Source organism: Butyrivibrio sp. AE2015 (assembly GCF_000420825.1).
GTDB lineage: Bacteria > Bacillota > Clostridia > Lachnospirales > Lachnospiraceae > Butyrivibrio.
In genome coordinates, this window is the sequence record NZ_ATVR01000026.1 from 1 (window position 1) to 46,615 (window position 46,615).

38 protein-coding genes and 1 other RNA gene are annotated in these 46,615 nt (G+C 39.2%); 7 read left to right on the forward strand and 32 right to left on the reverse strand.

Annotation, left to right across the window (positions count from 1 at the left end; translation table 11 throughout):
- Positions 1 to 581: 581 nt before the first annotated feature.
- Positions 582 to 1,052, reverse strand: a complete 471-nt coding sequence (locus tag G585_RS0111965; RefSeq protein WP_022775271.1) for a methylglyoxal synthase — start codon at positions 1,050 to 1,052, stop codon at positions 582 to 584.
- Between the two features lie 121 nt (positions 1,053 to 1,173).
- Between G585_RS0111965 and G585_RS0111970 the strand changes: the two genes are divergently transcribed.
- The gene (locus G585_RS0111970; protein WP_242829991.1) at positions 1,174 to 2,532 is read left to right on the forward strand and encodes an MATE family efflux transporter; all 1,359 of its coding nucleotides are present in this window, start codon (positions 1,174 to 1,176) and stop codon (positions 2,530 to 2,532) included.
- A gap of 45 nt (positions 2,533 to 2,577) precedes the next feature.
- Here G585_RS0111970 and G585_RS0111975 read toward each other — a convergent pair whose 3' ends face one another.
- Positions 2,578 to 3,516: a phosphatase PAP2 family protein gene (locus tag G585_RS0111975; protein WP_022775274.1), complete on the reverse strand. Its 939-nt coding sequence runs from the start codon at positions 3,514 to 3,516 to the stop codon at positions 2,578 to 2,580.
- 183 nt (positions 3,517 to 3,699) lie between these two features.
- On the opposite strand from G585_RS0111975, the gene G585_RS0111980 reads away from it, so the two are divergent.
- Positions 3,700 to 4,260, forward strand: coding sequence for a M48 family metallopeptidase (locus G585_RS0111980; RefSeq protein WP_022775275.1), 561 nt, complete (start codon positions 3,700 to 3,702; stop codon positions 4,258 to 4,260).
- Here G585_RS0111980 and G585_RS0111985 read toward each other — a convergent pair.
- From G585_RS0111985 to nudC, 8 genes are all read right to left on the reverse strand, one after another.
- Positions 4,246 to 5,097, reverse strand: a complete 852-nt coding sequence (locus tag G585_RS0111985; RefSeq protein WP_022775276.1) for a 2-oxo acid dehydrogenase subunit E2 — start codon at positions 5,095 to 5,097, stop codon at positions 4,246 to 4,248. The genes G585_RS0111980 and G585_RS0111985 overlap by 15 nt on opposite strands.
- A 1-nt stretch (position 5,098) precedes the next feature.
- Positions 5,099 to 5,830 (reverse strand): hypothetical protein, encoded by a 732-nt coding sequence (locus tag G585_RS0111990; RefSeq protein ID WP_196802915.1) that lies wholly within the window; start codon positions 5,828 to 5,830, stop codon positions 5,099 to 5,101.
- Positions 5,827 to 6,561: a lysophospholipid acyltransferase family protein gene (locus G585_RS0111995; RefSeq protein WP_022775279.1), complete on the reverse strand. Its 735-nt coding sequence runs from the start codon at positions 6,559 to 6,561 to the stop codon at positions 5,827 to 5,829. Before G585_RS0111995 ends, G585_RS0111990 begins: the two co-directional genes overlap by 4 nt.
- 165 nt (positions 6,562 to 6,726) lie before the next feature.
- Positions 6,727 to 7,389 (reverse strand): methionine ABC transporter permease, encoded by a 663-nt coding sequence (locus G585_RS0112000; RefSeq protein WP_022775280.1) that lies wholly within the window; start codon positions 7,387 to 7,389, stop codon positions 6,727 to 6,729.
- 24 nt (positions 7,390 to 7,413) lie between these two features.
- The gene (locus tag G585_RS0112005) at positions 7,414 to 8,385 is read right to left on the reverse strand and encodes a methionine ABC transporter ATP-binding protein (RefSeq protein WP_022775282.1); all 972 of its coding nucleotides are present in this window, start codon (positions 8,383 to 8,385) and stop codon (positions 7,414 to 7,416) included.
- Between the two features lie 80 nt (positions 8,386 to 8,465).
- Positions 8,466 to 11,744, reverse strand: a complete 3,279-nt coding sequence (locus tag G585_RS0112010) for a glycoside hydrolase family 2 TIM barrel-domain containing protein (protein ID WP_022775283.1) — start codon at positions 11,742 to 11,744, stop codon at positions 8,466 to 8,468.
- A 93-nt stretch (positions 11,745 to 11,837) separates the two neighbouring features.
- Positions 11,838 to 12,773, reverse strand: coding sequence for a MetQ/NlpA family ABC transporter substrate-binding protein (locus G585_RS0112015; protein ID WP_022775284.1), 936 nt, complete (start codon positions 12,771 to 12,773; stop codon positions 11,838 to 11,840).
- A 146-nt stretch (positions 12,774 to 12,919) separates the two neighbouring features.
- Positions 12,920 to 13,855: an NAD(+) diphosphatase gene (gene nudC, locus G585_RS0112020; protein WP_022775285.1), complete on the reverse strand. Its 936-nt coding sequence runs from the start codon at positions 13,853 to 13,855 to the stop codon at positions 12,920 to 12,922.
- Between the two features lie 219 nt (positions 13,856 to 14,074).
- Between nudC and queA the strand changes: the two genes are divergently transcribed.
- A complete protein-coding gene (queA, locus tag G585_RS0112025; RefSeq protein WP_022775287.1) occupies positions 14,075 to 15,124 on the forward strand; it encodes a tRNA preQ1(34) S-adenosylmethionine ribosyltransferase-isomerase QueA in 1,050 nt (349 codons plus the stop codon).
- 54 nt (positions 15,125 to 15,178) lie between these two features.
- Here queA and G585_RS0112030 read toward each other — a convergent pair whose 3' ends face one another.
- The 6 genes from G585_RS0112030 to G585_RS18015 form a co-directional block, all read right to left on the reverse strand.
- Positions 15,179 to 16,678, reverse strand: coding sequence for an aminopeptidase (locus G585_RS0112030; RefSeq protein WP_022775288.1), 1,500 nt, complete (start codon positions 16,676 to 16,678; stop codon positions 15,179 to 15,181).
- Between the two features lie 82 nt (positions 16,679 to 16,760).
- Positions 16,761 to 19,181 (reverse strand): phenylalanine--tRNA ligase subunit beta, encoded by a 2,421-nt coding sequence (pheT, locus tag G585_RS0112035; protein WP_022775289.1) that lies wholly within the window; start codon positions 19,179 to 19,181, stop codon positions 16,761 to 16,763.
- Positions 19,182 to 19,198: 17 nt separating this feature from the next.
- Positions 19,199 to 20,245: a phenylalanine--tRNA ligase subunit alpha gene (gene pheS, locus G585_RS0112040; RefSeq protein WP_022775291.1), complete on the reverse strand. Its 1,047-nt coding sequence runs from the start codon at positions 20,243 to 20,245 to the stop codon at positions 19,199 to 19,201.
- 411 nt (positions 20,246 to 20,656) lie between these two features.
- Positions 20,657 to 21,301 carry a manganese efflux pump MntP gene (locus G585_RS0112045; protein WP_022775292.1) on the reverse strand — a complete coding sequence of 215 codons (645 nt, stop codon included), beginning with the start codon at positions 21,299 to 21,301 and terminating at the stop codon, positions 20,657 to 20,659.
- Between the two features lie 474 nt (positions 21,302 to 21,775).
- Entirely contained in the window at positions 21,776 to 23,302 is a 1,527-nt protein-coding gene (locus G585_RS19035) for a GGDEF domain-containing protein (protein WP_022775293.1), read from the reverse strand.
- Positions 23,299 to 24,363 carry a substrate-binding domain-containing protein gene (locus tag G585_RS18015; RefSeq protein ID WP_022775294.1) on the reverse strand — a complete coding sequence of 355 codons (1,065 nt, stop codon included), beginning with the start codon at positions 24,361 to 24,363 and terminating at the stop codon, positions 23,299 to 23,301. Before G585_RS18015 ends, G585_RS19035 begins: the two co-directional genes overlap by 4 nt.
- Before the next feature lie 232 nt (positions 24,364 to 24,595).
- On the opposite strand from G585_RS18015, the gene G585_RS0112060 reads away from it, so the two are divergent.
- Positions 24,596 to 25,483 carry a DegV family protein gene (locus G585_RS0112060; RefSeq protein WP_022775296.1) on the forward strand — a complete coding sequence of 296 codons (888 nt, stop codon included), beginning with the start codon at positions 24,596 to 24,598 and terminating at the stop codon, positions 25,481 to 25,483.
- A 75-nt stretch (positions 25,484 to 25,558) separates the two neighbouring features.
- Here the strand turns inward: G585_RS0112060 and G585_RS18020 are convergent, their stop codons facing one another.
- The 11 genes from G585_RS18020 to G585_RS0112110 form a co-directional block, all read right to left on the reverse strand.
- Positions 25,559 to 25,807: an HPr kinase gene (locus G585_RS18020; protein WP_022775297.1), complete on the reverse strand. Its 249-nt coding sequence runs from the start codon at positions 25,805 to 25,807 to the stop codon at positions 25,559 to 25,561.
- Positions 25,808 to 25,933: 126 nt separating this feature from the next.
- Positions 25,934 to 27,592: a GGDEF domain-containing phosphodiesterase gene (locus tag G585_RS0112070; RefSeq protein ID WP_022775298.1), complete on the reverse strand. Its 1,659-nt coding sequence runs from the start codon at positions 27,590 to 27,592 to the stop codon at positions 25,934 to 25,936.
- Positions 27,593 to 27,760: 168 nt separating this feature from the next.
- Positions 27,761 to 28,039, reverse strand: a complete 279-nt coding sequence (locus tag G585_RS0112075; RefSeq protein WP_013280467.1) for an HU family DNA-binding protein — start codon at positions 28,037 to 28,039, stop codon at positions 27,761 to 27,763.
- A gap of 117 nt (positions 28,040 to 28,156) precedes the next feature.
- A complete protein-coding gene (locus G585_RS0112080) occupies positions 28,157 to 29,533 on the reverse strand; it encodes a GGDEF domain-containing protein (RefSeq protein WP_022775300.1) in 1,377 nt (458 codons plus the stop codon).
- Between the two features lie 24 nt (positions 29,534 to 29,557).
- On the reverse strand, positions 29,558 to 30,817 hold the full coding sequence (locus G585_RS0112085) for a 6-phosphofructokinase (protein ID WP_022775301.1): 1,260 nt from the start codon (positions 30,815 to 30,817) through the stop codon (positions 29,558 to 29,560).
- Between the two features lie 93 nt (positions 30,818 to 30,910).
- Positions 30,911 to 32,014: an endonuclease/exonuclease/phosphatase family protein gene (locus tag G585_RS0112090; protein WP_022775303.1), complete on the reverse strand. Its 1,104-nt coding sequence runs from the start codon at positions 32,012 to 32,014 to the stop codon at positions 30,911 to 30,913.
- Positions 32,015 to 32,091: 77 nt separating this feature from the next.
- On the reverse strand, positions 32,092 to 32,301 hold the full coding sequence (locus tag G585_RS0112095; protein ID WP_022775304.1) for a hypothetical protein: 210 nt from the start codon (positions 32,299 to 32,301) through the stop codon (positions 32,092 to 32,094).
- A 10-nt stretch (positions 32,302 to 32,311) separates the two neighbouring features.
- Complete coding sequence (locus G585_RS0112100; RefSeq protein WP_022775305.1) at positions 32,312 to 33,484, reverse strand: AI-2E family transporter; 1,173 nt, start codon at positions 33,482 to 33,484, stop codon at positions 32,312 to 32,314.
- 24 nt (positions 33,485 to 33,508) lie between these two features.
- The gene (locus G585_RS0112105) at positions 33,509 to 34,426 is read right to left on the reverse strand and encodes a YihY/virulence factor BrkB family protein (RefSeq protein WP_022775307.1); all 918 of its coding nucleotides are present in this window, start codon (positions 34,424 to 34,426) and stop codon (positions 33,509 to 33,511) included.
- 69 nt (positions 34,427 to 34,495) lie between these two features.
- Positions 34,496 to 34,704, reverse strand: a non-coding RNA gene (ssrS, locus tag G585_RS19400) — 6S RNA.
- 95 nt (positions 34,705 to 34,799) lie between these two features.
- Positions 34,800 to 36,623 (reverse strand): aminopeptidase P family protein, encoded by a 1,824-nt coding sequence (locus G585_RS0112110; protein ID WP_022775308.1) that lies wholly within the window; start codon positions 36,621 to 36,623, stop codon positions 34,800 to 34,802.
- Positions 36,624 to 36,716: 93 nt separating this feature from the next.
- On the opposite strand from G585_RS0112110, the gene deoC reads away from it, so the two are divergent.
- On the forward strand, positions 36,717 to 37,376 hold the full coding sequence (gene deoC / locus G585_RS0112115) for a deoxyribose-phosphate aldolase (RefSeq protein WP_022775309.1): 660 nt from the start codon (positions 36,717 to 36,719) through the stop codon (positions 37,374 to 37,376).
- A 53-nt stretch (positions 37,377 to 37,429) separates the two neighbouring features.
- Here the strand turns inward: deoC and G585_RS0112120 are convergent, their stop codons facing one another.
- The 3 genes from G585_RS0112120 to thrC are packed head-to-tail and all read right to left on the reverse strand — an operon-like array spanning position 37,430 to position 40,667.
- Positions 37,430 to 38,800, reverse strand: a complete 1,371-nt coding sequence (locus tag G585_RS0112120) for a citrate/2-methylcitrate synthase (protein ID WP_022775310.1) — start codon at positions 38,798 to 38,800, stop codon at positions 37,430 to 37,432.
- A 27-nt stretch (positions 38,801 to 38,827) separates the two neighbouring features.
- Positions 38,828 to 39,169: a hypothetical protein gene (locus tag G585_RS0112125; RefSeq protein WP_022775312.1), complete on the reverse strand. Its 342-nt coding sequence runs from the start codon at positions 39,167 to 39,169 to the stop codon at positions 38,828 to 38,830.
- Between the two features lie 4 nt (positions 39,170 to 39,173).
- Positions 39,174 to 40,667 carry a threonine synthase gene (thrC, locus tag G585_RS0112130; RefSeq protein WP_022775313.1) on the reverse strand — a complete coding sequence of 498 codons (1,494 nt, stop codon included), beginning with the start codon at positions 40,665 to 40,667 and terminating at the stop codon, positions 39,174 to 39,176.
- A 118-nt stretch (positions 40,668 to 40,785) separates the two neighbouring features.
- Between thrC and G585_RS0112135 the strand changes: the two genes are divergently transcribed.
- Both G585_RS0112135 and G585_RS0112140 read left to right on the forward strand, forming a co-directional pair.
- Positions 40,786 to 41,598: a hypothetical protein gene (locus G585_RS0112135; protein ID WP_022775314.1), complete on the forward strand. Its 813-nt coding sequence runs from the start codon at positions 40,786 to 40,788 to the stop codon at positions 41,596 to 41,598.
- Between the two features lie 129 nt (positions 41,599 to 41,727).
- Positions 41,728 to 43,086 (forward strand): MATE family efflux transporter, encoded by a 1,359-nt coding sequence (locus G585_RS0112140; protein ID WP_022775316.1) that lies wholly within the window; start codon positions 41,728 to 41,730, stop codon positions 43,084 to 43,086.
- A 125-nt stretch (positions 43,087 to 43,211) separates the two neighbouring features.
- On the opposite strand, the gene G585_RS0112145 is transcribed toward G585_RS0112140, so the two are convergent.
- Positions 43,212 to 44,936: a class I adenylate-forming enzyme family protein gene (locus G585_RS0112145; protein ID WP_022775317.1), complete on the reverse strand. Its 1,725-nt coding sequence runs from the start codon at positions 44,934 to 44,936 to the stop codon at positions 43,212 to 43,214.
- Positions 44,937 to 45,152: 216 nt separating this feature from the next.
- Positions 45,153 to 46,040: a ParB/RepB/Spo0J family partition protein gene (locus tag G585_RS0112150; protein WP_022775318.1), complete on the reverse strand. Its 888-nt coding sequence runs from the start codon at positions 46,038 to 46,040 to the stop codon at positions 45,153 to 45,155.
- Positions 46,041 to 46,615 lie beyond the last annotated feature (575 nt).

The following is a 46,615-nucleotide window of genomic DNA, read 5'->3' on the forward strand; positions in this document are numbered from 1 at the left end:
CATGTTGTTAGTGATTTTGACTCAGATACCATGTCTTTGCTTAGTAATTCGACATGCTGTGTCAGATTTTTCTCATAATTTCATGCCTTGAATAGAATCGTTTGGCATGAGATCTGGCATTTATTCTATTATTCATGTCTTTTACATCTTTTTCGACATGGACGCGAGGGTAAAGAAATAAAAGAGATGATTTTTACCCGAGAATTATTGAATAAGCTTGGGTAAATATGAAAATAATGATAGATTTACCCAATGATTGTTTGATAACTCGGGTAAAAGGCAGAGAAAATTAAATATTGCCCATGGGTACTATGAAAATACGGGCAAAAGGTCAGGAAATTAAAAAATTACCCGTAGATAGAAAAGTAGCCACCCCTACTGTTCCTGGATTCAGAGTCCGAGGCAATAATCCCCAGCCACACCGCAGGTGCTTGCCAATTACTTACGCATATACAAAGAGAGAGTATTTTGATAAATTAAATCTGTTCAAAATACTCCCCTATTCTACAGTGCAACTAAATCAAAAAATAAGTACTTATAGGTTATTTCGTGGTCACTGCCATAATTACATTCCCAAGTCTTTATTTCAGTGTTTCTGCTCTGTGCTCAATATTCTGTTTGAAATTGATAACATCATGATCATACTCTTCATCCATGTATGAAGAATGAAGCAGGAAGTCTGCTGTTGCCTTGTTGTTGGCAAATGGTATGTCATATACCTGTGCAATTCTCATAAGTGCCTTGACATCAGGATCATGAGGTGCTGCTGTTAAAGGATCCGAGAAGAATATTACAAAATCAACCTTACCTTCTACAATCTTGGCACCAATCTGCTGATCTCCGCCAAGTGGTCCTGAGTTGTAGCCTCTTACAGGAAGTCCTGTCGCATCTGTTATCATACGGGCTGTTGTTCCTGTTCCGCATAAAAAGTGCTTGTTTAGTATTTCTGCGTTATCCTTGCACCAATTTATAAGCTCAGCTTTTTTACCGTCATGAGCTATGAGTGCAATGTTCTTTTGTTTTTTGATAGTTAGCGTTATTGTTTCTGCCATGTTGGTCTCTCCTTATGAAATGTCGCTGTTACTAATTATATATCAATAATTCTTCACGTAAAATACACACTAATTCATAATTTCCATCTTTTTACCATGTTATAATAAACTTATGAATACTATGAGTAAAAAAACTAATAAAACAATTACTGACATGACGACAGGGACGCTTCTTGATAAGATCGTCCTTTTTGCGTTGCCGCTTGCTATTACAAGCATACTTCAGCAGCTTTTTAATGCTGCCGATCTTGCTGTTGTCGGTCGTTTTGCCTCACCTCAGGCCATGGCCGCAGTAGGCAGCAATTCTTCTGTCATAAACCTGATCATCAGTTTCTTTGTGGGACTATCTGTAGGTGCCAATGCCCTTATAGCTATGGAAATCGGCAGCGGACATAAAGAAAGGATAAATGAAACCGTACACACTGTGATTACAGTGTCTCTTATTGCAGGATGTTCTCTTATAGTGATCGGATTTTTTGTTTCCAAGCCTCTTTTGATACTAATGGCTGCTCCGGCAGAGGTAATGAATCTGGCTATACTATATCTGAGAATATATTTCTTTGCCATGCCTGCACTTATGATCTACAACTATGGCTCAGCTATCCTCAGAAGTAAAGGTGATTCAAAAAGACCCCTTTACGCCATGGTACTTTCCGGAATCATAAATATCTTCCTTAACCTGATATTTGTAATAATCTTCCACCTTCATGTCATAGGTGTTGCCCTTGCCACCGTTTTTTCAAACATGTTTGGTGCAGGCCTTGTTCTTTACTTCCTTTTGACAGAGGAAGAAACTTTCAGACTTAACTTCAAAAAGCTTTGCGTCAACAAGGATTATCTTATAAAGATGCTTAAAATTGGTCTTCCTGCAGGACTACAGGGAGCAGTTTTCTCATTGTCCAACGTAGTTATTCAGTCCACAGTTAACAGCTTTGGTGCTGATGCAATTGCAGGAGCCACTGCTGCAGCTAATTTTGACTTCATCTCCTACTGCGCAATGAACGGCTTTGCTCAGGCCGCTGTAACCTTCACCAGTCAAAACTACGGTGCAAAACGCTATGACAGATGCAAAAAAGTATTCAGGATCAGCATGGGATGCGGTGTTGGTGCTTCAGTTATTGTGGTACTCATTCTTTCTGTATTTAGGTATCAGGTGATAAATCTCTTTACTACTGATCCTGCAGTTATCGAATATGCCATGATAAGAATAAGCAGTGCCTTCTACTTCCACTACCTTATTGGAACCTATGAAATAAGCGGTGGATGCCTAAGAGGCATGAACCGCTCACTATTTCCTGCACTTATTTCAATATTTGGAACCTGTGTATTCAGACTGATCTACGTCTTTACATACATACCAAAGCACCACAACTTCAGTTCACTCTTCCATGTATACCCGCTGTCATGGTTCCTTACCGGTGCCATCACCATAAGCGTCTACTTCATCGTACGCTCCAAAGTATTCAAAGAGCATGATTGAGTACAGTCAGTGGATAAGAACCGCCCCTCTGTCTTATTTTTTCAATCAATTACTTTCTCTCTTTATCACAATTGGCCAGATACACATTACAAACGCAATCATTATGAAACGTGCTATGAAGTGCCCCCAGTGAGATCCGAAAGCTGCTACAACAGTTGCAGGTGCAAACCATTCTTTCCAGGCAAATGTAAGAGCAAATCCAATGCTGACAAGAAGTGGAAGATTTTTTGAACCAACCGGAATCTCGTAGTGAACATAGTGACGCTCAATAAAACTTCCAACAAGAAAACCAACGAAAGCTCCACTCGCTTTAAAGAAATCATTCATCATTTTTTGAGGGTCAACCAAAAGATTCCCTGAAGCATCGTAGTCCATAGGATATGATTTAAGATGCACATAGACAAGGGATACAACTATGAAGATCAGTCCTACTAGTGTAAGAATATCAATTACCTTTTCATTTCCTTCTACTTTTTTATAAACTGCAGCAACTGCGCAGATGATGATAATTGACTCTATCATTGCAACAAGAACATCCTGCGGTGTATGAACGCCAAGGAAATTCCTTGAGAAGCCAGTGAGCAGGATAAGCACTCCACAGAGAATACAGATCTTTTTCCTCTTATCCTTCTGCCATTCAATTATTGAGCCATAAACTGTTGTAGCCGTTTTGGTGTGACCACTTGGAAAAGAATAACCGGTAGCTGCAACTTTTGAATCACCTGCCGGTTCTATAAGATCTGACCTTATCCATGGGCGATATGCGCACACTGTGAGTTTGATAAGTCCATTGATAACCTCGCTAAACCACTGGTTGATCATGAAAATATAACCCCATTTCTTGTCAACGCCCCAAAAGATCACAAAGGGTAAAAATGGTAAGATTTCTACAGCAAACTTTGAAAGTGCATTGAAGAACTCGTCAAATAAGCCTCCTGTCGCTCCTCTTAGTTCCTGCAGCCATAATAGATACTGAATGTCCATAATGCTTTGTTTCTCCTCTCCTCATAATTGTTTACACAATTCAGTTTAACAATTTTTGAGTAACCAAATTATTAAAATTATATTAAATAGGAACCGTCCCTCTGTCTTACCTGACTCCACACTTTTCTCCCCTCACAAAATCTGCTAAATTATATGTGACAAAATGAAAGGCCTAAATAACACATGCCACCAATCAAACTTGTAAGAAGTAAAAGAAAAACTTTATGTATAGAAGTAACCACAAATTGCGAAGTCATTGTAAGAGCACCTCTAAGGGTATCTGAAAAAGAAATAAACAGATTTATAGGTGAAAAAGCTGACTGGATAGAAAAAAGCCTATCCAAAATGAAACTCAGACAAAACAAAAAAGCTGAAGAAAACAGCAATCTAAAACCGCTAAACGAACTTGACATAAAGCTTTTTACCACAAAAGCAAAAAGGATAATTCCCGTTAAGGTAAAAAAATATGCGGACATAATCGGAGTTGATTATGGCCGCATCACTATCAAAATGCAAAAGAGTCGCTGGGGAAGCTGCAGTTCTAAAGGAAACCTGAACTTCAACTGTCTTCTTATGAATGCCCCTGACGAAATAATAGATTACGTTGTAGTTCATGAGCTCTGTCACAGAAAAGAGATGAATCACTCTCCTCGTTTCTGGGCCCATGTGGAAGAAGTACTTCCAGATTATAAAGAGCGCCGCAAATGGCTGAAAGATCACGGGAATGAATTATATTTCTTTTGATAAAGTTCCTTCCAAAAGCTCAGGATTTTCAATGAGCTTCTGAACAAGCCTAAGTGATCTTCCATAGTAAAATCCATCAGATATTCTCTCATCAAGAGTAACCGCAAGATCTATAACTCTCTTCATGGTAACATTTCCATCTTTGTCATAAAATGGCTTGAATTTTTTGGTTCCCACTATGACAAATATGGAATTTGTTCCCCAGTTCATAAGATGGTGATAACCAATATCCATTCCAAGAGATCCCAAATTTGTAAGTACCACTGAACACTGATAAGGATCAGTTGCTATCACAGACTTTGGCATCCATCCATGCCTGTCAAGATATCTTGCCACCGCACCAATGATATGTTTAGCAGGAAGCTTCTTGATAAAATTCATTGCGTCTGTAGACTCATCGTCTTCAACTTTGCACTTCGCTATCTGTTCCCTTACTTTAAAGCTTATGCTCTCGAGATTATCAGTATCTTCTGCAACGATTCTTGCAAGAGTTTCATCACCGTCATCCCTGAACTCTTTTTTTACTGTAAATGCCGCTGTTATGCAGTTTCTCTGATACATAGTCTGATTAGCGATAAAGCGGTTCATCTGAGGACGAAGTCTTAAGGTCTTAAGCATTGCTGCGATAATGATATCAAAAATAGCAATCCTGTTATCAGGATGCTCCTCGTTATACTTTTTTATATAATCTTCTGTTTTAGTTATATCAACAGAAACCTTCATATAAGCTTCGTTATCACATCTGTTCGGATACATCAGTGGCATCACATAATGCATTGCATCGATATCCCTTATCTGTGTTCCATCAGATCTGTCGCCTATTCTTCTTTTTCCCATGTTAATAGTCCTCCTTTATTTCTGATTTAGAACTGTCGGATGTGGATACCTTAACCGTCCTGAGTACGGTCGCAAGTGATATCTCCCTCCCAAATAAAAGAAGTTCAAGAAACAAATACATTATTACTGCCGCCAATACATCAATAAATGAATGCTGTTTTACAAAGCAAACCGAAACGCATATCATCAGGCCCCATAGCACAATAAGAGCTTTTTTAACGGCTTTAATGTCCTTTCTAATGAGCCATGCAGAAAGAACTGCAAGGGTATATCCCACATGAAGGGACGGACATACGCCGGTTGGCGTATCTGCTTTATATATTATTCCAAGAAGCCAGGTACAGAAATTTTCATGTTCAAAATGCTCAGGTCTAAGATGCTGAACAGATGGCCATGCTATATAGGTTATAACAGATATTATCTGCATTCCCACTATAATCTTTTCGGCTCTTACAAAGCTCTCAATATCGTACAGACCAAAGTCAAGAAGCGAGATTACCATGAAGAAGTACCATGATACATAAAACAGTACAAAATACTCATTAAAAGGAACTATGTCATCGACAACACTGTGAACTACATGACATCTGCTTTCAGGGATGAACCTTTCCGTAACAAAGTACATTATAAGGTAAGCAAGCCATCCTAAAAGAAGCAGCAAATGTCTGTACTCTTTATCTTTAATATTTGATAATCTAAGTTTTCTATAATCAACAACTGGTTTTTTCATCATTTTCTTTCATTATATGGATAATACTTTTTTGATACATTTGGATATGGCACAACCCTGTGCCTTGGAAGACCATACGCCATCTCAGAAATACTCTCCTGAAGACAGGTGCATATCCTATCAGCTTCAACATCTGACTTTTCCTTAGGATCATACATGATGGGCTTTCCAAAAACGAGCTTTTTAAGTTCCGGGCATACGTACATAGGAACAAAAGGAACGCTCTTACCTGTTTGTCTGTAGTAATACTTGGCAACATGGACAAAGCCTCTCTGAAACTCGTGAACGATGTTATTGTATTCTGTGTAATCCTCAGGAAAAATAACAACGGAAGCATTCTCAGAAAGCTTTTCACATGATATCTGAAAAGTCTTCATGACACGTTTATCTCTGTACACCGGGATTGTATCTGCATTGGTAAATATGAGTTCTGAAAGCGGAGGAATGATATAGGAAAAAAGTTTAAAGAACGGTCTTAAAGGAAGTGGCTTTTTTGACCAAAAATCCTTGTATGCATAATCAGCAACTTTATCTTTTTCCATCATCTCAGAAATACACCAGGTATAATGTTTCCTGGGAAAATACAGCTCTGCCGCAAGAGGCCCAAAGGCCTGAGAATGATTTCCCACAACTATCGCCGGTCCATTGGGAAGGTTTTCTACACCTTCTGCCTTAAATACCGGAGTCACCATAGAAACTATTTTTCTGATCACACAAAAAACAGGACTTTTCACTTCTTCCTCCAACATAGCTTTAAGTCAAACCAAGGTATTAGTATAACTCTTTTTTAATTTCTTCGCCATACATAAACAGTCATAATTCCAAATAAAAAAGCATGTCATTCTCGGCATGCTTTCAATTATTTGGGCAGTTTTCCTTCTGTCCTAAATTTAGGATGATCAGCTCATCTTCTTGTACATATGGTTTCCTATCATCTGAATAAGCTGAACAAATGCTATCAGTACGATTGAGCAGACGATAAGATAATCTGTTTTGTACTGCTGGTAACCATAACGGATTGCAATATCACCTATTCCACCACCGCCTACTGTACCTGCCATTGCAGAATATCCGATGAGGGAAATGATAAGAAGTACTACACCGTTTAACATTCTTGGAATAGATTCTTTTACATATACTCTCATAAGTATCTGGAAGTTAGACGCGCCAAATGATCTGGCAGCTTCTATAACTCCTGGATTAGTCTCTCTAAGGCTTGTCTCAAATACCCTTGCAATATAAGGAATTGCTGATACTGTAAGAGGTACGATCGAAGCAGTTGTTCCAATAGACTTTCCTACAACCATTCTTGTAAAAGGAATGAGTATTACCAAAAGAATGATGAAAGGGAAGCTTCTGAAAACATTAACAATAAAGCTAAGTATCTCATATACTAATTTGTTGGGCTTAAGTCCGTCGGGAGCTGTAAGCGTAAGAATGATTGCCGGTATAAAACCCAGTATCACCGAAAAAAGTGTAGACCAGAACACCATGTAAAGTGTCTGTTTAAAGGCAGTGAAAACAACTGTTCCCATGCCTGTTGTTGATAAAATTCCTGACATTTGTAATTCTCCTATATAAGCAATTTAGTTAATGCGCTCCCATGTAACGCCCTTGGAATCAAGGAAAGCACAAGCTCTATCAAGATCTTTTTCATCCATATTAAGGACAAGGCTTCCATAAACATCTTCTCTGAAGTCCTCAAGCTTAGCCCAACAGATGTTGAAATCTGTATGAAGCTCCTGGGACATCTGCGTAACGATAGGCCTCTGATTGCCCTCTCCGAAGAAAAAGAGCTTGAGATTAACTCCTGTAGTTGGAAGCTTGTCGCTCTCTTCTCTTAGGAAATCTCTGATCTCACGTTCTTTTGGCCATACAAAGAGCTGTTCAGGCTTACCAACTGCAAGCATTTTGCCGCTGCTAAGGAAAGCTACCTTCTGACATATCTGCTTAACTACTTCCATCTGATGGGTTACGATGATAATTGTAATTCCCATCTCCCTGTTGATCTTCTGTAAAAGTGCAAGTATGCCCTTTGTGATTTCAGGGTCAAGTGCACTTGTTGCCTCATCACATAAAAGAAACTCAGGATCAAGCACCAGCGCTCTTGCTATGGCAACTCTCTGTTTCTGTCCGCCTGAAAGTTCCCTTGGCTTGGCATGGACCTTATCTTCAAGTCCTACAAGCTTTATGAGGTTTAAGATCTTTTCTTTTGCCTCAGGAGTGTTGGTCTTCATGCCCCAGAATTTCATAGGAAGAGCCACGTTTCCATACACGTCAAGCCTCTCAAGAAGGTTAAAGCCCTGGAAGATCATTCCCATTCTCTTCTGAAGAAGGCGAAGGTTCTTTTTATCATTGATATCAACCTTCTGATCATCTACAAGTATCTCTCCCTGATCATAGGACTCAAGACCGTTTATACATCTGAGCAGTGTTGACTTTCCGGCTCCTGACTGTCCGATTATTCCGAAAATCTCTCCCTTTTCTATTTCAAGAGAAATGTCTTTTAATACTTCATTGTTCTTAAAAGACTTCTTAACATTTTGAATTTTTATCATTTTCCTAACTTCCTGTTGTATCATATTCATACAAACCCCGCAAAAAATGCGGTTTTTCTGCAATCACATGTAATAATATATCATATTTTTGAGTTTTTCTCACTAAATCTAAAGCTCTTGAAGTCAAAATTACTTCCCGGCAGAAAAACAAAAGATATATCATAGCTGCCTTTTTTATGCTCTATTGGGAAGCAAACCTCTGTATACTCGCTGCTTAGTGGAAACTCAAGTATTTCTTTGGTTTCTCCGCTTTCGTTCTTCATTCGAAGATGGATAGTGTTGCTTCCAGCCATTGCCCTTCCTGTGAGAATAATCTCTTTTACCCCTTCATCTCCAAAATTCATGTTATTAAAACCAAGCGTAACATTATTGCCAATTCCTTCAACCGCTCCTTCGGATCTGGTAAAAGAATCTCCATATATGCTGTCAGCATCAAGAACCATGTTTTCACAGAGGGCGCGGAGCTGTTTCTCAAAATAAAAGCCCTTAATGTGCATCTTGTCATAGGTCACAAAACTTATGGTGTGAACCCCGCAAAGGCGCTTCGAAAGCTTCCAGGTTTCCTCCTGATAGGTGTTCCAGATTGACTTTTTCTGATAGATGACTTCGTCGAGCAAAAGAGCTCCTTCATCTCCTGCTATTCCATCCCAGATCTGTATCTTATAGGCATCGCCTGAAAGTGCAAAGATAGGAATAGTAATAGTATCAGAGCCTTCAATTCCAAAGTCTACGCCGGCATAAGAGATAAGTGTTTCGTTTCCTCTGTCTGTGGCAACGCCGTGTTCATTACCTGCAGCAGTCCTGCCCTTGCTATAACTAAACACGTTGCCTGGAATAAGGCTGTAGGGATCAAGGAAGGATCTGCCCATGCCACTTACAGTATATTTTAGTGTTGAAATAGTCTTTACAACACTCTCTTTATCTTTTGTCTCGCACCTTAAAATAAATTCTCCGTCAAAAAGAGCTTCCACTTTTGCCTCATTGCCATTTACTAAGAGCTTGGCAATATTGGACTCATTGCCCTTGGAATCAAGTATCCTATAAAAGACTTCTTTATTTGTAGCATTCTGAGGAAGGACTTTTGCTGTAACTTTCGCCTTGGGATTCTGCAAAGAAAGCTTAGTCTCAGAATCTGTGACAAGCTCCACTTTTCTTACAGGGACCACGTCACTTACTTTTTGGACATTTACAACCACATCACCTGCGTCTACATCTTTCTCAACGATTGCCAGCAGTTTTCCAGAGAAAAGAGCTCTCTCATCTGCTTTATAGCTGTCATAATCTGTGCTGTCACCGTTATCAAGGCCTATTAGTCTTCCTCCTGTCACAGTTACCTTTACTCTGTCGCAGGCATTTTCTACAGAATTACCATTCTTATCAACAGCACTTATCTGGGCAAAAACAAGCTCATCAATGTTTTCGTATTCTATCTCAAACCTGTCCGTATCCTCAAAAGACCTGCGCACCTGCTCCGCAATCTCTTTCCCGGAAGTATCATACGCAATGGCCTTTATCTCGCCCTTCTCATAAATGCACTTATAATCAGCAAAGATGTGGTCACCGCTTCCTTTCTCATGGGTAAGCTCCTGTTTTCCAAGACTTTTTCCATTTACAAACAGTTCAACAAATGGAGCATTGCTGACTACTCTCACATCAACCTCTTCTCCTTCGTTGAAGTCCCAATACGGGAACACGTGAACAAAAGGATCTTTATCAGCGCTCACCCAGGCAGACTTCCAGGCATAGTAAGCATCCTTGTAAAAGCCTGCGGTATCAATAAGTCCAAAGTAAGAATTCTTGGTATGGTAAGGTGTAGGCTCACCGATGTAGTCATAGCCAGTCCAGATAAACTGCCCCATGGAAAAAGACATATCTCTGTCCATACAAATACAGCTCTCAATGCTCTCTGCGCCCCAGCTTGTCTGACTGTTTCCAAGGCTTGAACACTGAAGGTCATCGTCAGCCAGAATCCCCTCTGTCAAAGGGAAATGATAGATTCCCCTGCTCTGAACTATTGAATAGGTTTCACTCCCGTATATAACCCAGTCGGGGTGTTCTTTGTGATGCTTTTCGTAGAATTTCTCTGCGTAGTTATAGCCTACTACTTTCAGGATATCAGCACACTTTTGAGCATTCTCCCAAGGCATATAATTGGAGCCAAAGGTTGGATGGGCATTTCCCATATAATCAAACTTCTCAACCAGTTCTTTTAACATACTGGTAATCTGCGCCCCTCTCGCATCCGCATGGGTATCATAGATTTCATTACCTATGCTCCACATGATGACTGAAGGGTGATTCCTGTCTCTTTTTACCCAACTCTCAACATCCCTCTCATGCCACTCTGGAAAAAATCTTGCGTAGTCAAACTCAGTCTTTGATCTTTCCCACATATCAAAGCCTTCAGAGATGGCCATAAAGCCCATTCTGTCAAGAAGCTCGATTGTCTGAGGATCATACATATTATGGGTAAGCCTTATGGCATTTACCCCCATACCTTTAAGCTGTATGAGTCTTCTCTTCATTGCGCTATTATTGTAGGCTGCGCCAAGTGCACCAAGATCATGATGAATGCAAACACCGTTTAGCTTGGTGACCTTTCCATTTAGTAAAAATCCCTTATCGGGGTCAAAAGAAATACTCCTGAATCCTATTAATACCTCTTCTCTTTGAAGCTCTTTACTACCATCAAAAAGAGTAACTTCCAGCGTATAGAGGTTTGGCTCATCTGTCGACCATTCTTTTACATTCCGTGCAAAAAAGCTCTTGCCGGTGGCATTTAGTGAAACTTCCTTCTTTTTATCATCAAAGAGTCTGTAGGATACGCTTGTATTCTTACTTTCTCCACCTTTTATTTCTGTATCGATATCAAGGAAATATCCCATGTCGCCCTTATGCATATGGACATAAATACCATTTTCAGGGATGTATGTATCTTCATAGCTGCAAAGCCATACATTTCTGTAGATTCCTGCTCCTGAATACCATCTTGAATTAGGGTTTTGGTAATTGACCCTTACAAGGACATCATTACTTCCAACTTTGCAAAAGTCCGTAATATCGAGAATGAACTGTGAGTAGCCATATTTCCACTCTCCCGCCTTCTGACCATTTATATACACAGTACTGTCCATATAGATTCCGTCAAAAACAATAAAATGCCTTGGCTTAAGTGTTGTCACAAAACCCTTATAATACCAGCCTGTGGCATCTGTATAAAAGTTTCTTGCATCATCTATCAGAAAATCATGAGGTATCTCCACCTCTTTAAACTCAGAAAGCCTGTCTCTTACATCTTCAAGCTCTGTTCCAAAATCAGTTTTTAAAAACTTCCATCCTGTTACAAATTTGTCCTTCATACAAAAAGCCTCCCCGATGTTTTAGCAAACCACTTACTAATCATACACCAGAGAGGCTTATGTTTGTTTATATTTTTTAGTTTTTAATACTTATTACTGTGCGTCAATAAAAGATGCAATTACAGCTCCCTTATATGTCTCATCGATATAAGCCTTAACCTTGTCAGACTGAAGAGCCTTGATAAGAGCCTGTGTCTTTTCAGATGTCTCGTTGCCCTGCTTAACTACAAGGAAGTTTGTTCTCTTAACTGTTGTCTCATCGTCAAACTCCTCGATATCAAGTGCAGGATATGATGAAGGAAGACCAGCTTCAAGAGCATAGTTACCATTTACAGCTGCTGCATCAAGATCAGGAAGTGAAAGTGGAAGGCTTGCTGCCTCAAGAGGTGTGATCACGTATCCGTGAGGGTTAGCCTCTTTATCCTTTGTCAAAGAATCTTCTGTATAGTTGGCATCTGTTCCAAAACCACCCTTTGAAGTAAGAAGTCCCTTCTGAACAAGAAGGTCAACAGCTCTTTCTCCGTTATCAGGATCGTTAGGAATACCGATTGAAGCACCATCAGGAATATCAGCAAGCGCTGTATATTTCTGAGAATAGATTCCCATTGGCTCAATGTGAACGCCTGCTACAGCTGCAAGATGAAGTCCTGCGTCTGTATTCTGCTGATTCATATAACCAAGTGTCTGGAAATAGTTTGCATCAAGCTCGTCAGCTTCAAGTGATGTATTAGGAAGTACGTAATCTGAGAACACAACTGTTTCAAGTGTCCAACCATCCTCTGCAAGTACTTCTTTTACGATGTTATCAAGAATTTCTGCGTGTGGTACAGGTGTAGCACCAACTCTGATAGTCTTGTCTCCATCCTCTGTCTGTGCAGGTGCAGCGTCCTGTGTCTGTTCTGTAGTCTCTGCAGCCTGTGTGTCCTGTGCTGCCTGTGATGCATTCTCAGCGCTGCTTCCGCAACCTGTAAGAGCTCCAAAGGCAAGAACACCAGCAAGTACGATACTTGTCAAAAATCTCTTCTTCATAATAATTCCTCCTCAACAATTTTTTCTATTTATTATAAAACAAATTATAGCAATGGAAAGTCTAAATTGGAAATATTCAAGATTTGTATGTAGCTATAACTCCAGCTTATATCTCCATTAGTATTCCCCACCGATAGAATCTATTGTTAGTTTTGCAATGTCCCCACATAGCCTTTTTCCTTAAAAAGCTTCATCATTTCATTAGTAAGACTGTATTCAAGTGGCTGGAGCTGAACATCTTCAGGGCTGACCCACTCAGCATATTTAAGCTCAGACTGATCCATTGTAATATCTTTTTTGCCTGCTACATCGCAGAAAAATCCAGCCAGAATATCACTTGCAATTCCCCAGGGCTGAGACTTGTAATATCTGATATTGGTCACTTCAAGTCCAACCTCTTCCATAACTTCGCGCTTAACAGTTTCCTCAAGTGTCTCACCGATTTCTGTAAATCCTGCTACGAGGGCATTGTGAGCAAATCCGGTTCTATATTTGGTCAGGATCATTTTATTCGTCTCTTTGTCGGTTACACCAATAATAACCGCAGGGTTTATCCTTGGATATATCACATTGCCACATTGGGGACATATTCTTGCTCGCTCTGACTTATGGTCTTCATTAAGTGCCCCGCACTTACCACAAAATTTAGTCACCTGGTACCACTCATGGAGTTGAAGCGCTGTATAAGCAGCATAAACATAGTGCTGAGGATCAAAATACTCTCTGCGAAAAATCGCCATCAGCTCAAATTCAAAATTCGCTGGAAGGTTTGTGTATGCAGACTTTTCGTCCACATCTATTACAAACACCTTATCAGCAATTTCTGGCCTTAACAAAAAGAAACGCTCTTTTCCTATGCTAAATATATAGATAAGAGCTTCATCGACAGTGTGCCCTCCTAAATAATACTGAATTTCTGAGACGGTTGGATAAGTGATTTTTTTAGAATTTTCATCAATATTTATAAGTAGCTCTTTTCCCTTATCAGCACAGACAAATGCAATGACAAGGTCATTATTTTCTGGTTTTATTGTCGGATCATAATGGTTTTTGAGTTCCAAAGGTTTTATATCCTGTAGCATAATCAAGTCCTCTCACATGACAAAAATAAAAATATATTAGGTCTGATAAAATTCAATTGCAAATATTACATCATATATTATCACCGGCAATCCTTTCTTCCAAGGTTGTATTTAACTAATTTTTTGCTATAATAACGTGGCACGATAAATGAGTGTATTGTTCCAAATAAAAATCTTTAAATCGATACTAAAGCAATAATATATAGAAAAGAGATAGAAATGGCAGAAAATAAAGAATTAGGATTATCAACTTCAGATTACTATTTTGACCTTCCTGAGGAACTGATCGCACAGGATCCAATGGAAAAAAGAGATGAATGCAGACTCCTTGTGGTAGACAAAAAGACAGGCGAAACAGAGCATCATAAGTTTAACGAGATCATAAATTATCTCGAGCCTGGTGACTGTCTTGTTCTCAATAACACAAAGGTCATTCCTGCAAGGCTTTTGGGTGAAAAAGAAGGAACAGGCGCTGCAGTAGAGATTCTCCTTCTTAAGAGAAAAGAAGCTGATGTATGGGAAACACTTGTAAAACCCGGTAAAAAGCTAAGACCTGGCGCAAGGGTTTCATTCGGCGGCGGAATTTTAAAAGCCGAGATTCTTGATATTGTTGATGAAGGAAACAGACTTGTTAAGTTCTATTATGAAGGCATCTGGGAAGAAGTTTTGGACAGACTTGGTGAAATGCCTCTACCACCTTACATCACACATAAGCTTCAGGATAAAAACATGTACCAGACTGTATATGCCAAGTATGAAGGCTCAGCTGCCGCACCAACTGCGGGACTTCACTTTACAGAAAAACTCCTTGAAGACATAAAAGCAAAAGGCGTAGATATGGCATTTGTTACTCTTCACGTTGGTCTTGGGACCTTCAGACCTGTTAAAGTAGACAATGTTTTAGAGCATCACATGCATACAGAATGGTATCAGGTCACACAGGAAGCAGCCGATAAGATCAACAAGGCTAAAGAAAACGGCCACCGTGTTATCTGCGTAGGCACAACAAGCTGCAGAACAATAGAAAGTGCCGCTGATGAAAATGGACATCTATCAGCTTGCAGCGGGGACACATCAATATTTATCTATCCCGGCTATAAATTCAAGGTTCTTGACCAGCTCATCACCAATTTCCATCTTCCTGAGTCAACACTTGTAATGCTTGTTTCAGCACTTGCAGGCAGAGAGCACGTTCTTGCCGCATACGAAGAGGCAATCAAAGAGCGCTACCGCTTCTTTTCCTTTGGAGATGCATGTTTCTTTAAATAATAATTATTCTAAGACAGAGGGACGGGGTCTGACCCCGTCCCTCTGTCTTCTTATTTATTCGTTTCTAAAATCGATATTCTGAAGGAATGATACATATCCTCTCTTTGCTTCAAAGAGGTCAGCCTTATCGATTGCTTCCCATGGTGCGTGCATGTTAAGTACTGCTACACCTGAATCGATAACGTTCATTCCGTAAAGAGCAAGGATATAAGCGATAGTTCCGCCACCACCAACGTCTACTTTTCCAAGCTCTGCTGTCTGATAGATTATTCCATCCTTCTCAAATGCTCTTCTTATTTCTGCAATAAATTCTGCATTTGCATCGTTAGAACCTGACTTTCCTCTTGATCCTGTAAACTTATTGAATACAAGTCCTTCTCCAAGAAATGCTGCGTTCTTCTTTTCAAAGCTTGATGCATATGTAGGATCAAAGCCGGCACTTACATCTGAAGAAAGCATGCATGAGTTTGCAAGACATCTTCTAAGTGAAAGATCATTATATCCTTCCTTTGTAAGATTCATGAGCTCTGCAACAGCATTCTCAAAGAAGTGGCTGCGCATACCTGTTGCTCCAACGCTTCCGATCTCTTCTTTATCAACAAGGATACAGCAAGCTGTTCTCTTTAAGTTCTTTGCTTCAAGAATAGCTCTCATTGAAGGATAAGCACATACTCTGTCGTCATGACCATATCCAAGGATCATTGATCTGTCAAATCCGGCATCTCTTGCCTTACCAGCAGGTACGATCTCAAGTTCAGCTGAAATGAAGTCCTCTTCTTCAATTCCATATAGATCATTTAAAAGAGCTACGACTCCGCGACGAACTGCTCCTGAAAGCTTTCCACTCTCAGCCTTTTCTTCTTTTTCAGCAGCAATTGCATACTTCTCACCTGCAGAAAGCTTGCTATCAGCCTTTTCAGCCTTTTCTTTTTCCTTGCTCTCTACAACAAATGGTCTGTGACCAACGATTAAGTCAAGAGCTTCACCTTCAATTACATTTGAAGCCTTTTTGCTCATCTGATCTGCAGCAAGATGAATAAGAAGATCAGAAACGAAGAATACAGGATCATCCTCATCCTCACCGACATTAAGCTGTACTGTTGTGCCATCTTTCTTAACAACTACACCGTGGATAGCAAGTGGCATAGCAACATACTGATATTTTTTGATTCCGCCGTAGTAATGTGTATCAAGGTAAGCAAATCCGTTGTCTTCATAAAGAGGATTCTGCTTAACATCAAGTCTTGGAGAATCGATGTGAGCACCAAGGATATTAAGACCAGCCTCGATAGGGTCTGAACCGATTTGGAAGATAGCGATTGACTTGTTCATCCATACGCTATATACCTTATCTCCCTTTTTAAGCTTTGTCTTTGTGCCGATCAAAGTATTGAGTTCTCTGTATCCTGCTTCCTCAATCTCGTTAACAATTGTATCAATTGCTTCACGCTCTGTTTTTGAATTATCAAGGAATTTCTTGTAATCCTCAGCAAACTTATCTACAGCTTTGAGCTGAGTAGCATTGTAGTTTGCCCAAACATTTTTTCTATTCATATTTAAGCTCCTTTCGAGAAAAAAATAGCCATTGCTAACTAAAGCAATGACTATTTTAACACCTACTGTGCCATCAGGCAAATCAAGAACGAATTTCAATTCCCATTGTAAATGAAAGTTTTCTGAGCATCTTATCTACATATCCGCTTATAGCTTCATCAGTAAGCTCCTCGTCCTTAGGAGTGAATGTAATTGTGAAAGCCATACTCTTCTTTGTAGGAGGAATAGGAAGTCCCTCGTATACATCAAAGAGGTGTACATCAGTCACATACTTGCAGGATCCATAGATTGCATCCTCAACTTCACCACATGTAACGGTCTTATCCATGATAAGTGCAAGATCACGCTTAACAGCTGCGAACTTTGAAAGTGGTGTAAATGTAGGAGTCTTGCCATACCACTTATCAAGTGCTGAAAGATCTATCTCACAGATGTAAGCCGGTATTCTCATATCAGTCTCATTCTGGATCTCATAAGTGATCTGTCCAAGATATCCAACCTCTTCTCCCTCACATACGATCTTTGCAGTTCTGTAAGGATGTAAGAAAGTCTTGGTTGCAGGCTCATACTTGAAGTTTATATGGAGAGCATCTGCTACATTCTCAGCAAGTCCCTTTAATGTATATATGTCCTCACCCTCGCCAAAAATACCGATGCAAAGAGTTGCCTTCTCATCAGGATATTCTGTAAGTGGCAGAGCCTTTGGAATAAATCTGTTACCAAGCTCGAATAATCTTCCCTCGAGAGTACCCTTCTTCTGGTTTCTTGCAATGGCATGGATCATCTGTGCTGCGAGTGTTGTTCTCATGAGTGAGAGATCTTCATTTATAGGATTCAGGATTCTGATAGCCTTTCTCTCCTGTGCATCCTCAGCAAATCCCAAAAGGTCCAGGTCACTTGGTGAGAAGAATGAGTAATGCATACACTCATATGCTCCCTGTGCGCAAAGAGCTCTCTTAATCCTGAGCTCTGTCTTCTGCTTAAGGTTTCTTCCACCAACGGTAACGCTACAATCCTTAAGGAATGTTGGCTCAACATGCTCATATCCATACATACGGATAAGCTCCTCTGCAATGTCCGGATAATCTTCCATATCCTCACGATATGCAGGAATCTTGATAGTAAGTTCATCACCGTTTATTTCAGGCTCAAAATTAAGATTTGTAAGAATTCTCTTGATCTCATCAGTAGGAACTTCGATACCAAGTACTCCGTTAACCTTCTTTATGGATGCCTTCATTTCCTTCTTATCGAGGCTGTTTCCTGTATTTATATCCACATGAGTCTTGGAAACCTTACCTGCTCCAAGCTGCTCAATGAGGTGAAGAGCTCTCTTCATAGCTATAACAGTTGTATATTCGTAAACGCCCTTTGCGAAAGCAGCTGATGAATCAGATGACTGACCAAGCGCTCTTGAGCTCTTACGGATGTTGTCACGCATGAACTTAGCTGCTTCAAATGTAACAGTAGTTGTTGTATCACGGATTTCTGAATTAAGACCCCCCATGATACCTGCAAGAGCTACTGGCTTTGCGCCATCACAGATAACAAGGTTGTCTGTTGTAAGTTCAAACTCATTCTCATCAAGAGTAACTATCTTTTCTCCTGCCTTGGCACGTCTTACAACAATCTTGTTACCTTCAAGGAAATTGCCGTCAAATGCGTGCATTGGCTGTCCAAGCTCTCTCATAATATAGTTAGTGATATCAACGATATTATTGATTGAGTTATTACCAACCATGGCAAGTCTTCTCTTCATCCAAAGAGGGCTCTCACCAAGCTTTACATCATACACATAGTGACCGATATATCTTGGGCAAAGATCAGGATCTTCTACAGTTACACTAAATCCTTCATTCTCAACATCTGTCTCTGTGTAGCTAAGATCAATCTCTTTTAATGGCTTATTAAGTGCCGCTGCAACTTCTCTTGCAAGGCCGTAAATACTTTGGCAGTCAGGTCTGTTTGCAGTGATTGAAACATCAAAGATCCAGTCATCAAGGCCAAGTATAGGCTTAACATCAACACCTACCTCTGTGTCCTCAGGGAATACCAAAAGTCCGTTGTAGCCGGCTCCTGGGTACATGTCCTCTGTTACACCAAGCTCAACACCTGAGCAGAGCATACCTTCTGAATCTACGCCACGAAGCTTGCCCTTTTTGATAGTTGCAACACCGATAACTGTTACATGATCTCTCTCTGTTTCAATTACTGTTGCGCCAACAAGAGCAAGTGGATATTTTCCTCCTGCCTGAACGTTGTCTGCACCACAGCATACCTGGAATGTTCCGTGCTCTCCAGCATTTACCTGGCAAACATGAAGATGAGTATCAGGAATAGGTTCGCATTTCTCTACCTGTCCAACTACGACATTTGATATGTCTTTTCCTACTTCCCAGCACTCTTCTACTTCGAAGCCGCAGTCAAAGAGCTTTTTCTCAAGTTCCTTTGGTTCTAAATCTATATCTACAAAATCTTTAAGCCAACTTAAAGGTACTAACATTTCATTCTCCTCCTGAATTATTCGTAGTGATCGATCTGCTTAAGTACATCAAGGTCTGACTCATATAAAAGCTTGATGTTGTTAATGCCGTATTTGAGCATTGTTGCACGCTCTATACCGATACCAAATGCAAATCCACTGTACTCTTCTGAATCAATTCCACAGTTCTCTAAAACCTTCTTGTTAACAACACCGGCACCAAGAACCTCGATCCAGCCTGTACCCTTGCAGAGATTACATCCCTTGCCGCCACATGCAAAGCAGCTGCAGTCAACCTCTACAGAAGGCTCTGTGAATGGGAAGTATGAAGGACGAAGCCTTGTTGTTGTTCCCTCGCCGAAGATTTTCTGTGCAAAGGTCTCCAAAGCTCCCTTAAGGTCACAAAGTGTAACATTCTTATCAACTACGAGTCCTTCCATCTGTGAGAACATAGGTGAATGAGTCGCATCATCATCTGAACGGAAAACCTTACCAGGTGAAAGAATCTTGATCGGTGGTTTCTTGTTTTCCATTACATGGATCTGACCTGATGAAGTCTGAGTTCTTAAAAGGAACTCTGGGCTGAGATAGAATGTATCCTGCATATCTCTTGCAGGGTGATCTGCAGGAGTATTAAGTGCAGTGAAATTGTAGTAGTCATTCTCAATCTCAGTGCCTTCATATATTTCAAAGCCCATTCCTTCAAAGATATCTATAAGAGTCTCTCTCATCTGTGTTACAGGGTGAAGGTTGCCCTGATAACGCATTTTGGCAGGCATTGTAACGTCCTGTTTTTCTCTTTCATATCTTGCCTTAAGCTCTTTTTCTTTCATATTCTTGTCAAGTTCATCGAACTGTTCAAGAGCCCACTGCTTAAGCTCATTTACATTCTTGCCATATTCAGCACGATCCTCGGCAGCAATGTTTTTCATCTCTTTCATCAGTGCTGAGATCTTGCCACTTTTGTTATCCAAAAAGACCTTTCTCTGCTCATAGACATGCTTTGAGCTTTCAAGCAACTTTGAATTTTCTTTGATTTCTTCACGAATTGCTTCAATTTGCTGACGTAATACGCTGTTTTCCAAAATTTCTTCCTCCTGTTATTAAAGATGTGACTTTCTTAAGAGTTCAACAAAAAAGTCCCTTGTATAGCTGCAAAACTATACAAGGGACGATCAATCACCGCGGTACCACCCATGTTCCTGTCAAAACAGGCTCTCAACCATAATGGTTTTATCTGTAACGTAGACATACGATCCTGACTACAAGCAAAAAGCCTTCACCAAAACTGCTCCGGTGCGAAAATTCCGTACATATCATAGCCTGCAGGGCTCTCAGCCAGCGACCCTCGCTCTCTCAAAGGATAATATGACATCTTCAGATATAAATCTGACACCATCATTGCATTTAAATTGTTTAATTAAAAATACTCTTAACTATTCTATGTTTCGATATTATAAAAGTCAAGCAAATGACATAAATTTCGTAATAAAAAATCAACCCAAAAAGCTCTTTATAAAAATCTCGAGGCCAATAGCAATCAGAATAACTCCGCCTAATATCTTGGCATTGGAGGCAAGCTTTGTTCCAAATGTCTTGCCAAGTCCTATTCCGATGTAGCACACAACATAAGTCACAACAGCAATTATTGTAGCACTTCCGATAGCCATCAAAGTATTATAATCAGCAATCGTAAATCCGACAGACAGAGCATCAATAGATGTTGCAATGCCCTGAACCAGTAAAAGCTTTAAAGAAAGAGAACTCTCTCCTGCGATATTCCCGTATTTGGGGCATTCTTTGTTGGTGCAGCCATCGCACTTTCCATCCCTGTCACACTTTTTTTCCCTGATACCCTCGATCAGCATTTTTCCGCCAATGTATGCTAAAAGGATCAATGCTATCCACGGAATGAACATCTGAAATCCGCTGAAAAGATGTGCAGCGTTATGTACCAAAAACCATCCTATTACAGGCATAAGAAACTGAAATCCCGCATAGATTCCAGCCATATAACTCATTCTGCCCTTCTTCATTTTGGGTTCTATAAAACCATTTGCAAGGGAAACCGAAAAAGCATCCATCGCCAGTCCAAAACCCAGAAGAATACTATTAAATACAAACAATATATACTTAGCCATAATATTCTCTCCTAACCGAATATTTGACCATTATAACACTATGTAACTTCTATTACTATATTAAATGCGCTGCTCTGGGAAATGAAATAGGCGGGCATCCATACTTTTATGAACGCCCGCCCTTACTTTGAAATTTCCAAGGGACTATTCCTCTTCTTTCTGCAATTGTTTATCTTGCTAATCTATGTTAATCACATCCTTTAGCGACTCCTTGACACTCCTTGGCTAATGTGAAGCTTAAGCCACCGTCGCTGTGAATGTCAGCCGCTCCGAAAACCTTCGTTCATCTTTCGTGAAGCATAAGCCACTTGGACTACATAGGTTTTATCTACAATGTGATTGTATATATAATATACCATCCGATGACGAATTTGTCAACAACTCAATATGAATTGTGTTTATTTTCAGACAATTCAGACAACTCCCTAGAATACTGATACACAATTCACTGTTCAAACCTCCTCTCAAAAATTTTTATATTTTTTCATTTTTTTCATCCGTAAATTCTCTTGTTTTAGCCCCCATTCGCTTAAGTTCTTTCTTGCGTTCGTACATCATTTGATCTGCACGTTCAAACACATCATGTATCTGTTCATCTCCATCCATCAGCGTTGAATAGCCTATTGAAACAACTGCAGCATTATTCTTGATATTCTCCTCTATTTTTTGATTAAATGCTTCTATTGTTTCAAGTCTCGTGTCATAACCTTTTCCCTGCAAAAGAACCACAAACTCATCACCACCGGTCCTATATACCGATCCATGCTTGAAGACGTCGCAAATAAGCGAACTTGCCTCTTTTATCAGCTGATCACCTGCAGCATGCCCTTTTGTATCATTAACATATTTCAGACCATTTATATCACAGGCAACGACAGCAATATCTTCCATTGTCCCCGCATGTATTCTGCTATTTATTTGAGATTCTGTCTCCATATACGCATGTTTATTTCTTACGCCTGTCATGGAGTCTGTATTTGCCATGCTCTCTAAGACTTTACTGTTTTCTTTTTCTTCATCAAGTTTTTCTTTTGCAACCTGCCTGAACATGATAAAAAGGGTACCTGAGAACAATGTGGCTATGACTAATAAAAAGATAATCTGAACACGATTATTCTGAAGGCTCTTATCACTTATCTCCTGGATGTGATACTGGATAACACTCTCTCGTATCATAACCACCAGTTCCCAACCGGTATCTTTTACCGGTTCATAGCACAAAGTCTCCACAACTCCATCCACTGTGAAATTAAGAGTTCCTCCCTTTTCCGATGCAAAATCATTACAAAATGCATTCCATTCCTCTTCAGAAACTGTCCCTTTAGTTGCCTCTATAATATTTTGTTTTCCAATAAACGGTCCAAGCTCTGTTTCGGATATATTTCCTCCATTTTGAGAATAAAGAGCAAAATTAGTACTTTCCTGATCATCAAAAGCAAGCAGGTCCACAATATCATTAATATTTATCTGAACAAAACAGGCCTTGAATTTCTTGCCCATAAAATATCTGTCTATGGGAATAGCAAGACACAGTTCTTTGGATGAGCCGTATACATACACTGTACTTATCATCATCTTCTCTGACATAGTATCCTGGGCAAGGAAAGGATGCCTGCTACCCCCAGTATAGGTAGTATACTGTGTATAAACAATATTATCCTCATCAACCAGCGCAAACCTGTTAAGAGAAAGAAGCTTCTTCATTCGACCGATTGCCGCTCTTAAATCTTCCTGATTTTCGATCTTTTCATCATCAATGACACTAACTGCCTTTTCCATGTAATCGAAATTGTTTTCTATAAGGTTTGTGATAGTTTTGGATCGTCTGTCCGCCATTGACTCCAGATAGAAAGCACTTACTGCTGAAACTGCCTTGTTAGTTGATGAGACAGATTCAATATAGGCCCAGTAAGTATTTGCAAGTAACATGATAACTATCAGGATACTTCCTACCACAGCAGTAGTAGCAAACGGCTTCTCCGTTATCCTTATTTTCTTCATTGCAAAGCATCTCCATATAGTACTTCAAGCATTGCAGGTGCATCTTCCTGATATATAATGGTTGTTATTTCATTAGTCTTTTCTGGAAAAAGGTCTCCCGGAACATTACCGTCTGCAATTTTTACTGCTACCTGTAATGTATCAAAACCAATTGAGTAGCAGTCCTGAACTCCAAGGCAGTAAATAACTCCGTCTTTTAGATAATTGAGAGCCTCATGGTCATGATCCATTCCAACGATCACTGCATTACTGTCAAGTTCGGTAACGGCTCTGGCTGTACCTACAGGATTACTCATATTGCAGCATACAAACCCGTCTACATCCGGATGTTCATTTAAAATCTGTTTTGCCAGATCATATGCATTTTCTATGGAATCCATGTCGTATTCTACCGCCACGATTTCCATATTTTCGTACTTTGCTATTGTATCCTTTGCGCCTTGCGCGCGTTCTTCATGGCAGGGAGCGCCATGACTTCCAACAAGTATTGCAATTTTCCCCTTATATCCAAGTTTTTGACAAAGCTCTTCTGTTAAGTTGGCTCCATCCTGATAGTTATGAGTATTTCCGACATATGCAATTCTTTTACATCCCTCTTCAGCATCGGAACTTGAAAAAGTCATGACTTTATATCCTGAATCCACCATCTTATCAAGAACAGGTGTTATGGTTTTTGCATCTGCAACATCCACTCCGATCACATCATAGTTTCCCTGCTCTGCAGCAGCTAATCTCTTTCTCTGGTCTTCTTCGGAAGCAGCCTTAGGGGCCATATATTCATAGGTTATCTCTATGCCTTTATCCAAATATTTCTTTTGGGCATCTTCCATTCCAAGTGCAACCGCATCCCACCATGGATGAACAATTTTATATGTAAAATAGAAATTATATTGCTTTTTTTGTGGAACATAATCATCCAGCTCATGAACAAAATCCACGACGCTGCCAAGCCCCTCATCATTCGTTTTTCCACTTGAGAATCCACTGCATGCACCGGCTGCTGCAAATGTAAGCACTAATATCATCAATTTGTGAATATATATTCTATATTTCCCGAGCATAATTATCTCCTTGCTCCCATAGATACTCGCTATGTCCCTATATTAAATAATACTATATTTCGTCATTCTTTTATCTTAAAATTATATAAAAGAAAACTAATACATAATTTAGTTATATAAAAATTAATGTATCTATATTATCCAATCTGCTTTTTTGCCTAAAAATATTTGATACCTCTGGGCTAATAATGTATTATATTTTGTAGATTATTTTTATTTTGAAAGGACGCTTATGAGCAATTACATATTAAGCTGCTGTTCTACAGCAGATCTGACTAACGAGCATTTTAGCAAAAGAGACATCAGCTATATCTGTTTCCACTTCGAAATTGACGGAACAGAATTCCCGGATGATCTTGGAAAATCTATTCCATTCAAAGAGTTCTATACCATGATGGCAAATGGTTCAATGACAAAAACATCTCAGGTAAGTGTAGGTGAATATCTTGAGTACTTTGAAAAATTTCTTAAAGAAGGAAAGGATGTTCTTCATTTAACACTAAGTTCAGGAATATCCGGTACTCTTAATTCAGCTACTATTGCAAAGGAACAGTTAAAAGAAAAATATCCGGAAAGAAAGCTTTATGTAGTAGATTCACTTGCTGCTTCAGCAGGATATGGTCTACTTATGGATAAGCTTGCAGATTTAAGAGATGAAGGCATGTCAATTGATTCACTTTATGAGTGGGTTATCGAGAACAAGCTCAACTGCCAGCACTGGTTCTTTGTATCAGACCTCAAATACCTTGTAAGAGGCGGCCGTGTTTCAAAGGTTGCCGGAACAATCGGCAATGTACTTAATATCTGCCCTCTTATGAATGTAGATTATCAGGGGCACCTGATCGTAAGATCCAAGATCCGTGGTAAAAATGCTGTTATGAAAGCTCAGGTTCAGAAGATGGTTGAGCTTGCAGAAAACGGTACAGATTATGATGGAGAGTGCTACATCTCCAATTCAGACTGCTACGAAGATGCAAAAGCTGTTGCAGATATGGTTGAAGAAAAGTTCCCTAAATTAAAAGGACGAGTAAAGATCTTCAGCATTGGAACAACTATTGGAAGCCACACAGGCCCAGGTACAGTTGCACTCTTCTTCTGGGGAAACAAAAGAATCGATTAATAAATGACCGCATAATAAAGGCCATGGTAGAAATACCATGGCCCTTTTTGTGAATCATCCGCACATCAAAAAATATTATTCAGCAAGAAGTAAATGATGTACATCATAATCGTTAATAAGGTTAGTGATCTTTTTGTCATCGCCTATAAGTGTTACATCAAGTGGTCTGAATAAATTGAGTGATAATAAACCAACAATAGACTTCCCATCGATGTAGCTGTGCCCATCCTGCACATCGATTTCACATGCAGATTTTGAGTTCATATTGATAAACTGAACAATCTGTGACTTGCACCCTAGTGAAACCCTAACTTCTTTTTTCATTTTTCTTTTCCCCTTTTATCTCATAAGTACGCCGCAGCCTCAACAAAAGCAACAACAGAATTTATGATAGCACTTTGTGTACAAATTGTGAACAGGAAAAGAATAAAAAAAGTATAAATTATTAAATTAAGAATAAAATCTCTTTTCAAGTCGTTTTTCAAAGTCTGATTTTGGCATTGGATTATCATACAAAAAGCCTTGAACCACGTGGCATCCAACGTGTTTTAGAAGTTCAATCTGATCTTCTCTCTCAACACCCTCTGCAATAACACTAACTCCAAGTTCTTTTGCCATCATGATAATATTTCTTAACACTATTTCGTCGCTTTTGTTAAGATTATCGTTATTTATAAATGATCTGTCAATTTTTATCTCTGATACCGGAAAATCACGAAGAGTAGAAAGAGATGAAAAACCTGTTCCAAAATCATCAATTGAAGTTGCGATTCCATACTCTTTAAGTCTTTCAAGGAAAGCTGTCATGAGTATTCTCTCATCCTCACTTGAAGTCTCTGTAACTTCTATCTGGATCATCTTTCGCTCAACTCCGCTTTCATCGATTATCCTTATTATTTCCTTTGCAAGGTGCTTATAACTTAAGTCTTTCCTTGAGAAATTAACGGAAACAGGTACAGGGAGCATTCCTTTTTGTTTCCAGTCGTTGATATATTCGCATGTCTTTTTAAGGACATATAAGTCAAGAGATGCAACCATTCCCTCCTGCTCAAGAATAGGAACGAACTCGGTAGGATAAAGAACCACTCCGTTGCAGAACCATCTTGCCAGAGATTCACCACCAACTATTTCTCCCGTGATAGTGTCTACTTTTGGCTGAAGATATATCCTGAATTCTTCATTTGCAAGAGCTTCCTCGTATCTGTCCTCTATCTGTTTCTGTCTGTAAATTCTGGTACTCATAGCCTTATTAACAAAAACATATGGCTTATTTGCTACATTCTTGGCATAGTTACATGCCATAATAGCTCTTGAAATAAGCTGCCCAGGCTCTTTTAATGACTCATCCACGGCATATACACCTATGACAGCTGCAATGGTAAATTCATCCCTCTTGCCGTTTTTTTCGCCATAAACCGGTACTGCAGACAAGAACTTAAGGAATTCTTTTGTCCTCTCTTTTTTGATGAGTGCAGTAAAATTATCGCCACCAAAATGAGCAACAATCTCATCAGGTCCACAAAATTCCCTGAGTTTTTTCGCGTAGCGCTTCATTATCTCATCACCCTCAGCAAGCCCATATCTCCTGCTGATAAGGCCATAGCTCTTTAAATTAAAATAGAATGAATCATATTCATATATAGCTTTGGTGCCACAGAGTTTAGTGGCGTACTGAACAAATCCACCTGAATTGGGAAGGCCTGTAAGATACTGAGTAAGGGCGCTCTTTTCAACCACCTGTGATAAAAGAAAACGCTCCATATGGAAAGAAAGTATATCAATGATAACAGCAAAAGCCTTATATTCTTCCTCTGACCAGCCCTTATCACCATAAAGATAAACATTATATGTAACTTCCTTGCGTCCAGCCATTTTATGTTTAAAAAGATATGCTGGTGCTTCTTTTTCAGGCACAGGTCCAAATAGTGGTATTACCACATCAGGTTCGCCAGCTTTATCAGAATCCTTGGAATCAGACACTATTGCAACAATTGAGCGCAAAGCAAATTCCTTGGCAACATCAGAAAGAGCCCCCGGCGATATTTCGGGAGTCACATCCTCTTCAGATAAAATCTGTACGTAATTTTCAAAACTTCTTTCAAATGTCATGGACACATCCTCATTTATTTTTTGTAAAAGTGTGACACAATATAATTTTATAAAAAAAAACACTTTTTTTCAATTACATACAAACCATAAAATAATAAATATTGAAATTTAATTGCATTGAAAAAGGCTATGCCATATTATGGCATAGCCTTTAGCTTCGTTAGAAAATTATTTCTTGTTTACAAGATCCTTAAGAGCCTTACCAGCCTTGAACTTAGGTGCTACAGATGCAGGAATCTTGATAGCTGCGCCAGTCTGAGGATTCTTACCTGTTCTAGCAGCTCTCTTTGTTGTCTCGAATGTACCGAAACCAACAAGCTGAACCTTACCCTTCTTCTTAAGCTCCTTTGTTACTGTGTCTGTGAATGCGTTAAGTGCTGCAGCAGCGTCCTTCTTTGAAAGTCCTGCTTCCTTAGCGATTGCATCGATAAGTTCTGTCTTGTTCATTTAATTTTCCCTCCAAAAAGAAATTATTTATTACAAAGCCCATTTTACCACTAATATGTACTCATAACAACAGTAAAATGCAGAAAAATACTATGTTTTTCTGATTTTTTCCCTTTTTTACCTAGAATTTAAGGCGATTTCGATCATTTTCCCCAGATAAGTGAAGTCAGTTATATCGGATTGAGGCATTTTTCGCGAATTATTTCGTGTATTATACAACACAATATAACCCATTTGATATTTTTCATTCATCTTATAAAAGAAAGCATGCTTTATTCCATTGTCCCTAAAGAACTCCAAAGCACTTGTCAACCTCAACTGATTCTCCGGAGTATCTACAACAAACACTCCATTGTCATCGAATTTTTCATCAAATGCCCTGTCTGTTGCATATCCCAGTTCACTTACATGTTCCTCGATCATGCCAAGTTTTTGATCATTCTCATTGCCTGTATCAGTCCTACGCTTAAAGCCAATGTAACTTTCTTTAACATTTTTGAAAAAAATATATCCTTCATCAATTTCATAGGTGGCGATAAGCTGCATGAATGAAGTTACAATAGTCTTATTGCCAAAACCGAAAAATCCATCCAAAAATCCCAATACCAGCTTAGTCTTATCCTGCGGCTTGGCATAGCCCACGATCCCTCCGATCGTATCAAGCTCGCCATCTATTATAGGGCCATGAACTTCAGAGTTATACATCACATATCTGTTTTTTCCTCTGTTCTTGGCTCTATAAAGCATCTTGTCTGCAAGGTTAAAAAGCTTATCATAGGAATCTACATCTTTAGGATAATTGCCCGTTCCTATTGATACTGTGACAAGCGGATAACCATCCTTATCAAACCGCATTTTCTCTACACGTTCACGGATTGCTTTTAAATAATTTCTAAGTCCATTCGAATCAGACTTGCCATTTATGACAAGCATGATTTCATCGCCACCGATTCTTCCGGCTTTTCCATCATTTTTCAAAACATCCAGGACTATTTTTCCAACTTCAAGAAGGATCTTATCTCCAAATGAATGTCCCATGGTATCATTTATCTTCTTGAAGTTATCAATGTCCATGATACATAGTGAGAAGCCATCACTTCCTTCGACCATCCTGGATTTGGCATAATCAATTATAGCCTGTTTGTCTAAAAGACCTGTTCCATAGTCGATGGAATGACTACTCCCACCATTAAGTGTCTCAACATCTTTTAATGAAATGGAAATATTCTTTGGATTGCCATCTGCTCTATGGCAATCAGCGATCACCCAGAACAGATTATTGTTTTTCCCAAAAATGCGAAAGCAGAGCGTCTCGCCGGTTGTACTGGCGAGATGCTCTACCATTTCATACAATAAATGCTGGTCATCCGGATAAACATTAGACAGAAAGCTCTTTTGATCCGGGTCTGAAACATAATCAGAAAAAGCAAAATCAGCGTCGATAATATTTAGTTCCTCATCAACTATCGCAATTCCTGCATTATCTGAAGCCATAGCTACTCCTAAAAGGTGGCCTAATCATAAAATATCCTGGAATCCAGGTCTGTAAAGGTGTCTTGGAATACCGTCAACCATGATTGGTCCAACATCACCCTGAATAAGAGGTCTTACATAGGTGATGAACTCATTAGTTACATATGTGCCTTCTTTATTGATCCATTCTCTTGGAACTGTTCTTTCGTCATTGGCAATCTTATGAACATCTTTAACTTCTGTTCCGGCCTGATAAGGGTCATCAGAAAGTCTCTCGATAACAACCATCTTTCCGCTGTCACCTTCGTCCGCAGCCTTCATCGCTGCACCGCCAACTTCATAAGCTTCAAGAATATCAACTCTTGATGCACAATGGCTTGCTGCTCTCTGAAGTGTTGAAAGCTCGATAGCACGAGTCTTACAACCGCACTCGCTGGCAACAACATTGCAAAGATATCTTGCAGTTCCTGTAAGCTGCTTATGTCCAAATGCATCAACATACTCAATGTTGTTGTCCATATCACTTACATACTTACCATCTTTTGTTCTGATACCTTCTGATACAGCAACAACGATGGATGCTTTATTTTTAAGCAGGGATTTGATTTTCTTAATGAATGCATCCATATCAAATGGAATTTCAGGAAGATAGATTGCATCAGGTCCGTCACAGTCCTCGCCTCTTGCAAGTGCTGTTGCGCCTGTAAGCCATCCGGCATTTCTTCCCATTACTTCAACGATAATAACCTGTCCATGACTGGTTTCAAGGGACCAGCTGTCTCTGATGATCTCTTTAACAGAGGTTCCGATATACTTGGCTGCTGAGCCATAACCCGGTGTATGATCTGTAAGTGCAAGGTCGTTATCAATTGTCTTAGGGCAACCAACAAACCTTATATCAGATCCGGAAATAATAGCATAATCTGAAAGCTTTTTGATCGTATCCATAGAGTCGTTTCCGCCAATATAGATAAAGCAATCAATTTCAAGTTTTGTCAGGATATCAAATATCTTCTCATAGATCTCTTTGTTCTCAAAGATTTCTGGGAGTTTAAATCTGCATGATCCCAAATATGCAGATGGGGTTCTCTTCAAAAGCTCAATATCAAGTCCGCTCTGAATGTGATCTGAAAGGTCAACATATCTCCCTTCCATAAGTCCCTGGACGCCGTGGATCATTCCATAAACCTTGTTGTATCCACGATCCTTAGCAGTTCTGTAAACTCCGGCAAGTGACGAGTTGATAGCTGCTGTAGGACCTCCCGACTGTCCAACAATAACGTTACGTTTCTTTTTCTGTACCATTTCCTCCAGTCCCCTTTCACGAAATATCATGTACTATTATTATATTCAAAAAAACGTCAACTGTCACTATTTATATCAAATTATCGACTATTCTTAAGTATCCGGTAAAAGAACCACATCCATACTGATCGGGTTGTGGTCTGAATACTGGAATACTGTGTTGTGTGTTCTAATGCCCTGAACAGCAACATTGCTAGAAACTATGAAACCATCTATAACGTAGTACTGGAATGCATTTGGTGACTTATCCTGAGCATCAGCATACACTCTGTCCAGAGATCTGCATGTAGGATTGGAAACATCTGTCATAAACTGAAAATCGACACCAAATTCTGACACATCTATTACTCCTGCCTCCCAGTTACCTTCAAGCACCGGATAGCTGCTTGTATCAATATTGGAAAAGACCTGATTAAAATCGCCACCGGCTATTACATAATTGCCTTTATTAAACTCTTCTTTCATAATCTCTTTTAACATATTAGTCTGGGCAATCTTGCCTTCACCATCGTCATAGGCTTCCAAATGAAGATTTATAAGAACAAGCTCTTTTTCAGAATTCTCAATAGGCATCCTCATTACCTGAAGGCATCTCTTAAGATTGCCTGTCCTAAGCGGCCATGAAAAAGGACATGGAAGCTGTATTCGCTTAGCTTCATCAATCACAAACGAACTGTAAGTAGCAATTCCGCCTTCAACTTTTCCAATAGGAGGAATCGGATAAGGAACAAAAGAAACCTTGAAATTGTAAGCAAAAGTACTCTGACTCTTGGCAGCATAACATCCGGATTTCTTTTTTATATACTCATACTCATCAACAAAATGAGATCTTGTAGAATTGCGATCCATCTCCTGAACCATTAAAATATCAGGATTTATCTCATCTATTCTGTCAACAATACCCTCAAGATTATACCCGACTCTTTCATAAGTCGCAGTATTTACCATTTTTCCACCATCCATAAAGAAATCGGCGTTATCGCCAAGGGCTCCATATCCAATATTCCATGCCATAATCCTTATGGACTTATTTGTCTTCAAGGTCTTTCCGCCATAGTTCTCAACTTCAAGCTTTTCTACAGCTGCAGGATTATACTCATCCAGAGTAAGGTATCCCAATACCGTAGCTACTATGAGAATCAAAAAGGCAAGTACTGAACAAACTGAAATAATTAGTGGTTTAATGATCTTCTTCACATTTCCTCCTAAAAAAAGAACTTCCGTCACCAGGAAACACACGAATGCCTGGCAAACGGAAGTTTTAAAAGTTTTTCTTAAAAGTCCTCTTCCATAAGGGCAAGTTTCTTACCTCTTGCTTTACCTAATCCATAGAATACTGAAGCTACGACTATAACACAGACACCTGCAACAGCACATCCAATCAAGAGTTTCTTTTTGTCTTCATCAAAGCTGTCCCATATCTCCATTGCCTGATCAAGCTTGTCCTTAGCAAATTCAATTACAGCATCTACAAATTCTGTCATAGTCCCCCTCCTATACATCTTTTTCTTTTATATCCTTATTGTAACTCTTTAATTTTCTTTCCTCAAGCTTTTTAAGGCAGTAGTCCTTCCAAACAAAGTCTATGATTGCCGCAAAAGGAATAGCTAAAAGAATACCTACAACTCCGAATAGTCTGCCTCCTAAAATGATGGAAATCAGGATCATAAGAGGTGAAACGCCAAGACTCTCTCCGAAAAGCTTAGGCTTAAGGACATATCCGTCAATTGTCTGCAGCACAATTGTAAATACCAAAAACCATAATGCATGCCATGGTTTAACAAGGACAAGGATAAAGCCGCCAATAAGCGCACCAACTATAGGTCCAAACGTAGGAGCAAGATTGGTAACTCCAACGATCACAGAAATAAGTACAGAATAGTTCATTCCTGTAACAAGCATAAAGATAAAGTTAATAACTCCCACTATGACTCCATCAATAATATCAAAGCTTATATATCTGATAAGAATCTGATTACATCTTGCAAGAAAATCTCCTGCACTTACATAGGTCTTTTCCTTCAATATCAGACTCATTACCCTTGATATTCCATTTATCAGTCTCTGCTTGTCAAGCATAAGATAAATTGCCAGTATAAAAGCGATCACTGCATCAAAAAAGCCTTTTCCTGCACTTACAGATCCATCTAAAATATTCTGCATATTTTCCTGATTTGTAAAATACTTACTGATATTATCAAGGGCTCTTTCGCCAAGTCCTGCAAGCCCGCTTATATCAATACCAAATACCCTATTACCGGACTGATTTTCAAAACTGTCGAGCAACTGTTGTGATGAAGCAATGTACGATCCCAGATTCGAAGCAAAAGTACTTACGCTGTCCGCAACCTGTGGAATAAGTGCCACAAACAAAAGAACTACCGCAGCTATGATAACAACTATCGTCGTTGCAACTGAAAGCTTCCACTTTGTCTTTTCATTTTTGATCTTCTTAAAGATTGATCCGTTAAATGTACGGGCTAAAGGATCAAAAATATATGCTATTACTGCTCCTACTACAACCGGTTTGATAAATCCATATAAATTCCCAAACAGATCAAGAATTTCAGGAAGATGTGACAGCAACATATAAAATAAAACTGCAGAACAGGTAGCAATCGAATAGGAAACCCACCTTTTCTTAAACCACTTACCATTGAATTTCATAACTACCTCCTTAAAGGAAAATGATCATCCAAATTCATCATATTTTTTCGGTTTTCTCAGTTGTTTTGTGCTCTTCTTTTTAGCTTTTTTCCTGACTGTTTTCTGATGATGGTCCTGATACAGGACTTTAACCGCAGGATGGAAAAATCTGTTGATAAAAGCTCCGATAAAGAAAATATACATACAGGAATACAGCCAAAACATCATGATCACAGGCGTAGCCAGACTTCCGTAAAGAGAATAGTTGTCAGTCATATCAACATAAACAGAGAATATCCATGAAAAGACATACCAGACAACTGCTGAGAAAACTGCCCCCGGAAGCTGATAAATAAATTTAAATTTTGCACTTGGAACATAGGTATATATAAGTGCAAACATAAAAAGCGCAATTCCTATAACAAGTATAAACCTAAAATTGACTAAAAACGTAAAAACATATGAAACCGGTAAATACAAATTAATAAAAAAGCCTTCTATCAGTTTGCCGAAAACCATAAGCACCAGCATCAGAAGCATAATAACGATCATCACCAGTGTATAAACCGAAGCAATGAGTCTTAAATAAATATAATTTCTTCGTTCATCTATGTCATAGATACAGTTAAGGCCTCTGATGAGAGCCAACATTCCAAGTGATCCCGCCCAGATAGTGATGATAGCAGAAAAAGACAATATGGCCGGAGACTGCATATAGGCTTCATCTACAAGTCTTACAATAATATCGTGGGCAAAATACGGTGTGGCCTGAATAATGGCTCGCACCAGATCCTCTTTGGTAGCTGTGGTATATGGCAGTAAGGATGTAACCAAAAGAAGAAGAGGGATAAATGAAAGAATCAGAAAAAAAGCTGTGCTGCTTGCAAACGCTGCAATATTCTTTTTTTGCATCTTTGTAGCAAAGTCCACTCCCATTGCTATAAGTGCAGCTTTTACATTCATAACTGATCTCCCTGTTTGTAGTACAAAAGGAAAAAGCAGCCAATATTTCATGGCTGCTTTTGATTCCTAATTTACCCCAAAATGCCGTTTCCTGTTATTTGACTCCTAGCTAACGCCAGGTGGGTTACCGCAACCATTATCGCTGTCTTCCTCTCCCAAAGCTTGTTCTGCGCATGCGCAGAGCCGAAGGCGTGACATAAAAAATGGTGATGTAGGAGTCCCGTTTAAAGTAATGTAGGTTCAAATTACACAGGAGATGTCGGACACCCCAGGAGAAGTACTTGTGTACTTCTAACTCTATTATATTCAAAATGCCTTATTTTTCAAGGGTCTACGCGTTTTTTAACAGTATTTTTATGAAAACTTAAACTTATTAAATTGCCCTTGTAGCCTCTTTTAACCAGCTCTTTACATCTTCATCATCGATGAAAGGAGACACCTTCTCATAGACCATCTTGTGGTAATTATTGAGCTTTTCAATGTCCTTAGGCTGCATGTATTTCTTGTCAATTGCCTCAAGGTCAATAGGTGCATAAGTGAGATGGTCAAATCCAAGGAATCTTCCATACTCATTAGTTTCTCTCTCAACTACCTCAACAATGTTCTCAATTCGAATACCGTGGCTTCCCTCAATGTAAACACCAGGCTCGTCAGAAACGATCATTCCAGGCTGAAGAACTGCCTCATGCATGCCCTCATTAAATCTCCATCTAATGTTGTGAGGTCCCTCATGGACATTAAGCATATATCCGATTCCATGGCCTGTGCCGTGGTTGTAGTCAATGCCCATTTCCCAGAGTGCCATTCTTGCAAAAGTATCTACGTTTCTACCTGTGCAGCCCTCCATAAACTTGGAAGATGCAAGACCTAGCATTCCCATTACAGTTGCTGTGTAGTGTTTCTTTATCTCCTCTGAGATCTCACCAACTACAATAGTTCTGGTAACATCAGTTGTTCCGCCCATGTATGTAGCACCTGAGTCAACAAGGAGCATTCCATCAGCTTTAACTTCTGCTGCATTATCTTTGGTAGCTTCGTAATGAGCCATTGCGGCATTAGCCTTGTAAGCACTGATAGTAGGGAATGAAAGCTCTATAAATCCTGGAAGTGATGCTCTCATACCATCGAGCTTTTCAGCTGCAGTATACTCAGTCATAGGGATCTTTCCTACATTCTTTTTTACCCAGTAAATAAACTTAGTAAGAACAACGCTGTCCTTTAAGTACACTTCTCTGATGTTTTTAAGCTCAGTTTCATTTTTGACAGCCTTCATGATCTCTGTAGGGTCCTTCTCATTCTTCAAAAGAACTCCTGCCTCTTTTGTCCTGTCAAGAAGTGTCTTATATGTAAGGAAATTAGTGTTTCTCTTATCGCAAAGAACATTTCCATCAAGTTTAACTTCTGAGATAAAATTCATTACCTCATGATAATCTTTGAGTTCGATGCCCACTTTATCGCAATATGCCCTTACTTCATCTGTCACCTCTTTTTCCTGAACAAAGAGAACAAATCTGTCGAAAGTAATATATGCATACGCAAGCGCAACAGGATTGCATTCAACATCGCTTCCACGAAGGTTTGTAAGCCACATGATATCATCAAGCTTACTTAACAGATGGGCAGTTGCTCCGAACTCTCTCATCTTGCTTCTGACATTTGCAAGCTTCTCCTTAAATGATCTGCCACAAAGCTCGTCAGACAGTACATACATATCGTGACAAGGAAGTGCAGGTCTGTCAGTCCAGACATCCTCAGCAAGATCTTTATCGATCTTGTATTTTACAGCTTTGCCGGAAAGCTTTTTCTCATAACTCTCTCCAACACTGGTTGATATAACTTTTCCATCAAAGCCTAATGTCTCTCCATCTTTCATATTGTCAAAAAGAAATTCTGCAATTGTAGGGACACCTGGATTAAGCATCTTAAAGAGTTCTACTCCAGTGCCCTTCATCTGATTCTCTGCCTGGATGAAATATCTTCCATCAGTCCACATTCCTGCAAAATTCTGTGATACTACCAGTGTTCCGTTAGATCCGTCAAATCCACAGAAATACTCTCTTACTTTGAAGAAATCTGCAGAATACTCAGAATTGTGATAGTCTGAAGTTGGCATAATATAGTAATCAATGCCATTTTTTGCCATTGCAGCGCGTAATTTCTCAAGTCTGTCTTTTATAACTGTATTCTCATTTGCCATTTAATAAATCCTCCTGCAAAACACTATTTTATATTTTATGATTTAAGTATATAATTATCAATACATTCTTGTTTTATAAAAAAAGGAGTTGTTATGGAAGAAAAAGATATTTTAAAGCTTATTGACCACACACTTTTACAGGCTGATGCCACATGGGAGCAGATCGTTGCACTTTGCGATGAAGCAGTTAAATACGGAACTGCTACCGTATGCATCCCACAGACATATCTTAAAAGAGTTCACGATAAATATGGCGACAGCTTAAAGCTCTGCACGGTTATTGGTTTCCCTCTTGGCTATAACTCAGCTTCATCTAAAGTTGTAGAGGCAAAGGATTCTATCGCTGATGGTGCAGAAGAAATTGATACTGTTGTAAATATCAGTGATGTTAAAAATCACAGATACGATGAAGTCAGAAAAGAGCTTAAGATGATCCGTGAAGCTTGCGGAGACAAACTTCTTAAAGTTATCATCGAGACTTGTTATCTTACAGAAGAAGAAAAGATCGAGCTTTGCAAGATCGTTACAGAAGCAAAAGCAGATTACATCAAGACTTCAACAGGCTTTGGCAGCGCAGGTGCTACCCTTGAAGACATCGAGCTCTTCAAAAAGCACATCGGTCCTGATGTTAAGATCAAAGCAGCTGGCGGAATCCGCACAATAGAAGATGCTCTTGCTTATGCAAATGCAGGCTGCAGCCGTATCGGTTCTTCAAAGGTTGCTCCTCTTATCGCAGCAAAATATAACCTTTAATCTTAAATAAAAAACTCACGTAGAAATCTACGTGAGTTTTTTCATACTTTTTATTACCGCTCCGACATAGGAACATATTCTTTTCTTGGCTCTATAGCCATATATGCAGGTCTGATGATCTTGCCGTTGTTGGCCAGCTCTTCCATTCTATGAGCACTCCAGCCCACTATCCTTGCTATTGCGAAGATGGTCGGATAAAGCTCTTCAGGAAGCTCAAGCATTCTGTAAACAAAACCTGAATAGAAATCCACATTGGCACTTACACCTTTGTACATTTTCCTCTCGCCGCTGATGATCTTTGGTGCGAGGCGCTCTACCATTTCATAAAGAGCAAGTTCATCCTCTTTTCCCTTTTCAACAGCGAGTTTTTCAACAAAGCTCTTTAAGATCATAGCTCTTGGATCAGATTTAGAATAAATGGCATGACCGATACCGTAGATCAGTCCTGATTTATCAAATGCCTCTTTATTCAGGATCTTATCAAGATAAGCTCCTACCTCTTCTTCATCTTTCCAGTCTTTGACATTTTGCTCAATATCATCAAACATGTGCACAACCTTGATATTGGCACCGCCGTGACGAGGCCCCTTTAAAGAACCGATGGCAGCGGCGATAACAGAATAAGTATCTGTAAGACTTGAGCTCACTACATGTGTTGTAAAAGATGAATTGTTACCACCGCCATGCTCCATATGGAGCACCAGACAAATATCCAAAAGCTTTGCTTCAAGCTCTGTATACTTGCTGTCAGGTCTAAGGAGATAAAGAATCGTCTCTGCAGTAGAAAGCTCCTCCTTTGGCGGATGGATAATGAGGGAATTGCCCTCATGATAATGGTTGTAGGCATGATACCCGTAAATTGATAAAAGCGGGAACATACTGATCAGCTGAAGTGACTGCCTAAGCACATTAGGAAGTGAAACATCATCAGCAAGATCATCGTAGGAATAAAGAGTCAGAACGCTCCTTGCAAGAGTATTCATCATATCCCGGCTCGGAGCCTTCATGATGACATCTCTTACAAAGCTAGGCGGAAGACTCTTATATATTCCAAGTAATTTTTCAAATTCAAACAGCTCTTTTCCAGAAGGAAGTTTATCAAATAAGAGTAGATACGTGCATTCTTCAAATGCAAATCTGTTTTCCTTAACTGCAGCATCTATCAGGTTGTGGACATCATAGCCTCTAAAGTAGATCTCACCGTCTTTTGGAATTTCTTTGCCATCAACAACCTCTTTGGCAATAATCTCAGAAATTCTTGTAAGGCCGGTAAGTACGCCCTTTCCGTTTAAGTCTCTCAAGCCTCTTTTTACATCATATTTGATAAAAAGATCATTCTCAATCTGATCAGCTGCTTCTGAAAGCTTAGATAGCTCAACAATCTCCGGTGTGTTATCCGAGTAGTACCCTTTTCCTAAATCCATACGCACCTCCTGTTATATAAGCATTTTTTAGTAGAATTTCTTTTTTCCTTTCTCTATAAAGAGATTTCCAATGATATAGAAAGCAAGAACAACAATGTAAACGATGGCATGCAGGTCAGGCCTTGAATACAAGTCACATCCGATTCCTACAAGCCCTAATACCATAAGTATCAGTCCTTGTAAAAAATGTCTCGGAAAAGCATATGTCTTGAAGCCTTCCCTATCCTTCATCTTCTTGACATTAACTGTAGGTGGAACCATTATTCCAACTTTTATTATATCATTAGCTTTCATCTGCTCGGCGTAATAAATTATGATAGCGCCGCCAAAAATAATCAAAATATCAAAAATATTACTAAATGTATCCATTTACTTACAGGCTAAGGAAATTCCTTACTGCCTTCTCCATTTCTGTTTTATCTACTACTGTCTTGTGTAATACATCAGCTGTTCTTATAGATGTTACAGCCTCAGGTATTTCAACCTTTGAAACTTCGCTGAGCTTATCAGCAAGTTCAAAGTCATCTTTGCCCTCTTCTGCAATTCCAAGAGCATTTATAACGCTTCTTGTGAATTTGTATGGGCTTGCTGTGGAAGCAATAACCGAAACAGTCTTATCACCTGTCTCTTTTACGTATTTATTATATACGCAGCTCGCTACAGCTGTATGGGTATCAATGAGGTATCCTGTCTTATCAAAAAGATTTTTGATAGTCTCAAATGTCTCATCTTCAGAAGCATAGCCCCCAAAGAAATCAGTGAGTTTTTCTCTCATCTCATCTGTGATCTCATACTTTCCATCTTTAGAAAGCTTTTCCATGAACTCGGCGTCTTTTGCCGAATTATCACCTGAAATATGGTAGATAAGTCTCTCAAGGTTAGATGAGATAAGGATATCCATTGAAGGTGATGCTGTAAGTACAAAGTCACGGTTTCTGTCATACTCACCAGTCTTAAAGAAGTCGAAAAGTACCTTATTTGAGTTGGATGCACATATAAGCTTTGAAATTGGCACACCCATATTTTTTGCGTAATAAGCTGCAAGGATATTGCCAAAGTTACCTGTAGGAACTACTACGTTTATGCTGTCGCCATCTGCAATTCTGCCCTCTTTGAGGAGTTTTGCATAAGAATAAACATAATAAACAATCTGAGGAACAAGTCTTCCAATGTTGATAGAATTGGCAGATGAAAACTGGAATCCCTTGCCGTCCATTTCTTTTGCAAGCTCAGGATCTGTAAATATCTTTTTAACACCTGTCTGCGCATCGTCGAAATTGCCCTCGATACCTATAACGCATGTGTTAGCACCTTTTTGTGTGACCATCTGCTTTTCCTGGATAGGGCTTACACCGTGCTTTGGGTAAAAGACAATGATCTTTGTGCCGGGAACATCAGCAAAACCTGCAAGAGCAGCCTTTCCTGTGTCACCACTTGTAGCTGTAAGAATAACTATCTCATTCTTAACGTTATTCTTTTTAGCAGCTGTAACCATAAGATAAGGCAGAATTGAAAGAGCCATATCCTTAAATGCAATAGTTGAACCATGATAAAGTTCAAGATAGAAAGCCCCGTCTGCTTCTGTTAAAGGAGCTATCTCCTCTGTGTCAAATTTGGAATCATATGCATGTGAAATGCAGTATTTAAGTTCTTCCTCAGTATAGTCAGTAAGGAATAACTTCATTACTTCATAAGCTGTTTCCTGATAGCTTAAAGATGCAATTTCTCTAAGTGATCTTTCAAGATGTGGAATATGGTCCGGAACATATAAACCGCCGTCGCCCGCAAGACCTTTTAAGATAGCTTCAGATGCATGGATATTGCCTAAAGCTCCTCGTGTGCTACTATACAAAACTTCCTTTGCCATTGCCTTCACTCCTCTTTTGTTGGTAAAATAGATATGGTTAGTATACCATACAGCCAAACAGTATATCCATAATAATTTAGCACTTTGAATTAGTAAAGTAAATAGCGGGGGACTACTTTTGAAGCAAAGAAAACATACCGGAGTGTATAAGACGGCTTTAAAAAACGGCACACCGTCTTACAGAACATCCATAGTTTTTAATGGAAAGCACATATCGCTTGGCTCATATCCGACTTTGAAAAAAGCCAGTGCTGTTTATGATGAAAGCTACTACATTCTCCACAGTGAAAACTTTGTAATTTCTTCCTACAAAAAAGGAATGAACCTTCCTTTTGAAAAGTGCGTGATACTAATCAACTTCCGAGACAAGGGTATATATATCCCGAATCCCATCTATCTTGAAAAAAAATATTTTCTTTACTACTTATCTCCTGATGAAATCTTGAAATTTGATATAGATGATCTTTTTTACTACTCATCCCACAAGATCATGAAGCGCGGAGGACATCTGTTTGTTGCTGATTACGGAAGCCAGCTCTCTGTCTTGCAGCGCTACGGAATAAAAAGTTATGCTGTATCCGGCAGAGACTATCTTTTTGCCAATGATGATCCCTTTGATCTTAGATATGAAAATATAATTATCCTGAATCGTTACCACGGTGTAAGGCAGTTTGCCCACAAGGGCTTTATCAAATACAAGACCTTCATACATATTAAGAGTAATTATGTTGTAGGCGTCTACAATTCAGAAATTGAAGCAGCCATTGCCTATAATAAGGCTGCAGATATACTTATAAAAAACGGGGTTAATAAGAAATATCAGTTAAACTATATTGAAGATCTCACTGCCTCGCAGTATGCCGACCTTTATGTGAAAGTTAAAATTCCTAAAAAGATATATGATTTAAAAAGCAATAGCATTAAAACATAATTTTTTATTTGGATACATCAAATTTTAATGAGATTATTCTAATCTTATGTACTACACTTAAATTGCTGCCTGGGTTTTTCTTTCTTTCCCCACGGCAGCATTTTTTATCACATTCAGGAGAAAAAATAAATGGCAAATCCCATTCCCAAAAAGTATTCAAAAGACATGACAAATGGCGATACCTTCAGCCTTATCATAAGCTTCATGATTCCGATGATGATAGGAAATATCTTCCAGCAGTTCTACAATATAGTAGATACTATTATTGCCGGAAAGTTCATCGATTCCAACGCTCTTGCCGCTGTAGGTTCAACAGGTCATATAACAAATCTCTTTTTTGCACTTGGAAACGGACTTGCAACAGGAATAGGTATTATTGTTTCTCAGTTCTTTGGTTCAGGCGATAAAGATGGTGTAAGAAAAACGATTACCAACGCCTTCTTTATGGTAAGTGCTACCTCTATATTTGTGGGATGCCTTGGTGCTTTTCTGTCCCGTCCGGTACTGGTTTACGGTTTGAAAACTCCTGATGAGATCCTTGAAAGCTCAGTGATCTACATGTCTATAACCTGCATAGGTTTTATAGGTACAGCTCTTTATAATACAATTTCCTACATCATGCGAGGAATCGGCGATTCCAAAACGCCCCTTTATTTCCTTATTGTATCCAGTTTTCTTAATATCCTGATGGACCTTGCCTTTGTTATTTACTTTGATTTTGGAGTAAAGGGTCTTGCTATAGCAACTATAACAGCTCAGGCTCTATCCGCTGCCCTTTCAATTGGATATGCTCTTTTGAAAAATCCAGTATTTAAATTTGAGAAAAGAGATTTCGTACTGGATAAAAATATAATAATCAAATGCTACACACTAGGTGGATCAATGGCGCTTCAGAGCGGACTTATCGCCCTCTCTTTTGTCATACTCCAAAGAGTTATCAACTCTTTCGGAGCAGTTGTTATCGCCGCCTTTACTACAACAAGTAAAATTGAAAATCTTGTAAATATGCAGTTCAAAGCACTTGGAGATTCTCTGTCCACCTACTCAGGCCAGAATATCGGAGCCAGAAAAGGTGACAGGGTAAAGAAAGGCTATAGAGTCGGTATGACAATGATGGGCACATACGCCCTTATCATGATCCCTCTTATGTGGATATTCGGCGATTTCCTAATGAGAGTATTTGTAAATGAGCCTGAAGTAATAGCCTTTGGCAAAACAGCCATGAGGATCCTTTCAAGCTTCTATCTCCCACTTGGAACAATCTACGTCTGCCGCGGAATCCTCAACGGAGCCGGCGACGCAAAGTTCCCACTAATATCCGGCATCTCAGAAATGGTCGGCCGAGTAATATTCCCTGCCTTTTTTTGCTCTCTTCCTTTCCTCGGAGCCTGGGGCCTTTGGATATCTACCGGCATCACCTGGACAATAGTCGGCGTCACCGCCTTCATCCGCTACCACCAAAAATCCTGGCGCAAAGGCCTCTTCTAAGGTCATCACGCCATCCCTGACAGTAGTGCCCCACCTGCGGGGACCGCTTACTCTGCAGGTGGGGCGCTACTGTCAGGGATGGAGCGATGGCGTTAGAAGAGTTCCAAAGTACACTATCAGTTCATTTACATTGCTTCTTTTTCCAATGCTCTGTAATCAACTTTTCCCCTTGATGTTCTTGGAAGCTCATCACGAAACTCTATTATCTCAGGCACCATATAACCTGGCAGCTTTACTCTGCATTTATCAAGAATTGCCTGCTTAATACTTTCGCTTTTTTCTATTCCTTCTTTTAATACTACCATTGCCTGTGGATAGTTTATTCTCTTTTCATCAGGTATTCCAATAACACAGCATAATTCAACTGCCGAATCTAAATATAAAGCTTTCTCAATGCGGTCAGGAAAAATCTTGGTTGTTTGTCCGTCTTCGCCTTTAGTCATAATGATTCTTTTAATACGTCCAGTCACACGGATCACACCGTCCTCGTTTATGTATCCCAGGTCACCTGTGCGCATCCATCGCCTTCCATCATCATGGATATTTATCAGTTTATCTGTTGCTTCGCTATTATTATAGTATCCCAACATCAGCGTTGGACCGCAAATGCATATTTCTCCTTCTTCTCCATATTGCTTTTCAACACCAGTCTCCGTATCAATTGTTTTAAATAGCATTTTAGGCAAAGGAATCCCAACGCTTTCCATATCGTTTACGTTATCAAATGTTGCTGATGCTGCACTGGTGACTTCCGTCATTCCTAATCCTTTCTTTAGAGCATACTTACAGCCACATCTTTTCAGAGTATCATTAATAGTAGTTTCAACCTCATCAGTCATGCCCTCACCACCATATACAACATATTTCAGCGATGACAAATCATACTTTTCAATATGAGAAATCTTAGGTATCACCTCGCAGTATGCTGGTACTGTGTTAACATGGTTAACTCTATATTTCTTTACATAATCAGCAAATTTGTATGGCTCATATTTAGGCAATAGTACAAGCTTCATTCCAAACACAAGAGGCTCAAGCATACTATTTGTCAGGCAATAATTTACAAATGGTGGCAAAACAGCCATCATACACTCCTGTCTTACAGGTCCCATTGTCTTTCCAACCTGCCAGATCTCAGCATTAATACTATAGTTGGATATCATGCATCCCTTGGGTTCACCAGTTGTCCCTCCTGTATGTGATATGATTGCCATCTCATAACAATCTTTTTTCACAGGAGCCACAGGAATATCATGTCCTTTCCGAATAAAGTCTTTCCAGCTAATAAACATACTATCTAGTCTGATTTTCTTTTTAGATAAGTTATATGCAGCTTTAAGAGCAAGCGGTAATGAGTCTGAAGGAGAAGCTACTATAACCTGCTCAACAGATGTCTTATCTATATCACCTGCGATAGTCGGATAAGCCCCATCAAAAATAATGGCAACCCTGCTTTTTACTTCATTTAAATAATTCATCGTTTCCTCTTTACCCGCCAATGGATGGATCATATTGGCTACAGCGCCTATCTTATTAAGAGCATACACACAGTAAAGTGCTTCTGGAATACTTGGGAGTGCCACTGTAACAATCTCATTTTCCTTAACACCAGCCTTCAAAAAAGCTGCTGCAGCCCTATCTATATTTTCAAAGAGTTCGCCATACGTTATCTTTCGCCCCATATATATAATGGCGATATCTTCAGGAAAATCCTTATTATTCTCATACATGTACTCAAAAATGGTACACTCCGGAAGCTTTGCATTTATGGCTTCTTCGCTGTAATACTTAAGCCAAGGCTTATCAATTGATGGATACCCCGTTAGTTCCCCTATCTGTCTGTCAAGCATTGTTTTTCCCCTCCTCTTCACCAGTCAACAACAACTTTATTACAGATATTATAAAGTAATTATTTATAAATTGTTAATCGTTTTTTTTATTTTTTATAAAACTTTGAGCCAATTCTGTTTGATTCAGAATTGGCTCAAAAGAAAATGATTTTTACTATTTTATTAGGGTAACAATTCCCGAAATGTCACGCAAATGGTTCTCTCCGGGGGAGCCGCCTACTCTGCGGGTGGGGCGTCTATCTTTTCGATGATCTCGATGACCTTTTTGGACCATAGGGAGCCTGGGACTTCGAGGTCGTATTCTTCGAATTCACCTGTGCCACTGTGGGTGCAGATGACGGAGTCATTGTCGATGTGTATTGTTTTGGCGTACTTGTTTTTGATGAGTTTTTGTATGTTCTTTTGGGCCTCGGAAAACTTTACATTCTTTTTACCGGTTCCTGTTATGATTCCATCTACATGAACGAAGAATCTGTTGAAGTAGCGCCTTATGTCATCAATAGAATAGAACTCGGATGAGTATACAAATATGTCATAACCATGGGTAGTCAGATAATTGAAAAGCGCGGGGATTCCGAGCATCATTTTCTTTTTTATCTTGGAGCCAAAATGGAATCCTGTTTCTTTTTCAACATAATTGTCCCATTCACTCTTGAATACTACTTCGTCCAGGTCCATGGTGACTCTTTTATCATGCTGTGATGATTCAACTATTCTTTGAAGTTCCTCATCACTCATCATGTTGATGATCTTTATAGGAACCTTTTTGATCTCAACTTTCAAAGCGGCTGCCCATCTGTGGTGGCCATTAATGAGCATGTAGCCTTCAGGATGAACCTTACCAACGATAAGTGGGTCATTTATTGGTTGTTCTCCCTTTTTAAGTCTGTCTCTGAACTCTCTTTCATAGTCAGATATTATTCTATAGCTGGGACCTATAGCAGGATCACTAAACTCATCATCAGGATTTGGATGAAGATCCTTGCAATCATGCCATTTCACAAACATACGCTCAAAACGGCTAGCTTTTACAGGGACATACAGGCCTCTACCTTTTTCAATTTCATCACTAATAAACTGATCAAAAGAATTACTGCTCGCCATTCACATTTCTCCATACAATAAAGCACGTTTTTTAGTTGACGCCATCATTATAACATACAGGTCTTTTTTCCTCGTTAACATATATAAAATTGCGATTAAATTACTATGAAAATTAGCAGAACAAAAGTCTTTTGTGGGTTTATTTATATCCTTTTATCATCATTTCAAAATCGTTCACATCACTATGCCTACACTTTCAGTTCGTCTGCTGTTCTTGCAAAAAATTAGTCTTTATATGTGTAGTAACCCATAAATCCACAAGTGCCCATAACTTTGGATAGAGCGATTTAGTATGAGCAATAGAGACAGTTAATATAAAATAAAAGCCTTGTTTTCTGTTTTGAATAAGCATGAAAGAAAACAAGGCGCATTATTTTATATTTACTGTGTCTTTGCGAATACTCCGAGATCTATCCGAAGTTATGGGCACTTCTGGATTTTATGCCACTCGCAAGAAAGTATAATTTGTGAAGTCTTATAGTTTAGAATAAAATTGTCTCTCCCTCTTGTGGAAGAATGATATTTTCGACTTTATCAGACTTAAACTGTTCAGGTCTGAAGCTATGAAGTGGTAT

What these genes read in the sequence shown, in the direction of transcription:
- G585_RS0112110 (WP_022775308.1), bottom strand. Translation starts at nt 36,623, where the DNA reads ATGGCAAATGAGAATACAGTTATAAAAGACAGACTTGAGAAATTACGC.
- pheT (WP_022775289.1), bottom strand. Translation starts at nt 19,181, where the DNA reads ATGTTAGTACCTTTAAGTTGGCTTAAAGATTTTGTAGATATAGATTTA.
- deoC (WP_022775309.1), top strand. Translation starts at nt 36,717, where the DNA reads ATGGAAGAAAAAGATATTTTAAAGCTTATTGACCACACACTTTTACAG.
- G585_RS0112100 (WP_022775305.1), bottom strand. Translation starts at nt 33,484, where the DNA reads ATGAAATTCAATGGTAAGTGGTTTAAGAAAAGGTGGGTTTCCTATTCG.
- thrC (WP_022775313.1), bottom strand. Translation starts at nt 40,667, where the DNA reads ATGGCAAAGGAAGTTTTGTATAGTAGCACACGAGGAGCTTTAGGCAAT.
- G585_RS18015 (WP_022775294.1), bottom strand. Translation starts at nt 24,363, where the DNA reads ATGCTCGGGAAATATAGAATATATATTCACAAATTGATGATATTAGTG.
- G585_RS0112080 (WP_022775300.1), bottom strand. Translation starts at nt 29,533, where the DNA reads ATGGCTTCAGATAATGCAGGAATTGCGATAGTTGATGAGGAACTAAAT.
- G585_RS0111985 (WP_022775276.1), bottom strand. Translation starts at nt 5,097, where the DNA reads ATGGGAAAAAGAAGAATAGGCGACAGATCTGATGGAACACAGATAAGG.
- G585_RS0112120 (WP_022775310.1), bottom strand. Translation starts at nt 38,800, where the DNA reads ATGGATTTAGGAAAAGGGTACTACTCGGATAACACACCGGAGATTGTT.
- G585_RS0112105 (WP_022775307.1), bottom strand. Translation starts at nt 34,426, where the DNA reads ATGAATGTAAAAGCTGCACTTATAGCAATGGGAGTGGACTTTGCTACA.
- G585_RS0112140 (WP_022775316.1), top strand. Translation starts at nt 41,728, where the DNA reads ATGGCAAATCCCATTCCCAAAAAGTATTCAAAAGACATGACAAATGGC.
- G585_RS0112045 (WP_022775292.1), bottom strand. Translation starts at nt 21,301, where the DNA reads ATGGCTAAGTATATATTGTTTGTATTTAATAGTATTCTTCTGGGTTTT.
- G585_RS0111980 (WP_022775275.1), top strand. Translation starts at nt 3,700, where the DNA reads ATGCCACCAATCAAACTTGTAAGAAGTAAAAGAAAAACTTTATGTATA.
- G585_RS0112030 (WP_022775288.1), bottom strand. Translation starts at nt 16,678, where the DNA reads ATGAATAGAAAAAATGTTTGGGCAAACTACAATGCTACTCAGCTCAAA.
- nudC (WP_022775285.1), bottom strand. Translation starts at nt 13,855, where the DNA reads ATGCTACAGGATATAAAACCTTTGGAACTCAAAAACCATTATGATCCG.
- G585_RS0111965 (WP_022775271.1), bottom strand. Translation starts at nt 1,052, where the DNA reads ATGGCAGAAACAATAACGCTAACTATCAAAAAACAAAAGAACATTGCA.
- G585_RS0112000 (WP_022775280.1), bottom strand. Translation starts at nt 7,389, where the DNA reads ATGTCAGGAATTTTATCAACAACAGGCATGGGAACAGTTGTTTTCACT.
- G585_RS0112145 (WP_022775317.1), bottom strand. Translation starts at nt 44,936, where the DNA reads ATGCTTGACAGACAGATAGGGGAACTAACGGGGTATCCATCAATTGAT.
- G585_RS0111975 (WP_022775274.1), bottom strand. Translation starts at nt 3,516, where the DNA reads ATGGACATTCAGTATCTATTATGGCTGCAGGAACTAAGAGGAGCGACA.
- G585_RS0112060 (WP_022775296.1), top strand. Translation starts at nt 24,596, where the DNA reads ATGAGCAATTACATATTAAGCTGCTGTTCTACAGCAGATCTGACTAAC.
- G585_RS0112075 (WP_013280467.1), bottom strand. Translation starts at nt 28,039, where the DNA reads ATGAACAAGACAGAACTTATCGATGCAATCGCTAAGGAAGCAGGACTT.
- queA (WP_022775287.1), top strand. Translation starts at nt 14,075, where the DNA reads ATGGCAGAAAATAAAGAATTAGGATTATCAACTTCAGATTACTATTTT.
- G585_RS0112085 (WP_022775301.1), bottom strand. Translation starts at nt 30,817, where the DNA reads ATGGTACAGAAAAAGAAACGTAACGTTATTGTTGGACAGTCGGGAGGT.
- G585_RS19035 (WP_022775293.1), bottom strand. Translation starts at nt 23,302, where the DNA reads ATGAAGAAAATAAGGATAACGGAGAAGCCGTTTGCTACTACTGCTGTG.
- G585_RS18020 (WP_022775297.1), bottom strand. Translation starts at nt 25,807, where the DNA reads ATGAAAAAAGAAGTTAGGGTTTCACTAGGGTGCAAGTCACAGATTGTT.
- G585_RS0112005 (WP_022775282.1), bottom strand. Translation starts at nt 8,385, where the DNA reads ATGATAAAAATTCAAAATGTTAAGAAGTCTTTTAAGAACAATGAAGTA.
- G585_RS0112010 (WP_022775283.1), bottom strand. Translation starts at nt 11,744, where the DNA reads ATGAAGGACAAATTTGTAACAGGATGGAAGTTTTTAAAAACTGATTTT.
- G585_RS0112015 (WP_022775284.1), bottom strand. Translation starts at nt 12,773, where the DNA reads ATGAAGAAGAGATTTTTGACAAGTATCGTACTTGCTGGTGTTCTTGCC.
- G585_RS0111990 (WP_196802915.1), bottom strand. Translation starts at nt 5,830, where the DNA reads ATGATGAAAAAACCAGTTGTTGATTATAGAAAACTTAGATTATCAAAT.
- G585_RS0112150 (WP_022775318.1), bottom strand. Translation starts at nt 46,040, where the DNA reads ATGGCGAGCAGTAATTCTTTTGATCAGTTTATTAGTGATGAAATTGAA.
- G585_RS0112125 (WP_022775312.1), bottom strand. Translation starts at nt 39,169, where the DNA reads ATGGATACATTTAGTAATATTTTTGATATTTTGATTATTTTTGGCGGC.
- G585_RS0111970 (WP_242829991.1), top strand. Translation starts at nt 1,174, where the DNA reads ATGAGTAAAAAAACTAATAAAACAATTACTGACATGACGACAGGGACG.
- G585_RS0112070 (WP_022775298.1), bottom strand. Translation starts at nt 27,592, where the DNA reads ATGACATTTGAAAGAAGTTTTGAAAATTACGTACAGATTTTATCTGAA.
- G585_RS0112095 (WP_022775304.1), bottom strand. Translation starts at nt 32,301, where the DNA reads ATGACAGAATTTGTAGATGCTGTAATTGAATTTGCTAAGGACAAGCTT.